This window comes from Chromobacterium sp. INPA-IVC (assembly GCF_059047085.1).
Window position 1 is genome coordinate 283,193 of sequence record NZ_JBTNLS010000003.1, and the last position, 56,653, is coordinate 339,845.

Here is a 56,653-nt window from a genome sequence, read left to right on the forward strand (position 1 = left end):
GAGAAGGAGCTGCTGGCGGCGCGCCAGGCCAAGCTGGCGCTGACCATCGCCAACCGCACCCTGCCTTATTTCCAGAACGTGGACCGCGACGCGCTGATCGAGGTGTGCACGGTGATACGCAACCATATCGGCGCCGACGCGGTGGCCATCACCGACACCCGCGACGTGCAGGCCTACGTCGGCCTGGGCAAGGACTACTACGAGCCGGCCGACCACTCCGCCATCGGCGAGATCACCCGCCGCGCGGTGCGCGAGGATGCGATCATCATCGAGAACGACCTGCGCCAATACCGGGTGGCGGACTTCCACTCGGTGATCATCATCCCGCTGCGCGAAAACGGCCGCGTCACCGGCACGCTGAAAATCTTCTTCCGCAAGAGCGGCGGCATCACCGGTTCCTTGCGCGAACTGGCCGTCGGCCTGTCGCAGCTGATCTCCACCCAGATGGAGGCGTCGCGGATCAAACAGCTGCAGGAGATGGCGCGCAAGGCCGAGTTCGCCGCGCTGCAGAGCAAGATCAACCCGCACTTCCTGTTCAACGCGCTGAACGCGATCTCGTCGCTGATCCGCATCCGGCCGGCCGACGCGCGCCAGCTGATCGCCCAGCTGGCCGACTACCTGCGCTACAACCTGTCGCTGGGCGACACGCTGATCGACATCCAGGAGGAGCTGAAACAGGTGCGCGACTACGTGGCCATCGAGCAGGCGCGCTTCGGCAGCAAGCTGTCGGTGGTGTTCGATGTGGACGAGGTGCACGCCCGCGTGCCCAGCCTGCTGCTGCAGCCCTTGGTGGAGAACGCCATCCTGCACGGCATCCAGCCGCGCAAGGAGCCGGGCGAGGTGCGCATCGCGGTGAAGAAGCTGGACGACCGCATCCGGGTATCGGTGCGCGACACCGGCTACGGCATCAGCCAGGAAGTGATGGACGGCATCGCCGAGGGCAAGGTGGAGAGCCGCAGCATAGGCCTGTCCAACGTCAACGAGCGCATCAAGCTCTTGTACGGCGAAGGCCTGCGGCTGGCCCGGCTGGAGCCCGGCACCGAAGTGAGTTTCGAACTGCCGCTGGAGGACGCCGCATGCTGAAGGCGCTGATCGTGGAAGACGAATACCTGGCGCGCGAAGAGCTGGCCTATCTGATCCAGGAGCACAGCTCCATCGAGATCGCCGCCAGCGTCGAGGATGGGCTGGAGGCGTTCAAATTCCTGCAGGAGCGCGATGTCGACGTGGTGTTCCTCGACATCAACATCCCGTCGATAGACGGCCTGCTGCTGGCCAAGAACCTGCACAAGACCGCGCGGCCGCCGCGCATCGTCTTCGTAACCGCCTACAAGGAGTTCGCGGTGGATGCTTTCGAGGTGGAAGCCTTCGACTACATCCTCAAGCCCTACAACGAGGCCCGCATCATCGGCCTGCTGCGCAAGCTGGAAGCCTTGGAACCGGCCCCGCCGCCCATCGCGGCAAGCATCCCGGCCGCCGACGCCGCCCCGGCCAGCCGCACCGTCAACCTGGCCAAGGGCGACAGCATCATCGTCACCCCCTGCGACGACATCTACTACGTCGAGGCCGACGAGAAGGTCACCCTGGTCTACACCGCCCACGATCGCTACGTGATGGCGATGAGCATCAGCGAGTTCGTGTCGCGGCTGCCGGCCGACAGCTTCTTCCGCTGCCACCGCTCATTCTGCGTCAACATCCACAAGATCCGCGAAATCGCGCCCTGGCAGAACAGCACCTATATCATCAAGCTGTACGACCTCAAGGCAGAAATCCCGGTCAGCCGCAGCAACATCAAGGCGTTCAGGCAGTTGATGCACCTTTGATTGCAGTTCATTCCGCGCCGTCTGCATTTCATTCCCGCGCTGCGCTATCTCTATAAGCGCGGGCTTATAGTCATGCCAACAGTAATGACTTTAAGCGAGCAGCGCCATGAACGCCTCAAGCAACGCCATCCGCTACCGTACCCTGGCCGGTACCGTCCTCACCCAGTTCGCGCTGGGTTCCGTCTATACCTGGAGCCTGTTCAACGCCCAGCTGTCGCACAAGCTCTCCGAGCCGGTCAGCCAGGTGGCCTTCGCCTTCGGCCTGTTGAGCCTGGCGTTGGCGGTGGCATCGTCGATGGCCGGCAAGCTGCAGGAACGCTTCGGCGTGCGCAAGGTGGCCATCGCTTCAGGCCTGATGCTGGGCCTGGGCTTCTACCTGACCTCGCACGCCGGCAACCTGATCATGCTCTACCTGTGTGCCGGCCTGCTGGTGGGCTTCGCCGACGGCGCCGGCTATCTGATGTCGCTGTCCAACTGCGTGAAATGGTTCCCGGAACGCAAGGGGTTGATCTCAGCCTGCGCCATCGGCGCTTACGGCCTGGGCAGCCTGGGCTTCAAGTTCATCAACCTGGCGCTGCTGTCGCACTTCAGCCTGGAAGCCACTTTCCAGCTGTGGGGCCTGATCGCGATGGCCATGGTGGTGGCCGGCGCGCTGCTGATGACTGACGCACCGCAGCAGCCCGCCGCCGCGCAAACCGGCGGCAGCCGCGACTTCACGCTGGCCGAGGCGATGCGCCAGCCGCAATACTGGATGCTGGCGCTGATGTTCCTGACCGTGTGCATGAGCGGCCTGTACGTGATCGGCGTGGCCAAGGACATCGGCGAGAGCTTCGTCCACCTGTCGGCCGCCACCGCCGCCAACGCGGTGGCCGTGATCGCGGTGGCCAACCTGTCCGGCCGCCTGGTTCTGGGCGTGCTGTCCGACAAGATGCCGCGCATCCGCGTCATCACCATCGCCCAGATCGCCGCGCTGGCCGGCATGCTGACCCTGCTGTTCGCCCCGCTCAACGCCAGCCTGTTCTTCGCCGCCATCGCCTGCATCGCCTTCAGCTTCGGCGGCACCATCACCGTCTACCCGTCGCTGGTCAGCGATTTCTTCGGCCTGAACAACCTGACCAAGAACTACGGCGTGATCTACCTGGGCTTCGGCATCGGCAGCATCGTCGGCTCCATCGTCGCCTCGCTGTTCGGCGGCTTCCTCGCCACCTTCCACCTGATCCTGGCGTTGCTGATCGTCGCCCTGCTGTTCTCGCTGACGATACGCCAGCCGGGCGCGGCCCAAGCCGACAAGGAAGAATTCGACGCCGAACCGCATCTGGGCAAGGCCTGAGCATCATTCGCGGGCATGGCTGACCCAACCCGCGCTACGACGCCGACGCGCCTCCACAACGACAAAGCCCCCGAAACGGGGGCTTTTCGCATTCTTGGACTTTGCGCTTAGAGGCGCTGACAAAAGCCTGAGCCAAGGCGCGCCGACGCAGTCAGTACAAATCGTACGACCAGGAGGCGCAACGCAGGATCAGGGTTCTTGTCAGCGCCTCTTGGCCAGCCAGATATCCAGCTGGCGGGCAAACGCCTGCCGGTCGGCCTGGCTCAAGGGCGGCGGCCCCTCGGTCTGCACGCCGCTGGCGCGCAGCGTGTCCATGAAGTCGCGCATCGTCAGTTGCGCGGCGATGGTCTCCTTGGAAAACGCCTCTCCGCGCCAGTTCAGCGCCTGAGCACCCTTGGCCAAAACCTCGGACGCCAGCGGGATGTCGCCGGTGATCAACAGGTCATTAGACTCGATGCGGCGGGCGATCTCGTTGTCGGCCACGTCGAAACCCTTGGGCACTTGCAACGCGCGGATATTCGGCGCCTTGGGCACCGTCAGCAGCTGGTTGGCGACCAACACCAGCTCCACGCCGGTGCGCTGCGCCGCGCGGAACAGCACTTCCCGTATCACCTTGGGACAGGCGTCGGCATCTACCCAGATCGTCATCTCGTCTTCTTTCGCTATCTACAGGCCGCCATGATACCCGTCAATCCCGACCACCGTATCCAGAGCGTCGCGGCAGCCGCCGTTTGCGAATACAAGCGCCCATCCCCTCAGCTCGCTGTCATCGCGCCATATTGACGCTTACGTAAACGTAAGCGATGATGTGTTCATCAGGCGCCGCCAGACCGCGCCGCACGCCCAACGAGGAGAACCCCATGTACAGCAGCCTGCGCTTCGCCTTCGGCGAGACTTACGACCTCCTGCGCGAATCGGTGCGCGACTTCGCCGAACGCGAGATCGCCCCGCGCGCCGCCGCCATCGACCAGGACAATCTGTTCCCGGCCGATCTGTGGCGCAAGTTCGGCGAGCTGGGCTTGCTCGGCATCACCGTCGGCGAACAGTACGGCGGCGTGGACATGGGCTACCTCGCCCACATGATCGCGATGGAGGAAATCAGCCGCGCCAGCGCCTCGGTGGGCCTGTCTTACGGCGCGCACTCCAATCTGTGCGTCAACCAGATCTACAAGAACGGCAACGACGCCCAGCGCGCGAAATACCTGCCCAAGCTGATCTCCGGCGAGCACGTCGGCGCGCTGGCGATGTCCGAGCCCAATGCCGGCTCCGACGTGGTCAGCATGAAGCTGAAGGCCGACAAGACCGACGGCGGCTACCTGCTCAACGGCAGCAAGATGTGGATCACCAACGGCGGCGACGCCGACACACTGGTGGTCTACGCCAAGACCGACGTCAACGCCGGCCCCAAGGGCATCACCGCCTTCATCATCGAGAAGAGCTTTGGCGGCTTCAGCCACGGCAGCAAGCTGGACAAGCTGGGCATGCGCGGCTCCAACACCTACCCGATCTTCTTCGACAACTGTTTCGTGCCGGATGAGAACGTGCTGGGCGGCGAAGGCAATGGCGTGAAAGTGCTGATGAGCGGCCTGGATTACGAGCGCTCGGTGCTGGCCGCCGGCCCCTTGGGCATCATGCAGGCCAGCCTGGACATCGTGGTGCCCTACCTCAACGACCGCACCCAGTTCGGCCAAGCCATCGGCGACTTCCAGCTGATGCAGGGCAAGCTGGCCGACATGTACGTCAAGCTGTCCGCCAGCCGCGCCTATGTCTACGCCGTCGGCCAGGCTCTGGACCGCGGCGAGACCGGCCGCCAGACCCGCAAGGACGCCGCCGGCGCCATCCTGTACGCTGCCGAGAACGCCACCCAGCTGGCGCTGGACGCCATCCAGTGCCTGGGCGGCAACGGCTACATCAATGAATACGCCACCGGTCGCCTGCTGCGCGACGCCAAATTGTACGAAATCGGCGCCGGCACCAGCGAGATTCGCCGATGGCTGATCGGCCGCGAACTGATGACCGAAACCCGCTGAGCGCGGCGGATAAAATGCCTGATGCCGCGTTGCGCAGCCTTGCCTCAGGCCTTTTCTCCTGCCGCCTCCCACTACTTTCCGGCAACGCTCAGGAGACTCGAACATGACCGCCGCCGAACGCATCGTCCAGGCTCAGCTGGACGCCTACAACGCCCGCAACCTTGAGGCGTTCGCCGCCTGCTACGCCGAGGACGTCAAGGTTTACCGCCTGCCGGCCATGACGCTGAGCCTGAATGGCCGCGCCGCGCTGGCCGACCACTACGCCAGCAAGCGCTTCAACCTACCCAAGCTGCACGCCGCGCTGCTGCATCGCATCGTGCAAGGCAACCGCGTCATCGACCATGAAGACGTCACGCTGGACGGCGAGAACCGCCTGCGCGCGGTCGCCATCTACGACGTCAACGCCGATGGATTGATCGCCGCGGTGTGGTTCGTCGACGCCGAATGACAAGGTAAACCACATGCCCATACTCGAATCCAAGCTGTCGCCGCGCGCCGCGGACTTCGTCGCCAACGCCGACAAGATGCGCGCGCTGGTGGACGATCTGAAACAGAAAGTCGCCAAGGCGGCGCTGGGCGGCGGCGACAAGGCGCGCGACAAGCACACCGCGCGCGGCAAGCTGCTGCCGCGCGATCGCATCGACCTGCTGCTGGACGCCGGCGCGCCGTTCCTGGAGCTGTCCCAGCTGGCCGCCTACGGCATGTATGGCGACGACGCCCCCGGCGCGGGCATGATAGCCGGCATCGGCCGCATTTCCGGCGTCGACTGCCTGATCATCGCCAACGACGCCACCGTCAAGGGCGGCACCTATTACCCGATGACGGTGAAGAAGCACCTGCGCGCGCAGGAAATCGCCCGCGACAACCACCTGCCCTGCGTCTACCTGGTGGACTCCGGCGGCGCCTTCCTGCCGCTGCAGGACGAGGTGTTCCCGGACAAGGAGCACTTCGGCCGCATCTTCTACAACCAGGCCAATCTGTCCGCCTCCGGCATCCCGCAGATCGCCGTGGTGATGGGCAGCTGCACCGCCGGCGGCGCCTATGTGCCGGCGATGAGCGACGAGACCGTCATCGTCAAGGAACAGGGCACCATCTTCCTCGGCGGCCCGCCCTTGGTGAAAGCGGCCACCGGCGAGGTGGTCAGCGCCGAGGAACTGGGCGGCGGCGATGTACACACAAAAATCTCCGGCGTCGCCGACCACCTGGCCCAGAACGATGCCCACGCGCTGTCCATCGCCCGCCGCATCGTGTCGGACCTGAACTGGAAAAAACAGGGCGAACTCGACCGCGCCGAGCCCAAGCCGCCGCGCTACGCCGCGGAGGAAATCTACGGCGTGATCCCGGCCGATCCGAAAAAACCGTTCGACGTGCGCGAGATCATCGCCCGGCTGGTGGATGACTCGGACTTCGACGAGTTCAAGCAGAACTACGGGACGACTTTGGTGACCGGCTTCGCCCGCCTCAACGGCTACCGCGTCGGCATCCTGGCCAACAACGGCATCCTGTTCAGCGAATCGGCGCTGAAAGGCGCGCACTTCGTCGAGCTGTGCTGCCAACGCGGCATTCCGCTGATCTTCCTGCAGAACATCACCGGCTTCATGGTGGGCAAGAAATACGAAAACGGCGGCATCGCCAAGGACGGCGCCAAGCTGGTGACGGCGGTGGCCTGCGCCAAGGTGCCCAAGTTCACCGTGCTGATCGGCGGCAGCTTCGGCGCCGGCAACTACGGCATGTGCGGCCGCGCCTATTCGCCGCGCTTTTTGTGGATGTGGCCCAACAGCCGCATCTCGGTGATGGGCGGCGAGCAGGCCGCCGGCGTGCTCGCCCAGGTGAAGAAGGAGCAACTCGGCGACGCCTTCACCCCTGAGCAGGAAGAGGCGCTGAAAGCCCCGGTGCGCCAGCAATACGAGGAACAGGGCCACCCCTACTACGCCAGCGCCCGCCTGTGGGACGACGGCGTGATCGACCCGGCCCAGACCCGCGACGCGCTGGCGCTGGCGCTGGACGCCGCACTGTCGGCCCCGGTCGAAGCCACGCGCTTCGGCGTGTTCCGGATGTAAGGAGCGGATGATGAGCTACACCACGCTGCAAATCGAGCAACAGGACAAGGTGGCCACCATCTGGCTGAACCGGCCGGAGCTGCACAATGCACTGAATGAGGTGCTGATCGCCGAGCTGACCGAGGCGATGCGCCAGCTGAACCGCAAGCAGGACGTGCGCGTCATCGTGCTGGCCGGCCGCGGCAAGAGCTTCTGCGCCGGCGCAGACCTGGACTGGATGCGCCGCGCCGCCGGCTACAGCGAAGCCGAAAACCTGGCCGACGCGCAAAAGCTGGCGGCCATGCTGAAGGGCGTCTACCGCAGCGCCAAGCCGGTGATCGCCCGCATCCACGGCGCGGCGATGGCCGGCGGCACCGGTTTGGCCGCCGTTTGCGACATCGCCATCGCCACCGACGCCGCCAAATTCGCGCTGACCGAGGTGCGGCTGGGCCTGATCCCGGCCACCATCGGCCCCTACGTCGCCGACGCCATCGGCCCGCGCCAGGCGCGGCGCTATTTCCTATCGGCCGAGCGGATCACCGCCGGCACCGCGTTGAAGCTGGGCCTGATCCACGAGCTGGTCAGCGAGGAGCTGCTGGACGAACGGGTGGCCGAAATCGCCGAAGAACTGGCCAAGGGCGCGCCCGGCGCATTGCGCGAGGCCAAGCTGCTGCTGGCCGAGCTGCGCGAAGGCTCGCCGTGGGACGACCAATTGCTGGAGCGCACCGCCGGCCGCATCGCCTCCATCCGCGCCGGCGACGAAGCCCGCGAGGGCCTAGCTTCGTTCTTCGAAAAACGCGCGCCGAAGTGGCAGGAATGAGATGGACAGGCGTCAGTTTCACCGCTCGGTCATCCGTAACAAGACAACGCCCAACTGGCAGACCATGAAAGATTGCCATGTTCAATAAGATACTGATCGCCAACCGCGGCGACCAGCAGCCGCAAGGCTGCGCAGCTGCGAAGCAAAATCGCCTGCCGGCGCGCAAGCGCCGGGGCGGTTTCGCCGCGGGAGACCGCCATGTTCAATAAAATCCTGATCGCCAACCGCGGCGAAATCGCCTGCCGCGTCATCAAGACCGCCCGCGCCCTGGGCATCGCCACTGTCGCGGTCTACTCCGATGCCGACGCCGACGCCCGCTTCGTCAAGCTGGCCGACGAGGCCTACCGCCTCGGCCCGGCGCCGGCCGCCGAATCCTATCTGCGCGCCGATTTGATCCTGGCCATCGCCAGGCAGAGCGGCGCCCAGGCGGTGCACCCTGGTTACGGCTTCCTGTCCGAAAACGAGGACTTCGCCGCCGCCTGCGAGGCCGCCGGCATCGCCTTCATCGGCCCGCCGACTTCGGCCATCGCCGCGATGGGCAGCAAATCCGCCGCCAAGGCGCTGATGGAGAAAGCCGGCGTGCCGCTGGTTCCCGGCTACCACGGCGATGATCAAGACCCGGCGCTGCTGCAAAAGCAGGCCGACGCCATCGGCTACCCGGTGCTGATCAAGGCCAGCAGCGGCGGCGGCGGCAAGGGCATGCGCATTGTCGAGCAGGCCGGCGACTTCGCCGCCGCTCTCGCCTCCTGCCAGCGCGAGGCGCGCGCCAGCTTCGGCGACGACAAGGTATTGGTCGAAAAATACCTGACCAAGCCCCGCCACGTGGAAATTCAGGTCTTCGCCGACAAGCTGGGCGGCTGCGTCTACCTGTTCGAGCGCGACTGCTCGGTGCAGCGCCGCCACCAAAAAGTATTGGAAGAAGCGCCGGCTCCCCACCTGCCCCAAGCCACCCGCGAAGCGATGGGCCAGGCGGCGGTGGCCGCCGCGCTCGCGGTGGGCTATGTCGGCGCCGGCACCGTGGAGTTCATCATGGATGTCGACTCGGGCCGGTTCTACTTCATGGAGATGAACACCCGGCTGCAAGTGGAACACCCGGTGACCGAGATGATCACCGGCCAGGACCTGGTGGCCTGGCAGCTGGCGGTGGCCGCCGGCGGCGCACTGCCGCTCAAGCAAGAACAGCTCGCCATCCGCGGCCACGCGATCGAGGCGCGCATCTACGCCGAAGACCCGGACAAGGGCTTCCTGCCCTCCACCGGCACGCTGGTCCACCTGGCGACGCCGGAGGAGTCGGCCGACGTACGCATCGACACCGGCGTCGAGCAGGGCGACGCCATCTCGCCGTTCTACGACCCGATGATCGCCAAGCTGATCGTCTGGGGCGAGACCCGCGAGGCGGCGCTCAGACAGATGGACGCCGCGCTGGCGCAGTACCGGATAGTCGGCCTGTCCAGCAATGTGTCTTTCCTGCGCCGCATCGTGAACCATCCCAGCTTCTCCAGCGGCCAGGTCGACACCGGCCTGATCGCCCGCCATCACGATGAATTGCTGCCAGAACCCGCCGCGCCCACCGCCAGACAACTGGCCTTGCTCGCACTGGCCGAGGCCTTGGCGCATCAAGCGCCCTACCCGGCTCCCGCCGGCTGGCGGCTGAACGGGCAACTGAGCCGCCGCTTCTCCTTCCTGCATGGCGAAGAAAGCCACAGCGTGGAGTTGCGCCATCAGGATGGCGGCTTCGCGGTGCGCGTCGGCGCGGAAAGCTTCGCCGCCCGCGCCAGCCTCTCCGGCAATCAGCTGGAGGCCGTGCTCGACGGCGTCAAGATCAAGGCCGTCGTCGTCCGCCACGGCGCGCAGCGCGCGCTGTTCGACAATGGCGAGCGGCTGGGCGTTGACTTCATCGACCCCTATGCTTACGCCGAGCTGGGCGTGCACGGCGAGACCCATCTGAAAGCGCCGATGCCGGGCCGCGTGGTGGCGTTGTTGGCCGAGATCGGCAAGAAGGTGGCCAAGGGCTCCCCGCTGCTGATTCTGGAAGCAATGAAGATGGAGCACACCATCACCGCGCCCGGCGACGGCGTAGTGCAGGATTTCTACTTCGCCGCCGGCGAGCAGGTCAACGATGGTGACGAGCTGGTAGACTTTGCCGCAGAATGACATGGTCATTTCAACAACCGCAAAAGGCAAGGACATGCACATCGCCTTGGAAAACATCCAGCAACTGCGCCAGCGCGGCGAACACGAAGCCGCGCGCCGCCAGGCGCTGGAACTGCTGCGGCACCAGCCCCAGCATGCCGACTTGCATTACCTCGCCGCCTGTATCCATGACAGCCTGGGCCTGGAAGCGGAAGCCATTCCCCATTACCAGCAGGCGCTGGAGCTGGGGCTGAGCGGCGAAACCGCGGCCGAGGCCTGGCTGGGCCTGGGCAGCAGCCATCGCGCGCTGGGCCGTTTCGACCAAGCGGAAACCGCCTTGCGCGAGGGACTGCGGCTGTTTCCCGAACACCACGCGCTGCGCGCCTTCCTGGCGATGGCGCTGTACAACCGCGGCCAGCACAAGGAGGCCACGCAAAGCCTGCTGGCGCTGCTGGCCGACGGCAGCGCCGACCACGGCATCCGCGCCTACCGCCGCGCCATCCGCTTCTACGCGGCAGACCTTGACCGCACCTGGTAACGAGACCGACATGGACCCCGTCATCATCAACCATCCCGGCCTGTCGCTGGCCGGCTACGGCATCCCCACCCAGTTGGAGAACGGCGACAACCTGTGCCAGATTCCCGCCTTCTGGAACGATTACGCCGAACGGCTGCGCCAGCCGCTGCTGGACGCGCTGGGCAAACCCGACGCGCCGGAATACGGCGTCACCTGCGACTTCAATCCGCAAACCGGCCGCTTCCGCTATCTGATCGCGATGGAATGTCCGGCGGACGGCTCGGCGCCCGCGGACAGCGAGCGCCGAAGCGTCCCGCCGGCCAAGTACGCGGTATTCACCACGCCGCCGGCGGCCGACCCGGCCAGTTTCGGCGACGCCATCGTCGCAACCTGGCAGCACATCTACCAACATTGGCTGCCTGCGTCCTCCAAGTGGGAACATGCGCCAGGCGAATCTTTCGAGCGCTACGACGGCCGCAGCGCGCCCGGCCAGGACAGCCTGCAGATGGACATTTACATCCCCGTCCAGCCCAAGCGCTGAAGGAAAGCCATGCAAAGCGTCAAGATAGTGGAAGTGGGCCCGCGCGACGGGCTGCAAAACGAAAAACAGCCGCTGAGCGCCGAGATCAAGCTGGAGCTGATCCGCCGCCTGGCCGAAACCGGCCTGTCCGCGATCGAAGCCGGTGCCTTCGTCTCGCCCAAGTGGGTGCCGCAGATGGCCGGCAGCGCCGAGGTGCTGGCCGCGCTGGACGCGTCCGGCCCCATCGCCTATCCGGTGCTGGTGCCCAACGACAAGGGACTGGACGCGGCGCTGGCTGCCGGCGCGCGCGAAATCGCCGTCTTCGGCGCCGCCAGCGAAAGCTTCAGCCAGAAGAACATCAACGCCAGCATCGCCGAAAGCCTGCAGCGTTTCGAAAGCGTGGCCCGCCGCGCGCTGGACGCCGGCGTCAGGGTGCGCGGCTATGTGTCCTGCGTGGTCGGCTGCCCGTACGAGGGACGGATCGCGCCGCAAAAAGTGGCCGAGGTGTCCCGCGCGCTGGCCGACCTGGGCTGCTACGAGATCTCGCTGGGCGACACCATAGGCGTAGGCACCCCGGCATCGGTGCGCGAGATGCTGGACGCGGTGCTTGATGTTGTGCCCGCCAAACAGCTGGCCGGCCATTTCCACGACACTTACGGCATGGCCGTCGCCAACATCCGCGCCGCGCTGGACATCGGCCTGCGCGTGTTCGACGCCTCGGTGGCGGGATTGGGCGGCTGCCCGTACGCCCGCGGCGCGTCCGGCAACGTCGCCACAGAAGACGTGGCCTATCTGCTTGCGGGCGAGGGCTACCACACTGGCATCGATCTCACTAAACTGGTGGATGTCGCCTGGTTCATCGCCGACGCGCTGGGCAAGCCCCCCGCCTCCAAGCTGGCGCACGCGCTCGGCCGCCAGGGCTGAAACCATACCGGCAGGTCCGCTCCCCCAAAGCAAAACAAACAGGCGGGCCGCCACAGGAGAAACCATGCAAGCACGCGTTACCCCGATCTGGACGCCCTCCGCCGAGCGGCTGTCCGGCTGCCATCTCACCGCTTTCGCCCGCCTGGCCGAAACCGTCTGGGGCAAGGAGCTGCCCGACTACCACCGCCTGTGGCGCGCCAGCGTGGAAGACCCGGGCCGCTTCTGGTCGCTGATCTGGGATTACTGCGGCGTGATCGGCGACAAGGGCGCGGTCGCGCTGGAAAACGGCGACGACATGCTGGCCGCCCGCTTCTTTCCCGAATCCCGGCTCAACTTCGCGGAAAACCTGTTGCGCCGCGACGACGACACGCTGGCCGTGGTGTTCCGCGGCGAGGACAAGATCGAGCAGAAGCTGTCCTGGCGCGAGCTGAACCAACAGGTCTCCCGCCTGCAGCAGGCGATGCGCGCGGCCGGCATCCAGCCGGGCGACCGCGTCGCCGGCTTCATGCCCAATATGCCGGCCGCGCTGGCGGCGATGCTGGCCGCCAGCAGCCTGGGCGCGGTGTGGACCAGCGGCTCGCCAGACTTCGGCACCGACGGCGCGCTGGACCGCTTCGGCCAGACCGAGCCCAAAATCCTGTTCTGCCCGGACGGCTACTGGTACAACGGCAAGGCGGTGGACATCCGCGCCAAGATGATCCATCTGGCGGAGAAGCTGCCCAGCGTGGAGCGCTTCGTGGTGGTGCCCTACCTGGGCGACGGCGCGGACTTCGCCGCCGCCGTGCCGCGCGCGCAGACGCTGGACGCCTTCCTGGCCGGCTTCGACGCCCGCCCGGTGGAATACCTCCGCCTGCCGTTCAACCATCCGCTGTACATCCTGTATTCCAGCGGCACCACCGGCAAGCCCAAGTGCATCGTCCACGGCGCTGGCGGCACGCTGCTGCAGCACCTGAAGGAACACCAGTTGCACGCCGACGTCCATCAGGGCGATCACCTGTTCTACTTCACCACCTGCGGCTGGATGATGTGGAACTGGCTGGTGAGCGGGCTCGCCTCCGGCGCGGCGCTGATGCTGTACGACGGCTCGCCGTTCGCCGATGACGGCCGCGCGCTGTGGGACTACGCCGCCGAACACGGCTTCACCCACTTCGGCACCTCCGCCAAGTACATCGACAGCCTGAAGAAGACGCCTCTCGTCCCCGCCCGCGACTGGCAGCTGCCCAAGCTGCGCAGCCTGTTCTCCACCGGCTCGCCGCTGGTGGCGGAAAGCTACGACTGGGTGTACGAGAACATCAAGTCCGACCTCAACCTGGCCTCCATCTCCGGCGGCACCGACATCGTCTCCTGCTTCGCGCTGGGCGCGCCGACGCTGCCGGTCTACCGCGGCGAGCTGCAATGCCGCGGCCTGGGCATGGCGGTGGACATCTACGACGAGCTGGGCCGCCCGCTGTACCGCGAAAAAGGCGAGCTGGTCTGCCTGAAGCCGTTCCCTTCGATGCCGATAGGCTTCTGGAACGATCCGGACGGCGAGAAATACCGCCAGGCCTACTTCGGCCGCTTCCCCAATATCTGGTGCCACGGCGACTATGCCGAAGTCACCCAGCACGACGGCGTGATCATCTACGGCCGCTCCGACGCGGTGCTCAACCCCGGCGGCGTGCGCATCGGCACCGCCGAAATCTACCGGCAGGTGGAAGCGTTCCCGGAAGTGCTGGAAAGCCTGGCCGTCGGCCAGGCCTGGCAGGACGACGAGCGCGTGGTGCTGTTCGTCAAGCTGCGCGAAGGCGTGGCGCTGGACGAAGACCTGACCGCCCGCATCAAGGCGCAGATCAAGAACGGCGCCAGCCCGCGCCACGTGCCTGCCCGCATTGTCGCTGTCGCCGACATCCCCCGCACCGTCAGCGGCAAGATTGTCGAGCTGGCGGTGAAGAACGTGATCCACGGCCGTCCGGTCAGCAATGTCAGCGCGCTGGCCAATCCGGAAGCGCTGAAGCTGTTCGAAAACCTGAGCGAACTGGGCGAATAAACTGCCGCCGCGCGCGATTCAGCAAACGAGGGCCACTGCCCTCGTTTTTGTTTTGGCCGAGCCATCGGCAACGGCCCGGCCAAAACCGCTTCAACGCGACCGTTTCATTCCAAAATCCGCCAAATTCGCCAGGCGGGAGCAATATCAGGATGTTTTCAAGCGCTGGATGCCTGGAACTGAATTATCATGAATAGAAGGCTAAAGCGCTTGCTGAGCCGCGATGGATACCACAAATACGGACGGCATCCACCGATCACGCTATAACGCGAAGCGCAGCGATTTTCGGAGCGGAAAAATGTTGAGCCGGCACCAGCAAGGCTGGGGTATTGAACAATGGGCGGCCTACCTGAAAGACAAGGATATTCCTGTTCTATCGGCGACGCGGGATATTTTCCAGTCGCTGAAATCCCAGGGGAAAGAGGCGCCTGAGTTTTCGCCGCGGGAACTGGTGGAAATGGTTCACGACGATCCCTATCTGGCCGTCAAATTGCTGATAGAGGCCGAGCGGCACCGCTCCAGGCGGCTTGGCAAGGAAACCACCACCCAATTGGCCACCATCCTCCAGCTGGGCAGCGATGAATTGTATTCGCTGATTTCCAGAAGCCCGGTGGTGAATGTGGATCATCCCGGCTGGAAAGCGGCGGTTGCCACCGCCGTCATGGCATCCAGCATCGCGCGGGCGTGGTCGAATTTCCGTGCCGACACCTCGCCCGAGGAAATCTCGCTGGCCACGCTGCTTTCCGAAACCGGAGATTTGCTGCTTTGGCATTTCGCGCCGGAATTGCCGACCGCGGCCATCGCGGAATTCGAATCCGGACGCGCCAACCGAACCGGCTTGGCCCAGTTGAACACCGCCGGATTCACCTTCCGGCAATTGACGCTGGCGCTGGCCGACATCTGGCAGTTGCCGCAAATGATCAGCCAGCTGATCCGGGGCGTCGACCGGCCGCGCACCCATATCGCGCAAATCGCCATCGACTGCGCCCGTCACCTGACCCAGGATCCCGACAACCCGGCCCTGCCTTTCGACATCGACAATATCTCCCAGTACATACCAGGCGTCGCCAAGGAAAAATTGATCTCGGCCCTGCCGATTTCCGATGAGCAGAAGACTCATATTCTCGCTGGCCTGCAAGGGGAATGAAAAGCCAGCGGCAATGCGCGCCCAATACATGGCGCCGCAAGCCCCTCAGCGCGCGCCGGCCCGTCAATTAATCCTCACCCCCTATTTTCCGGTTTAAGCCGGCAGACAACCCAAGCCCTTCAGCGTCGCCTCCACCGCCTCGTCCAGCGGCGTCACCCGCTCCCTCCCCAATACCCCCAGCAGCTTGCCGTTGTCCATCCGCACCGGCTTGCGCCACAGGTAGCGCATTTCCATCACTTCCCGCAGCGTGGCGTTGAATGGCGCGATCAGCCGAATCAGCCACCAAGGGAAGGCTTCCACCTTGGCGTTGACGCCGTGCTTTTGCAGCGCGCGGCGGATGGCCTGCGCTATCTGGGTGCCGTCCGCATCCCAATAGCCGCCCAGATGGAAAGTGGCAAACGGCTCCAGCGATTCGCGCCGCGCCAAGAGCGCTACGATATTGCTCGCCACATCCGGCAGGTATGACCACTGGTGGCCGATGCCGGGCATGGCCGGATTCTGGATGCGGCGGGCGATCTTGCCGGGCTGGATCAGCCCTTGCGAGAACCAGTTGTTGCCGGCCTTGGGGCCGAAGAAATCTCCGGCGCGCACAATCAGCGCCCTGCCGCCGCCGGCCGCGTGGGCGCGCAGACGGGCCTCCATCTCCACCCGGATCGCGCCCTTGCGCGTCAGCGGGCGCTGCGGCGAGTTTTCCTTGAGGATGGGAAAAGCGTCCGGACCATAGTTGTACACCGTTCCAGGCAGCACGATGGTGGCGCCCTCCCGCTTCGCCGCGGCGATGGTGCTGTCCAGCATCGGCAGCACCAGCTCGGCCCAGCGCTTGTAGCCGGGGGGATTCACCGCATGGACGATCACCCCGCAGCCCTCGGCCGCCTTCGCCACATCGTCCGGCCGCATCGCGTCGCCCCGAATCCAAACGATGCCGTCGCGTGTCTGGACCGGCTGCTCCAGGCTGCGCACCAGGCCGCGCACTTCCCACCCCGCGTCGCGCAGCTGGCGGGCCAGCTCCCCGCCGATGCCGCCAGCCGCTCCCACCACCAGCGCCGTTTGTCGAGTCGTCATGATCTTGCTCCTTGGTTTGTCTTGGTGGAGTCATCTTATGGCGGCGCGAATCAATACGGAATTGACTAAAACAGCATACCATCCATACATTTACGAATGGATACCACGATAGACTGGCAGCTGTACCGCTCCTTCCTCGCCGTGCTGCGAGAGGGATCGCTCTCCGCGGCGGCGCGCGCGCTGGGCCAGGCCCAGCCGACGCTCGGCCGCCATATCGACGCGCTGGAGGCCGCGCTGGGCATTCCGCTGTTCACCCGCTCCCAGGGCGGGCTGCTGCCGACAGACGCGGCCCGGGTGCTGCGCCCGCACGCGGAGGCGATGGCCAGCCACGCGGCGGCGCTGGAGCGCATGGCCTCCAACCAGGGGGATGCGCCGCGCGGCGTGGTGAGGATCACCTCCAGCGAGGTGGTGGGCGTGGAGGTGCTGCCGCCGATGCTGGCCGAGCTGCGCCGCCACCATCCCGCGATCACGATAGAGCTGGCGCTGAGCAACCGCGCGCAGGACCTGCTGCAGCGGGAGGCAGACATCGCCGTGCGCATGCTGGTGCCGCGGCAGGCTCAGTTGATCGCCCGCCCGGTAGGCGTCATCGAGATCGGCCTGTTTGCCGCGCCTGCGTATCTGGCCGAGCATGGCGAACCCGCCTCCATGGAAGACCTGGGCCGACACAGCCTGATCGGCTTCGACCAGCCCAGCGCCTTCCAGAGGGAGGCCGCCAAACGGATGCCCGGCATGGCGCGGGAAGGATTCGCCCTGCGCAGCGACAGCGACCTGGCGCAGCTGGCGCTGTTGCGGGCCGGCGCCGGCCTCGGCTTCTGCCAATTGCCGCTGGCGCGGCGTGACGGGTTGCGGCGCATCCTGCCCGAGCATTACGCGCTGCGCCTGGACACCTGGATCACCATGCATGAGGACCTGCGCCACAATCGCGCCTGCAAGGCCGTGTTCGACGCGCTGGTAACGGGCATGCAACGCTATGCGGGGCCGATGCCGCCGGGCCTGCCGAACTCCGAATAGCCCTCCATGAAAAAAGCCGCCCCGGCATGATCCCGGCGCGGCTTTGATTTAGGCGGCAGCCCTTACTTGGGCGCTTTCGGCGGCGGCAAGCGTTGCAGCAACGCGAAGGTCATGTTCTGCTCCCGCGGGCGGTTGCCGGCCCACAGCACCTGCCAGCCTGGCTCGGCCACGCCTTCCTCGCTGTTGCGCACCACCAGCCAGTAGTCGCACGGCGGCGTCTCGCCGCCCGGGAAGGACAGCAAGTCGATGCCGGCGTAGTAGCGCCAGCTGATCATGGCCAGGCTGTTGCGGTTTTCCGTCGCGATGCAGGTGGCGGTGGCCGGCAGCTTGCGCAGCATGCTGTTCACCACCGGGCGGTAGCTCTTGGCGGCGTCGAACCAGGGCAGCCACAAGGTCATCCCCAGCCCCCACAACAGCGTCAGGCCGGCCGCCCAGTTGGTGATCGCCTGGCGGCCCCGCAAATGGGGCCGGGTCAGCGCCCACAGCCACACCAGGGTGGCGATCAGGCCGCCCGCTGCCTGCAGCCAGGACACATGCGGCTGGTAAAAGGGGCTGAAGTACTGCGCGCGTCCCGCCAGCCCTTCCGGCCAGCCATAGTTCATCGCCGCCCAGCCCAGCCACACCAACAAGCCGAACAGGCCGAAAGTCATCAACGCGAACCAGTTGAGGAAGGCGGCTGCGCCGCGGCGCAGATTGTCCAGCTCCACCGCAGCCAGCACGGCCAGCGGCAGCAACAGCGGCATCGCGTCGGTGATGCTGGCGCGGTCGGACAAGGTCAGCAGCACCGCGATCATCAGCGTGAACAGCAGCGGCAGCTGCAGCTTGGGAGACTGCAGCTGGCGGTTGCGGTACAGCGTCCACATCGCCAGCGGCCAGGCGGGAAAAGCGAACCACAAGACGTTCAGGCTGTAATAGCCGAAGTCATGGAACAGCCGGACATGGCGGAAGCCGCTGGAACCGCCCAGCGCGTAATTACCCCACCACTCGGCGTACACCGCCGGGTACAGACGCTGCAGCAGCATCGGCCACACCAGGATGGCGGGCAGGGCCAGCAGCAATCCCAGCAGCAGCGTGATCGCGTAATTCTTGCGCCGCCAGCCGCTGAAGGCCGGCAGCATCACCGCCACCAGCCAGATCAGCAGCAGATCCGTCAGGCTGCCGCCCAGGAAGGTCATCACGCTGGCCGCGCCCAGCAGCGCGCCGGCGAGGCCCGGCGAACGCAAGGTCAGCGACAGCGCGTAGAAGGCGGCGGTAAGGCCGGCAAAACTGGCGACGATGGGGGTCAGTTGATGGCCGGACTCAACCAGGCCGATGCAGCCTATCAGGATCATCACCACGCTGCGGCCGTGGCGGCGGCCTATCAGGTCGCGGCCCGCCATGCCGGCCAGCAGCAGCGACAGCGACATCAGCAGCGGCGTCGCCAGCCTGGCGGCGTCGTGCGCCGTCAGCAGCCAGGGCGAGAACAGCTTGATGCAGCCGGCGGCAAGCCAGTAATACAGGGGAGGATTGTCCAGATAAGGCGCGCCGTTGAGCATCGGCAGCAGCCAGTTGCCGCTGTCCAGCATGCCTTGGGCGATGGCCAGCACGAAGGGCTCGTCCGGCTTCCAGGGATCGTGGCCGAGGATGCCGGGCCACAGCCAGATAAAACACAGCAGCAGCAGCATCCAGGGTTTTTCAGTCGGCTTGGCCAAAGAGTTGGCCTGAGCGGAATAAGTCAGCATCCTGTTGCCACCTTGTTGTTCCGAAGGATCTGATGATTATCCCACGCATGCGGCGCAGGCATGAAAAAAGGCAGCCGCAGGCTGCCTTTTTCGGGGTCCAGATACGGCAACGCGCTTAGCGCTTGAAGAAGCCGCCGAATTTCTGGTTGAACTTGTCCACGCGACCAGCGGTGTCAACAATCTTCTGCTTGCCGGTGTAGAACGGGTGGCAGTTGGAGCACACTTCGATCGAGAAAGCGTCTTTGCCCATGGTGGACTTGGTCACGAACTGGCTGCCGCAGGAGCAGGTAACGGACAGTTCTTTGTAGTTCGGGTGAATATCGGTTTTCATCTCTCTACCTTTCAAATCGGGTACAGGGGTTTTGCCTGTACTGCTTGCGAAACATGGCATTATCCGCCGTTTGGCCGCCGTTGACAAGCGCCTGCGGCCAAACCCGGATCAGGCGCGGCGCCAGGTGGTGCCGCCGGCGCCGTCTTCCAGCGCGATGCCCTTGGCGATCAGCTCGTCGCGGATGCGGTCGGACTCGGCCCAATTCTTGGCGCCGCGCGCGTCCTTGCGCGCCTGGATCAGCGCTTCCACCTGTTCAGCCGACAGCTCGCCCTCGCCCACGCCGCCTTGCAGGAAGGCTTCCGGATCGCGCTCCAGCAGGCCCAGCACGCCGCCCAGGTCTTTCAGCAGGCGAGCCAGCTGCGGATCGCGGCTCTTGTTCACTTCGCCGGCCAGCTCGAACAGCACCGCCACCGCCTCGGACGAGTTGAAGTCGTCGTCCATCGCCGCCTTGAAGCGGGCGGCATAGGCGTTGCTCCAGTCCAGGCCCGCGAACGCCGGCAACTCGATGCCGCGCAGCGCGGTGTACAGGCGGGTCAGGCCGTGCTTGGCGTCGTTGAGGATGCCGTCGGTGTAGTTGACCGGGCTGCGGTAGTGGCTGCGCACGATGAAGAAGCGGATCACCTCGCCGTCGAAGTGCTGCAGCACATCGCGGATGGTGAAGAAGTTGCCCAGGCTCTTGGACATCTTCTCGCCGTCGACATTGATGAAGCCGTTGTGCAGCCAGTAATTGACGTACTGATGGCCGTGCGCGCCTTCGGATTGGGCGATCTCGTTCTCGTGGTGCGGGAACTGCAGGTCCTCGCCGCCGCCGTGGATGTCGAACTGCTCGCCCAGATGGTGGCAGCTCATCACCGAGCACTCGATGTGCCAGCCCGGACGGCCCTTGCCCCACGGGCTGTCCCAGGACGGCTCGCCCGGCTTGGCGGCTTTCCACAGCACGAAGTCCAGCGGATCGCGCTTGTTGGGGTCCACTTCCACGCGCTCACCGGCGCGCAGCTTGTCCAGCGTGCGGCCGGACAGCTTGCCGTAGCCTTCGAATTCGCGCACCGCGTAGTAAACGTCGCCGTTGGCGGCCGGATAGGCCTTGCCATTGGCGATCAGCGTTTCGATCATCGCGACCATGCCGCCCACGTGATGGGTGGCGCGCGGCTCGTGCGTCGGCGGCAGCAGGCCCAGCGCAGCGGCGTCCTGGCGCATGTCGGCGATGGTTTCCTCCACCAGCTGCTCCGGCGTGATGCCGCGCTCAAGCGCGCGTTTGATGATCTTGTCTTCGATGTCGGTGATATTGCGCACGTAGTCGACTTCGTAGCCGGAGGCCTTCAGCCAGCGGTAGATCACGTCGAAGGCGGCCAGCATGCGCGCGTGGCCGATGTGACAGAGGTCGTAAACGGTCATGCCACAGACGTACATGCTCACTTTGCCGGGTTCGATGGGTTTGAACGCTTCCTTCTGGCGGGTCAGTGTGTTGTACAGGCTCAGCATGATCAAAAAAACCTATGGTTGATGATTCAAAGGAAAGAGATTGTAACAGAGCGGCGCCGGCTTCTGTCATTCGAGCCGCGACATTACGCGCTGAAATGCGCAAACGGCCGCCGCGCCTTGCGACGCGGCGGCCGTTTCTCGCCATCAATCGCGAATCAGACGCGCGGCCAGGCGATCGGGCGGTAATCCGGCAGGCCATCCTTGAACGGCGGGATGCGCTCGCCCTCCATCAGCGGCTTCACGTAATTCAGGAACGCCTGGGTGACGCTGAAGCCGTCGGCGCCGATGAACTCCGGCGGCAGCCGTTTTTCCTTGTCGCCCACCGCCGACAGCGGCACTTCGGCCACGTCCCAGCAGTAAGGATGGTCGTTCAGGCGCTGGATGCCGGCCATCAGCCCGGTCTTGCCCGCCAGCAGCCATTCCACCGCCTTCTCGCCCATCACATAGGCCTGGCGGACGTCGGTGGCGGAAGCCAGATGGCCACCGGCGCGCTGCAGGTAGTCCACTTGGGCCACGTGGGCGGAAATGCCGCGCTCGCGCAGGATCAGCTGGGCCAGCCAGTGGCCGGCGCCGCCCAGCTGCTCATGGCCGTAGGTTTCGGACTTCTTGGCCTCGGCGACGAAGCGGCCGTCCGCGCCGGTGATGCCCTCGGCCACCGCGATCGCGCACTGGCCGTGCTTGGCCAGGCTGGCGTCCAGCGCGGCCAGGAAGCGTTCCTGGTCAAACGCCACCTCAGGCAACAGCAACAGGTGCGGCGCCTCCTGCGGGCTGCGCGACGACGCGGCGCAGGCGGCGGCCAGCCAGCCGGTATGGCGGCCCATGGTTTCCATGATGAACACCCTGCCCCAGCCCATGCTGGTCATGTCCAGACCCACCTCGCGCATCGCGCTGGCCAGGAATTTGGCGGACGAGCCATAGCCCGGGCTGTTGTCGGTGCCCATCAGGTCGTTGTCTATGGTCTTGGGAATGCCGATCACGCCCAGCTTGTAGCCGGTGTGCTTTTCGAAATCGACCAGCCGCTCGGCGCAGCCCAGCGAGCCGTTGCCGCCGTTGATCAACAGATAGCGGATATCGTGCTTGGCCAGCACGTCGCGCAGGCGCAGCCAGTCCTCCGGCGCTTCCTCGAACGTGCCTATCATGCGGCGGCTGACGCCGAAGCTGCCGCCAGGCATGAAGGCAAGCTGGGCGATGGCGGTGTCCGACACGCCGTCGGTGTCGCACAGGCGGCCGTCCAGCAGGCCGGCCAGGCCATCGTAAGCGGCATACAGGGAAAGCCCCAGGCGGCGCGCGGTTTCAATCGCGCCCTGGGCGGAAGCGTTCAGAACGGCGGTGGGTCCGCCGGATTGCAGATATACGGCTCTTGGCTTGGTCATGATCGCAACCTGAGAAAGGGACAGTCTGGACAGCGCAAGGGCCGACAGCCTGGTTACGCTGCTAACGCCACCACCATACCACTTGCCGGAGAACGGCCTCAAGCCGCCGGGCCGCGGCAAAAACGCTTCCTTGATCGTCGGCAAACCGACGAAAAAGTAGCGCCTGCGCTACACGCCGGCGCCAATAAGAAAAGCCCCGCCATCATGGCGGGGCTGCGTCATGGCCGCGTCAGCCTTGCGGCTACTGGCGCACCACCGCCTCGGCCGGCGCGTAGCGCTCGGCCCGGATCGGCGAATGCTTGGCCACGTAGTCCTTGAGCACTTCAGCGTCGACGAAGCCGGTGTTCACATAGCCCGGATGCTCCATCATCTTCGGATAGCCATCGCCGCCGGAGGCCATGAAGCTGTTGATCGCCACGCGGTAGCGCTGGGCCGGATCGATGGCCTTGCCGGCCACCTCGGCCTGCTGCAGCTCGCCGCCGACGATGCGCAGCCTGACGCCGGCGAACTGAGCGAAGGCGCCGGCGCCCGGCGTCATCCGCGCCGCGGCCTTCAGGTAATCCAGCGCCTCCGCCCCGCTCATGTCGACATAGGCCAGCGTGCTGCCGAACGGGAATACCTTGAGCACGTCCTTGTAGCTGACTACGCCGGCCGGCAGCGAGTCGCGGATGCCGCCGGAGTTGATCACCGCGAAATCCGCCTGGGTCCTGGCCATCATCGCCTCGCCGACGAACACGCCCAGATTGGTGGGCTTGCCGCGCACCACGGAACGGTCGCCCTCCAGCTTGGCCGACAGTTCGCCCACCTTGACGCCCAATTCGGCCTGGCCCTTGTCCTGGTAGGCCTTGAGGAAGCTGCGCAGCTTGTTGTCTTCCGGGATCAGCTCGGTGTATGGCACCTTCTCGGCCTTGCCGTCGGCGGTCTTCACCGTCTTTTTCAGATTGACCGGAATCAGCTGGTATTTGACCAGTTTGAGCTTGCCGTTGCGGAATTCGAAATCGGCGCGGCCGACGTATTTGCCCCATTCGTGCGCCTGCACGATCCAGGCGCCGTTCTGGCGGTCCGGCGCGCACGGCGCGCCCGGCACGTAGGCGTCGTCGCGGACGTTCTCGGCCTTCATGCACACCGGGTTCTGGCTGTGGCCGCCGACGATCAGGTCCAGCCCCTTCACCGCGCGCGCCATTTCCACGTCGCCGGGCGCGTTGACGCCATGATTGCCGTCGGCGTAATGGCCCATGTGGGTGGCGGCGATGACGATGTCGGCCTTCTGGCGCAACTCCGGCACCAGAGTGGCGGCTTCGGCGATCGGGCTCTTGAACTCGATGCCCTTGATCTGCGCCGGATTCACCATCTTGGCGGTGTCGTCGGTGGTCAGACCCATCACCGCCACCTTGACGCCGCCCAGGTTGAACATGGCGTAGGGATCGAACATCCGCTTGCCGTCCTGGTAGATATTGGCGGACAGCATGGGGAAATTGATCCACTTGCGCTGCTGCATCAGCACCGGCACCGGCTTGTCGAACTCGTGGTTGCCCACCGCCATCGCGTCGTAGCCGATGCGGTCCATGCCGCGGAAATCGGGCTCGGCGTTCTGCAGATCGGACTCCGGCACCCCGGTGTTGATGTCGCCGCCGGACAGCAGCAGCATGTAGCCGCCCTCGGCCTTCACTTCGGCGCGCACCTTGTCCACCACCGTTTTCTGCGCGGCGAGGCCGTATTCGCCGTCACTGTTGGGCCAGAAGCGGCCGTGGTGATCGTTGGTGTGCAGGATGGTGATCTTGTAGACCTTGCCGCTGTCGTAATTGCCCTTGCCCGGCGGCGTCGCGCAGGCGGACAACAGGCCGGCGGCCAGCAGGGATACGGCGATGAATTTGAGCTCGGTGCGCATTTTTTCTCCTTATGAGCCGGCATTGCCGCTTGCGCATGCAAAAATGGCGAACCCTGGGGCTCGCCATCCGGCAGTGCTGCGATGATTTATTTCCAGCTGTCCTTCAGACCGACGGTGCGGTTGAACACCGCCTTGTCGCCCTTCCGGTGTTCGTAGCGGTCGGTGACGAAGTAACCCAGGCGTTCGAACTGGAAGCGCGACTCCGGTTCCGCCTGCAGCACCGAAGCCTCGACGAAGGCCGGCACCAGCTTCAGCGAGTCCGGGCTCAGGAACTGGCGGAAGTCGACGTATTCGCCATCCTCGCCGCGCACCGCGTCAGGACGCTGCTCGGTGAACAGGCGGTCATACCAGCGCACGTCGGCCTGGATCGCATGCTCGGCCGACACCCAGTGGATCACGCCCTTGACCTTGCGGCCTTCCGGATTCTTGCCCAGCGTGTCGTGGTCGATCGAGCACTTCAGCTCGACGATCTCGCCATTGGCGTCCTTCACCACCTCGTCGCATTTGATCACGTAGGAGTAGCGCAGGCGCACTTCGCCGCCGGCGGTCAGGCGTTGCCACTTCGGCGGCGGCGTTTCGGCGAAGTCGTCGCGCTCGATCCAGATCTCGCGGGCGATCGGCACGTCGCGCTCGCCGAATTCCGGATGGTGCGGATGGAACGGCGCGCTGCGGCTGGCGGTGACGGCGGCGTCGTAGTTGGTCAGCGTCACTTTCAGCGGATTGACCACGGCCATCACGCGCGGCGAGTCGTTTTCCAGCGTCTCGCGCACCGCGCCTTCCAGGATGGCCATGTCGATGATGTTTTCGCTCTTCGACACGCCGATGCGTTGGGCGAACAGCTTGATGCCGGCCGGGCTGTAGCCGCGGCGGCGCATGCCGGCGATGGTGGGCATGCGCGGATCGTCCCAGCCGGTGACGGCGCCGTCGTTGACCAGCGCCTGCAGCTTGCGCTTGGAGGTCAGCGCGTACAGCAGTTCCAGGCGGGAGAATTCGATCTGCTGCGGATGGTGGCCGATGCTGATGTTGTCCAGCACCCAGTCGTACAGCGGGCGATGGTCTTCAAACTCCAGCGAGCACAGCGAATGGGTGATGCCCTCGATGGCGTCGGAGATGCAATGGGTGTAGTCGTACATCGGGTAGATGCACCACTTGTCGCCGGTGCGGTGGTGGTGCACGCGGCGGATGCGGTAGATGGCCGGATCGCGCAGATTGATATTGCCGGAGGCCATATCGATCTTCAGGCGCAGCGTCTTGCTGCCGTCCGGGAACTCGCCGTTCTTCATGCGGGTGAACAGGTCGAGGTTTTCTTCCGGCGTGCGGTCGCGGTAGGGGCTGTTCTTGCCCGGCTCGGTCAGGTTGCCGCGGTACTGGCGCATTTCCTCGGCGGACAGATCGTCCACATAGGCCTTGCCGGCCTGGATCAGCTCGACGGCGTAGCCGTACAGGCGGTCGAAATAGTCGGATGCGTAGCGCACCTCGCCGTTCCACTTGAAGCCCAGCCAGGAGATGTCCTGCTTGAACGCCTCGACGAACTCGTCCGATTCCTTTTCCGGATTGGTGTCGTCCATGCGCAGATTGCACTGGCCGTTGTAGTCTTCGGCCAGGCCGAAGTTGATGCAGATCGCCTTGGCGTGGCCGATGTGGGCGAAGCCGTTCGGCTCGGGCGGGAAGCGGGTCACCACCGAGCTGCGGCGGCCGGTGGCCAGATCCTCGTCGATGATGCTGCGAATGAAGTTGTTGACAACCGGCGCGTTGTTTTCCGTGCTCATGTTCTGGCTGTGGGTATGGATAGCGAATCGGCCATTGTAACCGATTTTCCCGCCATTTTCGCCACGCATCCGATTCCCCGCCCCGCCCACCGGCCGAACGGGGACGGCAGGCTCAGGCAGACCTCTCCAGCGCCGCTTCCCACAAGGCTTTCGGCAACGCGTATTTGCCGCTGACATGGTGCTCCAGCGACAGGATGCGCCAGCCGTCGGCGAACAGCTCGCGCACCGCCCGCTCATTGAAAAACCGCTTGGGCGCGCCGTCCACCAGATAATAATCCGGCGCTATTTCCGGATGCCCGCTGGCGCCGTAATGGTGGTCGTCGGTCGCGTTCAGCCGGCACAGCAGCTTGCCGCCGGGCGGCAGGCACTGGCGGATGCGCTCCGCGATCTCCACCGTCTCGTCCCAGGGAAAATAATGCAGGGACAAACTCGCCACCACCGCGCCCGGCTTCACGCCATCCAGCGGAAACGGCTGCCTGGCATCCCGGCAATGGAACTTGCCGCCGGGCGCGCGGCGGGCTGCGGCGGCAACCGAGTCGGCCGATAGATCAAAGGCTATCAACTCCAGCCCCGCGTCGAGCAGCTCGACCGAATCCTCGCCCTCGCCGCAGCCTATCTCCAACACCGGCCCCAGCCTGCCCGCCTCCCGCAGCAGCGGCAGCCAGCGCGCCAGCCACGGGTCCCGGTTCTCGAACAGGTCAGGCCGGCTCACGGACCTCGCCCAGAAAATCGGCCAACGGGCGGCGCTGTTTGCCCGCCTCGTCGAAATTGCCGCCCGCCAGATAAGCGGCATAAGCCGGCCTCAATGCCTCCCACTCGCCATCCAGCATGGAAAACACGTGGGTGTCGCGATTGCGGCGCTTGACCACCATGGTCTGGCGCAGGGTGCCCTCGAACTGGAAACCCAGGCGGCGGGCCGCGGCGGCGGAAGCGGCGTTGCGCGAATCGCAGCGCCATTCGCAGCGGCGGTAGCCCAGCTCGAACGCGGCCTTCAACAGCAGGAACGCCGCCTCGGTGGCCAAGCGGGTGCGGCGCAGCGACGCCGAAAAATTGACGTGGCCGATCTCGACCGCCCCGTGGGCCTGGACCATCTGCCGGTAGCCGAGGAAACCCAGCGGCTGCTCCGAGTCTTTGGCGCACACGATGTAGAGCGCGGTGTCGGACTGCGCCACGGTCAGCGCCAGCCAGGTCATGAATCCATCCTCATCGGCGAACGGGCCATAGGGCAGATGCTCCCAATGCTCGTCGTCGCCGGCGAACAGGCGGAACAGCGCCGCGCCGTGGCGGGGCGCGTCCAGCGGACGCAAGGACACGGTCTCGCCATGGATGGCGATCTCGGGCGCCTTGCCGGCGGAACGCCAGCCAGGCAGAAGCTGGATCGAGGAGATGAAGGACGGGGATATCTGCGGAGAATGCATGCTCGGGCGACCGTTTCTGTTTTTCCATGAAAATGGCGGGCCCGGCCGCCGCAGGCGCGGCGCCGGATCGCTAAAACCAGGTCATTTTGCTACAAAACGGCAAGCCGCGTTACCCGTTTTGAGTTTGATGCAGGAAAATTCATGTCAGCATTCTGCCGGTCAGCCGCTCCAGTTGCCGCAGCGGCGACTTGGCCGTGTCGTCCATCTTGTCCAGCGGCAGCCACAGCGTCTGCTCCAACATGAACTGGCCGGACATCACCGCGTGGGACGCGTGGTCGGAGAAGCAGATCCAGGCGCCGCCCGGCGCGAACGGCACCGTCTGCTGCGGACAGTTCTTCTGGTACTCCAGATCGGCCTTCATCGCGTCGTGCAGATGCAGCATGATGTGGTCGTAGCCGCTGCGCTTGCGCTTGGTGATCTTCAGCGCCGCCAGCAGCGCGGCCGATCCCGGCCATTGGGCCGGCACCCGCGGCAGCATCTTCTTCGCCATATCCTCGAACGGCTCGCCGACGCGCCACACCCGCGGCTCGCCCGCCGGGTTGATGTTGCAAAACACGCGCAGGATGCGCTCGCCGTAGGTTGGGCGCGATGGAAAAGCGTCCACATGCAGCCGGCTGTCGTCCTTGCGCCACGAAGTTTTGCGGTCTTCCACCCGCACCAGGCGCAGGCTGGTGGGCGCGGCGCGGGTCTTGCCCTGGTATTCCGGCAGCACGCGCGCCAGAAGGTCGGCCGCCGCCCGCTGATAGCGCGAGACCAGCGCGCGCACCGCCGCCTGCGCCTCGTCGCCGCCCAGCACGCCGTGCAGCGCGCCGTTGTTCGGCTCCAGACTGATGTTCTTGCGCTTGGGGTCGGCGATGGCCGGATTCAGCAACGCCTGTTCGGCGGCATCGAGCGTAAAGCCGAAATCCGGCACATGCAGCACCGCGCCCGCCTCCAGCCTGCTCACCAGCCCCGTGTCCCCGTCTTTCACTCCAACAATGCGTTCCGCCATGATTTCGTCTCCCATCCCGGCAATATCCAATATTTCGAGAGGCGCGGGCTTGCCGCCCCGCGCAAACCGGCAAGGGTACACCCAAAGCCGCCGCGCCGGCAGCCCCGCCCCGGCGCAAGCCGGCCAGCGCATTGATTCGCCTGAAAAATCCCCGCGCGCAAAGCCCCTACCGCCATGCGGGCGATTGGCGAGAATAAACAGTTGTTTATGCTGATTTTTTTGCCAGAATGCGGCATAATGGCCGGCTGCCTGAATTCGACGTGAACGCATGACTACTCCGCAAGCCAAACCAATCGATTCCTACCGCAAGTACTGGGCCAGCCGTTTCGGCACCGCCCCGTTCCTGCCGATGACCCGCGCCGAAATGGACGAGCTGGGTTGGGACTCCTGCGACATCATCCTGATCACAGGGGACTGCTACATCGACCATCCGAGTTTCGGCATGGCGCTGGTGGGCCGCTTGCTGGAGGCTCAAGGCTTTCGCGTCGGCATCATCGCCCAGCCGGACTGGCACAGCGCGGATGCGTTCCGCGAACTGGGCAAGCCGAACCTGTTCTTCGGCGTCACCGCCGGCAATATGGATTCGATGATCAACCGCTACACCGCCGACCGCCGCGCGCGCTCCGACGACGCCTACACGCCGCACGCGGAGCCCAACAAGCGCCCGGACCGCGCGGTCACCGTCTACGCCCAGCGCTGCCGCGAGGCCTATCCCGGCGTCGGCGTGATGATAGGCAGCATCGAAGCCAGCCTGCGCCGTATCGCCCACTTCGATTACTGGAGCGACAAGGTGCGCCCGTCGGTGCTGGTCAACTCCAAGGCCGACATCCTGCTGTACGGCAACGCCGAGCGCGCGCTGGTGGAAATCGCCCACCGCGCGGCCAAGGGCGAAAAGCTGTCCGAGATGCGCGACATCCGCGGCACCGCCTTCATCGTGCCGCACGGCTGGCGTCCGGACGACGAATGGCAGGAGATGGACTCCAGCGTGGTGGACATCCCCGGCCGCGTCGACCCGCACCTGAACCCGTATCAGGAAATTCCGGAGCAGGCGGCCGAAGCCACCAAGGGCATCGATCCGTCCAAGCCGCAGGTGATCCGCATCGAATCGCGCGAAGAGCGCTTGGCCAAGCGCCGCGCCGAGCGCGCCAAGACCGTGATCCGCATCCCGGCCTACGAAGCCGTCGCCCACGACCCGGTGCTGTACGCCCACGCCAGCCGCACGCTGCACCTGGAATCCAACCCCGGCAACGCCCGCGCGCTGGTGCAGATGCACGGCGAGCGCGACGTGTGGCTGACCCCGCCGCCGATCCCGCTCGTCACCGAGGAAATGGACTTCGTCTACGGTCTGCCCTACGCCCGCAACCCGCACCCGGCCTATGGCGACGCCCACATCCCGGCCTGGGAAATGATCAAGTACTCGGTCAACATCATGCGCGGCTGCTTCGGCGGCTGCACCTTCTGCTCGATCACCGAGCACGAAGGCCGCATCATCCAGAGCCGCTCGGAAGAATCCATCCTGCACGAGATCGAGGAAATCCGCGACAAGACCCCGGGCTTCACCGGCCACATCTCCGATCTGGGCGGCCCGACCGCGAACATGTACCGCTTGAGCTGCAAGGACCCGAAGATCGAGTCGTCCTGTAGAAAGCTGTCCTGCGTGTTCCCGGACATCTGCGAAAACCTGAACACCGACCACAGCCACCTGATCCAGCTGTACCGCAAGGCGCGCGCGCTGCCCGGCGTGAAGAAGATCAACATCCAGTCCGGCCTGCGCTACGACCTGGCCGTGCGCTCGCCCGAGTACATCAAGGAGCTGGTGCAGCACCACGTCGGCGGCTATCTGAAGATCGCCCCGGAACACACCGAGGACGGCCCGCTGTCCAAGATGATGAAGCCGGGCATGGGCGCCTACGACAAGTTCAAGGAGCTGTTCGAGCGCTTCAGCCGCCAGGCCGGCAAGGAACAGTACCTGATCCCCTACTTCATCGCCGCCCACCCGGGCACCAGCGACGAGGACATGATGAATCTGGCGCTGTGGCTGAAGAAGAACAACTTCCGCCTGGACCAGGTGCAAACCTTCACCCCGACGCCGATGGCGATGGCCACCACCATGTGGCACACCCGCCGCAATCCGCTGAAGCGCCTGAGCCGCAGCTCGGAAAAGGTGGACGTGGTGCGCGACGGCTACCGCCGCAAGCTGCACAAGGCCTTCCTGCGCTACCACCATCCGGACAACTGGCAGATCATCCACGACGCGCTGATCCAGATGGGCCGCAGCGACCTGATCGGCCACAGCAAACACTGCCTGATCCCGCCGACGCCGCCGGGCGACAAGGCCGCCGCGGTGCGCCACAAGATGGGCGCGCCGATGAGCCGCGGCAAATCTTCCAACGCCCGCCAGCCGCAGCAAGGGCAGCGCGCCAAGCCGGCCGCGGCCGTCGGCGCGCGCGGCCAAGGCGGGCAAGGCGGCAGGCCGGGTGCTGGCAAGCCGCAGGCTGGCCGCTCGCCGGCCAAACCCGGCGGCAAGACCGGCCGCAGCCGCTGACGCCGTCCCGCCAGAAAACGCCGCTGACCGCGGCGTTTTTCTCGCCGCCGCGCCCGACATGCCAATGCGCTGGCGCCGCGCTCCGACTAGGGGCACAATGTTGTGGACGGCATGCCATAAACGGTAACACTCGACCGTGAAACTGAATGCCGCAGCAATGGTGCCCCTCCCCATCGCCAAACCGCTCTCCTACGGGAGGGCGGTTGGGGAACGGGGCCGACAGACAAGCCTACGACACCTCCTCCCACGAGACCCCGCCATGATCCGCATCCCCTTCGACCACAGTTACGCCCGCGACCTGCCCGACGCCTGGGCGCCGGTGCGGCCGGAAACGCCGCCGGCGCCGGAGCTGCTGTACTGGAACGCAGAGCTGGCAGACGAGCTGGGCCTGGATACCGAACACGCCAACGAAGCCGAACTGGCGCGGCTGTTCTCCGGCGCGGACATCCCCGAGGGCGCGCAACCGATCGCCCAGGCCTACGCCGGCCACCAGTTCGGCGGCCTGTCGCCGTCGCTGGGCGACGGACGCGCGCTGCTGCTGGGCGAGGTGATCGACCGCAACGGCCAACGGCGCGACATCGCCCTCAAGGGCAGCGGCCAGACGCCGTTCTCGCGCCGCGGCGACGGCAAGGCCGCCGTCGGGCCGATGCTGAGGGAGCTGATCGTCGGCGAGGCGATGCAGGCGCTGGGCATCCCCACCACCCGCGCGCTGGCGGTAACCGCCACCGGCGAGCCGGTCTACCGCGAGCGCCCGCTGCCCGGCGCGGTGCTGGCCCGCGTAGCCGCCAGCCATCTGCGCGTCGGCACCTTCCAGTACTTCGCCATCCGCGGCGAAACCGGCATGCTGGAAAAGCTGGCCGACTACACCATCGCCCGCCACTATCCGGAGCTGGCCGGCCAGGACGGCCGCCACCTGGCGCTGCTGGCCGCCATGGCAGAGCGCCAGGCGGCGCTGATCGCCCGCTGGATGCACGCCGGCTTCATCCACGGCGTGATGAACACCGACAATATGGCGCTGTCCGGCGAAACCATAGACTACGGCCCCTGCGCCTTCATGGACGCCCACTACCCCGGCACCGTGTTCAGCTCGATAGACCACCAGGGCCGCTATTCCTACGGCAACCAGCCGGCCATCGCCCAATGGAACCTGGCTCGCTTCGCCGAAACCCTGCTGCCATTGATCTCGCCGGAAGACCCGGCCGCCGCCGTGCCTGCCGCGACCGAAATCGTCGAAGGCTTCGAGGAGCAATACCAGCGCCGCTGGCTGGAGCAGGCGCGCCGCAAGCTGGGCCTGGAGGGCGAGCGCGACGGCGATCAGGCGCTGGCCGACGACTGGCTGGTGCTGCTGGCCGCCCACGGCGTCGACCACACCCTGGCCTGGCGCTACCTGGCCGACGAAGCGGAGGGCAAGCCCGAACGGCTGGCTGGACTTTTCCCCGCGCCGGACGCGCTGGCGCCATGGCTCAAGCAATGGCACGCCCGCCACGTGCCGCGCACCCGCCGGCCGCCCGACATCGCCGCCGCGATGCGCCGCGAAAGCCCGCTCTACATTCCGCGCAACCATCTGGTGGAAGAAGCATTGGACGCCGCCAGCGAACGCGGCGACATGAAACCGGCGCTGAAGCTATTGGAAGCGCTGCGCCAGCCGTTCGCCGAGCGCGAGGGATGGGAACGCTACGCGCTGCCGGCGGAACCGGAGCTGGCCGAGGGGTATAGGACGTTTTGCGGGACGTGAACCGTCGCCTCTACGCAAGAAAGACGCATATGAATTCAGACTACCAGTTCCACCACATGGGCATCCCGACCGTCGAGCCCAAGCCCAACGAGCGCTACAGCGCCAAGTACCGGATGTACACCGCCGACGCCGATAGCGGGGATTTCCGCATCCAGTGGCACCGCTTCGAACCCGGCTGTCCGCTGCATCCGCTGATCCAGACGCTGCCGCATCCGGCTTTCAAGGTGCCCGATCTGGCCCGCGCCATCGAAGGCAAAACGGTATTGCTGGGACCGTACGAACCGCTGCCGGACTACCGCGTCGCCATCATAGAGGAAGGCGGCGTGCCGATAGAGTTCATCGAAACCGCACTCAGCGATGAAGAAATCTGGGGCCGCGCCAAGCAGGGGCCATCCGAGCTCTACTCCGGCGACTGAGCACAAGCGCTCAGCCCAGCGCTTTCGCCATCACATAATCATCCATCACAAAGCCGTTGCCGATATCGGCCGCCACCTCCCCCCGCACGCGGAAGCCGCGTTTTTCGTACACGGCGATGGCCTCGGCGTTGCGGCGGTTGACGGTCAGCATCAGCGTGGCGCAGCCCGTCGCGCGGGCGGCGGCCTCCGCCTCGTCCATCATCCTGCCGCCCAACCCTCTTCCCCGCATCTCCTCCAATAGATACAACTGCTCCAGCTTCATCTCCGCGGGAGGCTCGGCCATCGCGTAGCTGCAATAGCCTACCGGCCGGCCCTCCACCCGCAGCAGACGGAACCAGCGGTCCGGCGCGTCCAGATAGCGGCTGAGCTTTTCCGGCGTGTAGCGGCCGGACACCATGTAGTCGATCTGCTCTCGGCTGATCATGCCGATGAAGTGCTTGCGCCAGATGGCGGCGCCCAGCAAGGCGACGGTTTCAAAATCGTCGGCAGTCAGCGGATGGAGGGTGAAGGCGGCATTCATCGACGCAAGCTCCTGGAAGCGGGTGGCATGACAGGGGAACGCACTGCGGGATAGGGCGAAAACATTCTCGAATGGCTCGCCCAGGCTGTCCAGCGCCGCGCGCCGGGGACAATCCCGATGCAGACCATCATTGCGAAAATCCGACCCGCCGCGCATAAACAAGACAATGCCCTCCGACAAGGGGACCGTCCATGGCCGCCACCCTCAAGCTGTCGCAACTGATCAGCTCGCTCAGCTACGCGCTGGACATCACCGAAGGCCAGCCCGAAGGACATTGCGTCCGCAGCTGCTGGATAGGCATGCATATCGGCCGCACGCTGGGCCTGGCGCCGCAGGAGTTGTGGGACCTCTACTACGCCATCCTGCTGAAAGACCTGGGCTGCAGCAGCAACGCCGCCCGCATCTGCGAGCTCTATCTGACTGACGACCGCAGCTTCAAGCAGGACTTCAAGCAGGTGGGCGTCAGCCTGCCGCAGATGCTGGGCTTCGTGTTCAGCAACACCGGCACCCACGCCGCCGGCTGGCGCGAGCGCGCCGCCTCCATCGTCAACGTGCTGCGCCGCGGCAAGGAAATGGCGGACGAGCTGATCAACACCCGCTGCCACCGCGGCGCGGACATCGCCCGCCAGCTGCGCTTCAACGAAAACGTGGCCAACGGCATCCAGTACCTGGACGAGCACTGGGACGGCTCCGGCCGCCCGCTGGGCCTGCAGCGCGACGCCATCCCGCTGAACGCCCGCATCGCGCTGCTGGCCCAGGTGATAGACGTGTTCCACGTCACCCACGGCCGCCACGCGGCGCTGGACGAGGCGGTGCGCCGCGGCGGCGGCTGGTTCGATCCGGAGCTGGTGGCCGCCTTCCGCGGCGCCGGCCGCGACACCGCGTTCTGGCAGCGGCTGGAATCCGACGACATCGAACGCGCGGTGCTGGAGCTGGAGCCGGCCCAATGCTCGGTGCCGCTGGACGACGACTACATGGACGAAATCGCCGAGGGCTTCGGCCAGGTGGTGGACTCCAAGAGCCCGTTCACCGCCGGCCACAGCCAGCGCGTCGGCCACTACGCCGACCGCATCGGCGAGGAACTGGGCCTGAATCCGCAGCGGCGGCGCTGGCTCAAGCGCGGCGCCTTGCTGCACGATGTGGGCAAGCTGGGCGTCAGCAACACCATTCTGGACAAGCCGGGCAAGCTGACGCCGGAAGAGTGGGAGGCGGTGAAACTGCACGCAGGCCACACCGAGACCATACTCGGCCGCATCGAATCGTTCGCCGAGCTGGCCAAGGTCGCCGGCGCCCACCATGAGCGGCTGGACGGCAAAGGCTATCCGCGCGGCATCGCGGCCGGCGAGATCGCGCTGGAAACCCGCGTCATCACCACCGCCGACATCTTCGACGCCATCCATGCCGCCCGCCCCTACCATCCGGAGAATCCAGTGCCGGAAACGCTGGCCATCATGCGCGAAAACCTGGGCAGCGCGCTGGACCCGGCCTGCTTCGAGGCGCTGGAAGCCGTGCTGCGGGAAGAGGACGCGCTGGAAAGCGATGTCATCTGCCTGACCTGAGCACGCCGGCCACCCTTCCGGCTTTCCGATGCGCGACAAACTAGACCGCCTCGCCGTCGACCTCAAGCTGGATTCGCCGGAGCGGGAAACCCTGCGCCTGCGCTTCGGCCTCGCCTGCGCGCGGCGCGTCGCCCATCTGCTGGAAAACGAAGACGTGCGCGCCTGCCTGGGCGGCCTGGAAAGCTACCTGAGGGGAGAGATGAGCCGCGACGCCCTGAACGCGCTTGCCGCCCGCGCGGCGGCGCTGGCCGGCGCCCATCCCGGCTCCCGCTCGCTGGACGGCTGCGGCCATGCGGCGGTCTCGGCCAGCTACGCGGTCGCCCGGGCTCTGGCCGGCCAGGCGCGGCAAGCGGCCGAATACGCGGCCTACGCCGCCGTCTACGGCCAGGGCGGCTACGGCGCGGCGATGGAGCCGGAGTCGTTCGAGCCTGAGTTCGCATGGCAGGCGGCTTGCCTGGCCGAACTGGCGCGCGCGATGAAAATCGGCTGACAATAAGCTTTTCTCCGCCGGACCATCACGCCATGCCTACCCACCGGATACGCAAAGCCGCTCCCGCCGACCTGGCGCGGATGAACCAGGTGGCGTTCAAGTCCAAGGCCTACTGGGCCTACACCGCGCGCCAGCTGGAAGCCTGGCGCGACGACTTGACGACGCCAGCCGGCGCCCTGGCGAGCCATCCCACCTTCGTCGCGGAAATGAGCGGCAGCGTCGTGGGCTTCTTCCAGCTGAACCCGCGCGCCGAGCCATGGCGCCTGGAGTCGCTGTGGGTGCTGCCGGAATGCATGGGCCGCGGCCTGGGCAAGGCGCTGCTGGCGCGCGCTCTGGAGATCGCCCGCGCCGCCGGCCAGACGGACGTCGCCATAGACGCCGATCCCAACGCGCTGGGTTTTTACCTGTCCCGCGGCGCTCGCCGGCTGGCCGATGTCGCCGCGCCGATAGACGGCCAGCCCCAGCGCGTCAGGCCGCAATTGCTGCTGGCCACCTTGCCGCCGGCCTAGCCTAGCCAAGAAATCAGGCGTACGCGTCTATGCCGCGCGCGGGAGCCCGCCCAACGGCAGGTCCCTCGCCGGGGTGGCTGCTCCGCCAGTTCTGATAATCCTTCCACGCCTGCCCCAGCCGCTGGCTGGCGCTGCTGTCGCCCTGCATCGGCGTCAGCTCCACGCCCAGGCGATTCAAGATGCGGAAGATGCCGTCCACGTCCTTCTGGCTGCGAAACTCCGGTTCCGCCGCCTCCGCGTTGCGCGCGCCTTGCTGCTCGACATGGGCCCATCTTTCGAAAGCGGCCTGGTCGCCGGCCTGACCCAGGCTGTCGGTCGCGGCCGCCTTTACCCTGTCGTCGCCCTGCAGCGCCTGGTGCAGCGCCTGCAAGCGCTCCAGCACGCCCTGCCCTTGCTGGTCGTTCCGCACCCGCCCCTCCACATTGGCCAGGTCGGCCATGCCTCCCGCGGTCGCGTATTGCGGGGTCAGACCCTTCGCCTTCATGTCCGCCAGCCAGTTCAGATCGCGCTTGTAGTAGCTCATCGGGTCCACCATCCCGCGCTGGGTCAGCGGCAGCAGCGATTCCGCGTCATCCTCGGACAACACGCCGCCGGTCCGCAGCAATTGGCTGTATTGCTTGACCTGCTCCACCGACAAGCTCGCGATATCGGCGCCCTTGATCAATTGCAGCATCGACAGACTGATGCCGTACTGCGCCTGCGCCTGCTGCCCCGCCAGCGCTTCGGCCGCTTTTTTCGCCGCGCCGGCAGGCGCTTGCTGCGGCAATTGCTCGCCCACCGCCTCCGCCGACGGCTTGGCCAGCTCTTTGAAAACCTTCTTGTCCGCCTCGTCCGCCGGCTTCAGATCGATGTCGAGCTTGTCGCCCGGGTGCCGGAACTGCCATGTCCGATACGCCTGCAGCGCCTGCCGGGCCCAAGCGCCATCCTCCAAGTCGGGAGATGCCGGCGGCAACTCCATGCCCGCGCGCCCCATGGCCCGGCTTATCGACTCCGCGGTTTCCCGGTCCAAAACCGGCGCTTCCCCCTTGGCCTCGGCCTGCTCGGCCGATCGCGCCCAGCGGTTAAGGCTCAGCAGATCCTTCGCCTGCGACATTCCGTCGGCGGTGGCGGATTGCACGTCGTCCTCGCTCTGCAGGGCGTCGTGCAGCGCCGCCAGCTTCTCCAGCGTTTGCTGCGTCCGCTCGTATCCCTTGATCGCATAGTTGGCGAAGCGCAGCGACACCTCTCCCGCCTTGACGCCGGCCACCTCGTCATCGCGCCGCTTGGAGAAAACATCCAGCGCGTTGACGGCACCGGAGCCTTTCCAGCCTTTGTTCTCGATGTCGGCGCGAATCACCGCCGCCGTCTCGCCGTCCATCTCGTCATTCGCGGCCAGAATCTCCGTCAGCGCGTACAAGTCGCGGCCGGACATGTTGCGCACGTCGTATTGCTTCAGCAGTTGCAGCGTCCGGGTGCTCAAGCCATAGCGCGATTCCGGCGAACCGACGACGCGGCCGTTAAGATCCTGCAATGGTTCAGGCTTGCCGCCGCCCTCGTCCGCGACGCCCTGGACCCGGCTGGTGAAAACGGCGGCCGCTTGCGGCCGGAAGGAGACGGTCAAGCCATTATTCACAATCACGATTCTGCCCCTGAATATCTAATCACTTTTCATATCGGCCATTTCCATGCAATATTTAGTTAAAATTTAAACAAAATCAGCAATCCGAAAACCAAACAGCGCCGCCGTGCGCACTATTCACAAAATCGCCTGCAACCATGCACTTCATCTTCGACATAGACGGCACCCTCTGCTTCAACGGTTTCAGCATCAGCCCGGCCATTCAGGACGCGCTGGCCGAGCTGGAACACCGGGGCCACCAGATAGGCTTCGCCTCCGCCCGCCCCTACCGCGACATGCTGCCCTTGCTGGACGAGCGCTTCCACGATGGCCTCTTCGTCGGCTCCAACGGCGCGATGACCTGGCGCCGGCGCGCGCTGGCGGATCTCTTGCCGCTTCCGGACGACACGCTGGAGCAGCTGTTCGAACTGACCGAACGCCATGCCGCATCCTGGCTGGCGGATCTGGACTGGCATTACCACTACAGCGGCGACCCCGCCCATCCCTTCATGAGCCTGGTCGATCCGGGACGGCTGGCCCGCCACGTGGAACGCGGCGCAGTCCGCCGGGCCGCGAAGCTGCTGGTCACCGACTGCGAGGACAGCGACGGATTGCAACAGGCGCTGGCGCGGCGATCCGACATCCGCATTCATCACCACTCTGACCAGCAGATCGTCGACATCACCGCCGCCGGCGTGGACAAGGCGGCCGCGCTGGCCCGCCACGGCATCCCGGCGAACGAAATGGTGTGTTTCGGCAACGACAGCAACGATATCCCGATGTTCGCCGTCGCCCGCCACGCGGTGCAGGTCGGCGAGCACGCGCAGCTCGGGACGCTGGCGACGGAACGGATCGCGCGGGGCGATGACACCGAGGAGCAGTTGATCGCGACAATGCGCCGCCTGGGCGAGCGCTTCGCCGCCGCTTAGGATTCGGCCAGCGCGCCCAGGCTGGCCGCCGTCACCATGGCCAGCCCGGCCAGTTGCAGCGGCCCGGGCGCCTGGCCCAGCAGCGCGGCCCCGGCCAAGACCGCGACGGCAGGCTCCAGGCTCATCAGCACGCCGAACGAGGCCGAGCTCATCCGGCGCAACGCGGCCAGCTCCAATAGATACGGCAGCACCGGCATCAGCAGGGACAATCCCGCCAATCGCAGCAATGCGCCGGCATCAGGCAAGCCGCCGGCTAGGCAAACCGGCAAGGCGAGCGAGGCGGCCACCGGCAAAGCCAGGGCCACGCCGTCGTTGCCGCGGCAAAGATCGCCGGCCCGCCTGAGCAGCGCGATGTAAGCCGCCCAGCACGCCGCGCCCAGCAGCGCCCAAGCCAAGCCGGCCGGATCCGCCGTCCAGCGCTCGCCATGCCGAGCCAGCGCCAGAATGCCGGCCAGCGCCAGCAACGGCCACCAACCGCGTCTGGGCCCCCTGTCCATCCGCCATGCCAGCAGCAGCGGCCCCAGCAGGTTGACCGCCACCGCCAGCCCTTGGGGCAGCGTGAGAATGGCGGCGAAAAAGCTTCCCAGCATGCCGGCCATCGCCAGGCCCAGTCCGAGCAGAACCCGCCATGCACCGCCAGGCAGCCGCGGCCGGGCTGGACGCCGCCACAGCGACAGCAGCGCGGCGGCGAACACCAGGCGCCAGGCTGTCGCGTGCAACGCGCCCAGCGTCTGCGTCGCGGATTGCGACAATGCCGCGCCGAACTGCACGCAGCACATGGACAAGACTGCCAATCCGGCGCCGGACAATACGCGCGCCCTGTCGGGCCATCCTGTCGCCTCAATAGGTGACGAACTCACCGCGCAGCCTCCGCTTCATCTGCCGATGCCGCTCCGCCAGTTCCGGCGTCAGGCCCTCGCCGCCCAGATGCACCAGCGCAGCGCCGCCCAGCTCCTCCCTGGCCAGGCCGACGACGGCATCGACGCCGCCCGCTTGCTCCCCGATCAGCCTGAGCAACACCAGCGCATGGCGCATGTCGTCGGTGATCAGGCCAATGCGGGCCGCCCGCGCCGCGTCCGGCCCGTTGACGCCTATCGACCAGCGCGCGCGGCGCAACATCGCCGCATCGTTGGCGCCGTCGCCCATCGTCACCAGGCGGTCCGGACCGCCCGCTCGGCGCGCCAGGGTCAGCGCCAGCGCGGCCTTGGCGCGGTCGCCCACCATGGCGCAGGCCTCGACGATCCGGCCCAGCGCGGTGGAGCCGGAGCGGGCTGCCCTCTCGCCATGCGTGTAGGAAATGCCCAGTTCTTCGCGGTACAGGCGGCGAAACCGCTGCCGCAGCCGTTTCCTGCCGGCATCCGAAAAATGCCGCCTCCGCGTCGAGCCGTCCATCCACACCTCGGACTCTCGGTCTATCAGCTCGTAGGCCTCGCGCAGATACGCCCTCACCCAAGCGATCTCGACATCCCAGCGGCCAAGCCGGCGCAGCAGCGCTTCGGCCTCCCGCAAAGGAAACGGCGAGCCCAGCAACCGGCCAGGCGACAGCCAGCCGCACCGCTCGGCCACCGCCCGGTAAGGCTGCTGCGGCGCCGTGGTGATGCCCGCCCGCTGCCAGCCCATCTCGTCCAGCCGCCGCGCCATCTCGGCCGCGCCCGGCGTCTCCCGCGACCCCAGCGCCAATCGCTCCAGGCAAGCGTAATCGGCCCCGGCGGCCAGCAGCAGGGGCAAGGCGAAGATGGTGTCGGTGCCCTCCTGCGCCAGCGTGTAGCCGCCCTCAGGCCGCGTCTCGCGGCGCCGGGTGCCTTCCGGCCGCCGCGAGGCTTCGGTATCGGCGCTGAAAGCCGCGTAGCCCTCGGCGTACAGGATCTGGCCATACGACGGCGCGGCATCGATCCCGCCCGCCGCCGGCGCCAGGCAGGCGGACAACGCCTCGGCGATGAAATCCCCCAAAAACAGCGGCCCCTCCACATCGCTGGCCAATAGCCAACCCCCGGGCCGGATGCGGGCCGCATCGGCCATCGTCCCCAGACTCGCCGCCGCCAAGCCGCCGATATCGCCAGTTTCCATCGCGTTTTCCCGATAGCCGGATGATGCTTCCGGTATAGGGAGGCCGCCCGGGGCCGGCAACGGATTGCGGTTTGTCCTTACCCCGCGACAACACCGGCAGGCGCCCCCCGCCGCCGGTCTTGCGCGTCGGACGCCGATGTATACTGCAGGCATAATCCCGACAACAAGCCGCAGCCGCCATGATCCTCGTACACACGCCCAATCCCAAGGAAGTCGCCGCCTACCTCGACCTGTTCCAGGCGGCCATGCCGGAGGAAAGCTTCTCCAGCCTGGACCAAGCCGATCTCGGCCAAGTCCGCCACCTGATCGCCTGGGGCCTGCCCGATGGGCTGATCGCCCGCCTGCCCAAGCTGCGGGCGGTGTTCGCGCTGGGCGCCGGCGTGGACAAGCTGCTGTCCCGTCCCGATCTGCCGGCCGATCTGCCGCTCTATCGCCTGCTGGACAGCGGCATGGCGGCCCAGATGACCGAATACATCCGCTACGGCGTGCTGGGTTATCAACGCAATATGGACATCTACCGCCGACAGCAGGCGGCGGGACAATGGCGGATGCTGGCGCCGCGCCTGCCCGGCGACATCCGCGTCGGCATCCTGGGCCTGGGCGAGATCGGCTCGGCGGCGGCCAAGGCGCTGAGCAAGGATGGTTATCAGGTCAGCGGCTGGAGCCGCAGCCCCAAGCACATCCCGCACGTGCGCAGCCTGCATGGCGACGCCGGCCTGGAAAAGCTGCTGGAAAACAGCGACGTGCTGGCCTGCGTGCTGCCGTCCACGCCCCAGACCCAGGGCCTGCTCAACGGAGAGCGGCTGTCGCTGATGCCGCCGGGCTCCATGCTGATCAACGCCGGCCGGGGCGACCTGCTGGACCAGGATGCCCTGCTGGCCCTGCTCAACAACGGCCACATCCGCTGCGCGCAGCTGGACGTGTTCGCCCAGGAGCCACTGCCGCACGGGCATCCCTTGTGGCAGCACCCCTCGGTCGCCATCACGCCGCACATCGCGGCGATCACGCTGCGCCAGCAGGCGGTGGAACAGATCGCGGCTAACTTGCGCAAGCTGGCCGCCGGCCAGGAGGCCGATGGTCTGGTCATGAGAAGCCAGGGCTATTAGAGCCTGTCGCCGCTCATTCAACGCCGCCAACCAAACCGTTGCGTTGCGTCGGCTTGCCGCGCCTGCGCTGTCGGCAGCATCGCGCCTTGCCTCAAGCGTTCCACGAGGTTTCGCCAGCGGCTCTTGGACTCGACGGCCAGATGACGCAGGATGCCGCGCGCGCAATCGCCCCGCGGATGGCCGCCTGTCCAAACAGGCAATTGACCCTGCCTCGATTCATACGGTCGTTTCATAAGAAACTGAAACTGATAGGCATTTTTATCATTAAAATAAAATGTCAAATGCATAGTAATAAAGTACAGTAGCGCCGCTTCCCGCCGATTTCTACCATGCCGCCATTTCTCTGTTGCAACGCACAAAGGGGTATGAAATGGCCCGCATCGCTCAGTCAATCCGCGTGGAACCCGCCAGGCTGCCCGACCATGAAAGGGAAACGCTGGCGCGCGAACTGTTCCAGGTCCATGACGCCATCTTCGCCGGCACCGACCTTCCCACCTTCGCCAACCTGGTGATGGCGCCGCCCTCCGAGCACAGCAGCCTGCTCCTGCACCGGGACGAAACCGGCCGGCTGGTGGGCTACTGCACCATGCACCGCTTCCGCCGCCAGATAGGCGGACGCACCTGCAGCGTGCTGCGCGCCCAGTCCGGGCTGTACAAGGAGTTCCGCGGCAAGAACAGCAACATCACCTTCCTGATGCGGCAAGTGATGTACCACTGGCTGCAACACCCGCTGCGCCCGCTGTATTTCTTCGGCGTGATGCTGCACCCGTCCAGCTACGCGGTGCTCCATCGCTTCTCCCATCGCTTCTGGCCCGCGCCCGGCCAGGACAACCGCCACCCGCTGGCCGCCAAGGCCTGCGAATTGTTCGCCAGCTTCAACATCACGCCGGTATCGCCGGACCGTCCCTTCATCGCCAATCTGGGCATCCTGACGCGCGAAGGCAAGGACGACCACCAGCGCTGGCAAAACTCCACCAAACCGTCCGACCGCTTCTTCCTCAGCGTCAACCCCGGCTATCGCCAGGGCGACGGCCTGCTGGCGCTGGTGCCGCTGTCGCCGCTGGCCGTCGGCCACGCGCTGGTGCGCTGGGTGAAAATACGCAAGCAGAAGCGCGCCCGCTGACCTCCCTCCCCCGGCGCGGACGCAAGGCTGCGCCGGGGGCGGTCCAGCTCACTTGATCAAATCGAAGATTCTGGAGATGTCGGGTTCGCCGTCCATATACGGCGCCTCCCGCAGATAGCCCACCGCGCGCAGGCTGCGCACCAGCGCCTTGCCGCTGTCCGGCTCACGCCATCGACATGTCAAGCCGGCCGGCGTACGATAAAACCATGCAAACACCATGGGAAAAACAGCCGTGACGCAAGACACCGACCCCATCGTCGACCTGACCGAACCCGATGCCACGGCCAAACCACGCCGCCAATCGGCGCGCCAGCGCAATGTCCAGCGCGTGCACGATGAATCGGTCCAGATCATCGAACAGACCAGCCGGCAGCCGATGGCGCTGCAGGTGGCGCAGGCGCCCCATGGCAGCGACGAGGACAGCATCAGCGCCGGACTGCCCGCCGACTACCCCTACCAAACCCGGATGCGCCGCGCCGAATACGAGCGGCTGAAGCAGGAGTTGCAGATCGAGCTCTTGAAAGTGCAAAGCTGGGTCAAGGAGACCGGGCAGAAGATCGTGATCCTGTTTGAAGGCCGCGACGCCGCCGGCAAGGGCGGCACCATCAAGCGCTACATGGAACACCTGAACCCGCGCGGCGCGCGGGTGGTGGCGCTGGAAAAGCCGTCCGACCTGGAGCGCGGCCAATGGTATTTCCAACGCTACATCGCCCACCTGCCCAGCGCGGGGGAGATCGTGTTCTTCGACCGCTCCTGGTACAACCGCGCCGGCGTCGAGCGGGTGATGGGCTTCTGCTCGCCCCACGACTATCTGGAATTCATGCGCCAGACGCCGCAACTGGAGCGGATGCTGGTCAACAGCGGCATACGCCTGTTCAAGTTCTGGTTCTCGGTCAGCCGCGAAGAGCAGCTGCGCCGCTTCATTTCCCGCCGCGACGATCCGCTCAAGCACTGGAAGCTGTCGCCGATCGACATACAGTCGCTGGACAAATGGGATGACTACACCTCGGCCAAACAGGCGATGTTCTTTCATACCCACACCGGCGACGCGCCCTGGACCGTGGTGAAGTCGGACGACAAAAAACGCGCCCGCCTCAATTGCATCCGCCACTTCCTGTCGCGGCTGGACTACCCCGGCAAGGATCCGCGCGTGGCCCACGCGTCCGACCCGCTGATCGTCGGCGAGCCGTCCTCCATGCTGGGGCGGGAAGAACAGGACGCGCTGAGTTTCTGAGCGGCCCATCGCGCTGACAGACGGATGTGACGCGCCGGTCTGTCAGCGTCCGCACCTGTCCTTTCTAACTAGCTAGGCCATTTTCCTCTTGTGATCGTTTAGATCAAATGCATAATTAGCGCTCCGCCTTGCTCGCGGCAGCATCGCGCATACTTCGCCCAAGTTCAGACGTCAAGGCAGCAGATAAACATGACTTCCAGCATCTCCTCCAGCCATCGCGCGCGCGCCAAACTGGCGATCAACCGTTTCCTCGTCCCAGCCGTGCTTCTCGCCGCAAGCCTGCTGCCGCACATTCCGGAAGCGCAGGCCGCCGGCGTCACGCTGACGATCAGCGGCAATATCGGCAAATTCACCAACCAGCCGGCCCGCAGCTACGTCTTCAGCGAAACCGAATTCAACGCGTTGCCGATGCACGAAATCAACACCGCGACCGACTGGACGCCCAAGGGCACGTTCCGCGGACCGCTGGTGCGGGAACTGCTGGCCAAGGTCGGCGCCCAGGGCCGCCAGATCAAGTTTTACGGCGAAGACAACTACAACGTCACCATCCCCGCCAGCGACTTCAGCAAATACGACGTGATCCTGGCCAGAACCTGGAATAACAAACCCCTGCAGCTGAACGACTTCGGCCCCTTCTGGGTGATGTACCCCATTCAAAACATGTCCACCTCCGAAACGAGCGGCATCTTCATCGCCAAGCTCGCCTGGCAAGTCACCCGCATCGAGGTCAAATGACTCGCTATTTCCGTCTCGTGCTCAGCAGCATAGGAGGAATCGAACGCGCCTTCCTGGCCCTGTCCCTGCTCGCGACCGTGATCATTTCCTTCACGCTGTACGCGGCGGTCATCAAGCGCCCCATCACCAACAAGGCCTCCGACCTGTACTGGATGGTGGCGCAGATGCAGCTGACGTTCAATCGCCTGGAAATGGATGCCTGGCGTTACCACGCCGGCCAGATCAGCCGCGAGGAAACCGACAAAAGCTACGCCATCGCCGAAAGCAAATACCAGCTGTTCACCCGCTCGTCGGTGGTCAACGCGGATCTGGAAAAGATAGAGGGCTTCGACCAGATCAAAGCTCTGCTGACCAAGATCTTCCTGCATCCCCCGCGCCAATGGACGAAGCAGGACGCGCTTGAGCTGTCGAGCGACATGGAGCAGATGCGCCCGCTGCTGGCCGACTACGGCGTCAAGGCCCGCTACGCGGAAAACAGCCTGATCGTGCAGCAGATGCGCATGGTGGGGCGGCACCAGACCATGTATCTGCTGGGCCTGATGTGCTGGCTGGCCTTTCTCGGCATCTTCTGGTTCGTGCTGCACCGGCTGGCGGAAATCAAGCGCCATTCCATACAGCAGCAACAGGTTCTGGAACGGGAGCAAGCGGCCCGGGCCGCGCTGGTCCAGACCGAACTGGCCCGCGACACCTTCCTCGCCACCATCAGCCACGAAATCCGCTCGCCGCTGCAAAGCATCCAGACCTGCACCGAATTGCTGGAGTACAGCATCCCGGCCAATCATCCCGGCTACGCCTACCTATCCCGCCTCAAGCAGAGCAATGCCTATCTGCTGGCGCAGGTGCGGGACATCATGGACATTTCCGCGCTGAAAAACCATCAGCTCGCGCTTGAGCCCGCCACCACGGACATAGCGGAGCTGGTGGACTGCGTGATCGCCGTACATCAAGGCAATGCCGAAGCCAAGGATCTGGCGCTCATCGTGACCGTGCCGCCGATGCCCTTGCTGTGGCTGGACGGCAACCGGCTGCGCCAGATCATATGGAACCTGCTGTCCAACGCCATCCGCTACACCGATCGCGGGCAGATCCGCCTGGAGCTGGAATATCACCCCCGCAATCTGACGCTCACAGTCGCGGATACCGGGGTGGGCATTCCCGAGGACATCAGGGTTCAGCTGTTCCGCCCGTTCACCCGCGGCAAGACGCGCCGCCCTGGCAGCAGCGGGCTGGGGCTGGCCATCGTGCACGAGCTGGTCACGCTGTTCGGCGGCCAGATCGAGATAGACAGCCAGGAAGGCCGCGGCACCACGTTCACGCTGAACCTGCCGGTCCAGGAAGCCGCCGTGCCGGAAAACAGCGATGCCGCCGCCAGCGGACAGAGCCGTGTCCTGCTGCTGGACGACGACGACCCGATCCGTGAATCCTACGGCGCGCTGCTGCAGGAGAATGGCTACAGCGTGGCCAGTTTCGCCACGGTCAACGACGCCGCGGCCCAGGTCATGCGCCACCGGTTCGACGTTTTGCTGATAGACCTGCAAGTCGGCGCGGCCAGCGGCTACGAGGTCGCCGAAGCCGCCCGCCGCTTCGGCCCGAATCAGAATACGCCCATCATCGGCATGACGGCGTTCCGCCAGGAGTTCAACGACGTGCGCAGCGTCTTGCTGGCAGGCAAGCTGGAAAAACCCTTCAGTTTCGCCCAACTGGAACAGCTGTTGTCGCTGCATCTGCCGCGCAACAATGCCGGCGCGCCGGCATGAGCGCCGACAATCGCAGTGTGACCGGAAGGCCACACACGATATGGCCATCGCAAAGCAAGGCGGCACAACAGCTTGCCAACAAAACCAAAAATCTCTTTTATTTTCAATAAAATACACAAAACCCACCCGCCAGGGCGCAAACTGATGCTTGCCCGCAGTCCCCAAACGCCGCCATCCGGGCCCGGCCAGCCATTCGGGGAGAAGCACATGCACGATCTACAGTTCATCCGGGAACACAAGAGCCAGATCAATCACGCGCTCAAGCCCTTCCACCTTCACCACCTGCGCTACGTTCCAGACGTCTGCGCCGGCAATGCGGATCTGGTCTTGCTGATCGCGCCATCGCCGGACACCTCCTATTTCGACATGTTCCAGATGGAGGAAAGGCTGACGGAACAATTGGGTGTCAGCGTGCAACTGATCAGCGAGAACGGGCTCAGCAAGCAGGAGCGCCAGCAACTGCTGGAAATCGCCCAGGAAATTTGAGCGCCTTCCGCGCCGCCGCGCGCGATGCGGCACGCTCCGCCCAACGCGGACGGCTGCGAACGGCTGTCCTCCCCTCCCCCTGCGCGAAACCAGCCGCCCCGACAAACCATGTCAACCGGCGCCCCAGCCTCGCCGCGCAACGCGCGCCCACGCTTGAAGACCGGCGCCCGCATCGCCCCCTCCGAATGCCCCGCCCCTGAAAACCGACCATGGCATCCGGCCGCCTCCCCGACTCCATCCGCGTCGCGCGAAATGCACAAGCGGATTGCCTGTACCGCTACGCTGCCGTTATATTCAATTCAGCTAAGAAATTTTACTTAGCGGGCTAGCGCAGCACCCGCCATCCACGCAGGAAATCGCCATGAGCCGCACGCACGTAAAATGGGGCCATCTGAGCACCCGCATCACTCTGGTGGCCGCCGCTGCCATTTCCCTGGCTTTCGCGGTGATGATCGCGCTGATCGCCCGCCTCAACTACACCTCGGCCCTCGACACCGGCTACCAACTGTCGTCGGAACAAGCGGACAGCTACGCCAAGGACGCCGAAAACATGATGTCGCAGGGCTTCCTGCTTCCGCGCCACCTGGCGGACACCGTGGCCGGCGTCAAGCGCGCCGGCAGGCCGGACCGCAAGCAGACCGACAATGTCATCCAGGAAATGCTGGACCATGCGCCGCAGTCCATCGGCCTGTGGATGCTGTGGGAGCCCAACGCCTTCGACGGCGACGACAACGCCTTCCGCTTCGACTGGCCGCGCCACGACCCCACCGGCCGCTACCAGCCCTACATCACCCGCAACGCCCAAGGCAAGGCGCAGATGGACGTGATGATGTCGGCCGACCGCATCAAGGACTTCCCCAAGTACAAGGAACATCCGGAAACCTACAAGCCGGACTACGAAAAATCAGGCTGGGGTGATTTCTACTACGTGCCCAAACAACGCGGCCGCGACACCATCACCGAACCCTTCCCCTACGAGGTGCAGGGCAAGATGGTGCTGGAAAGCTCGCTTGCGGTGGTGATCAAGGACGCCGCCGGCAAAATGCTGGGCGTCTCCGCCACCGACGTCGCGCTGGACCAGCTGCAGAAGCGCTTCGGCCAGATTCAGCCCGGCGGCAGCGGATTCATACGCATCGTTTCCGAAGGCGGGCTTTATGTAGTCAGCCCCAAGGCTGAGCTGCTGGGCAAGCCGGTGCCCAAGGAAGATGCGCTGTTCACCCACCTGGCCGACGTCAAGAAAGGCGAGGATTTCGTCTACGAGGATGGCGGCTTCACCCACTTCTTCCACCCGATACCGATAGGCGAAACCGGCCAGTTCTGGTCGCTCGGCATCAGCATGCCCACCGCCGCGCTCACCGCCGACGCCCGCAAGGCCATGATCACCGCCATCGCCATCGGCGTGGTGGCCCTGGCCTTGATCCTGCTGCTGCTGGCCGCCGTGATCCGCACCCAGACCCGCCCGCTGAACCGGCTGGCCGACACCATGGAGCAACTGGCCGGCGGCGGCGGCGACCTGACCGTCCGCATAGACATCGCCAACCGCGACGAAATCGGCCGCACCGCCGACGCCTTCAACCGCCTGCTGGACAGCCTGCGCGACATGTTCGTCAAAGTGCGGGACCAGAGCCGCCAGGTATCCGAATCCGCCCTGACGCTGACCCAGTCGGCCAACCAAGTGCACGACGCCTCGGCGCAGCAGTCCGACGCCGCCACAGCCAGCGCCGCCAGCGTCGAACAAGTCACGGTCGGCGCCCAGCACATCGCCAACACCGCGCAGCAGGCCGGCGACATCGCACGGGAAACCGGCGCGCTCACCGAGCAGAGCGTGGCCAAGGTCAACCGCGTCACCAGCGAAATCCAGCGCATGACCGACAGCATGCACGCGCTGGCCGAGCGGATGAACGGCCTGGGCGAGCGCTCCGGCGAAGTGACCACCATCGTCGGCGTGATCAAGGACATCGCCGACCAGACCAATCTCTTGGCGCTGAACGCGGCGATCGAAGCGGCGCGCGCCGGCGAAATGGGCCGCGGCTTCGCGGTGGTGGCGGACGAAGTGCGCAATCTTGCCGGCCGCACCGCCGAGGCCACCATCCAGATCACCCGCATCGTCGAGGCGATCAGCAGCGAAACCCGGCAAGCGGTCAGCGACGTGAAGCACAGCAGCCAGCAGGTGGATCTCAGCGTCGGCATCGCCGAGGAAGCCAACCAGGCGATGCTCGAAGTGCAGAGCTATAACGGCCAGTTGGTGACCAGCATCGTCGACATCGCCTCCGCCACCCGCGAGCAGTCGAGCGCCAGCGTGGAGATCGCGCAGAACGTCGAACGCATCAGCAGCATGGCGCAAAGCAACAACCAGACCGTGCGCGAGGTCAGCGACGCGGTGGGGCGGCTGCGCGAGCTGTCCGGCGAGCTGGAGCAATTGGTCGGCCGCTTCAAACTGTAGCCTTCGTTTCCCGCCATCCCCGGCCCGGCTTAGCCGGGCCTTTTCATTGCCGCCCGCCGCTCAAAAACCTGTCGCGCGCCAGGCCAGCAGAACGGCGAAGCCCAACAACAGCAGGCCGCAGCCGGCATCCAGCCTGCGCTGGCCGCGCGCGCCCAGCCGGGACAACAGCGCGCCGCCGCCATAAGCCAGCGCCAGCCACCACGACGCGGAGCCGCAGAACACTCCGGCGACGATGGCCAATTGCTGCGCGCCGCTGGCCGGCAGGCCGCCGGACAAGCCGGCCGCCACCGCGGCGAAGGACAGAATGGTCATCGGATTGCTCAGCGTCAGCAACAGCGTGCCGGCATAGGCGCGCCGCAAGCCGACGCCGCCCTCCTCTCTATCCGCCGCCTCAAGCGCCGGACGCCGCAGCGTGGCCATCCCCATCCAGGCCAGCAGCACGCAGCCGGCCCAAGCCAGCGGCCGCGCCAGCTGGCCAGCGAGATGCAGCGCCATGCTGCTGCCCGCCACTCCCAGCAAGGCGAACAGCGCGTCGGCGCTGGCCGCGCCCAGCCCGGTGGCCAAGCCCAACCGCGGTCCGCCGCGCAGAGTGCGGCTGATGCACAACAAACCTATCGGCCCCACCTGCGCCGCGATCGCCAAGCCTATCAAGCCCGCCTGCCAGAACATGTTTTCTCCTCCCTCGGCCATAGCCATAGTCTGCCGCCACGCCAAGCCGATGCCCATGCGTTTTCTTCGCCTGGACGCTATGCTGGCCTTGAAAACCAAGGCAAAGAGACGAAGGGAGTTTACGAATGGAAGTCGACGCCAAAGCTTGGGCGATATTGGCCGCCCTGCAGGCCAATGCGCGGCAGTCGCTGACCGAGCTGGCGCAGATCGTCGGGCTGTCGGTGCCCGCGGTGTCGGAACGAGTGCGGCGGCTGGAGGAAGCCGGCGTGATCCAGGGCTATCACGCCCGGGTGGCGCCGCTGCGCGCCGGCTACGCGCTGTCGGCGCTGGTGGGCATCACCGTGCCGCAGCCGGACAAGAAGACCCTGCTCGCGCGGCTGGAGGCGATGCCGGAGGTGATGGAATGCCATCACGTCACCGGCGTCGACTCCTATATGTTTCGGCTGCTGGCGCGCGACGTCTCGCACCTGGAACAGCTGGTGGCGAGCCTGAACGACCTGGGCGAGACTCGCACCGCCATCATCCTGTCCACGCCCATCCAGGGGCGGCCGGTGCGGCCGCCCCGCTGAACTGGCTTACAGATCCAGCGCCACCTGATGGCGCAGCAGCCACTCGTTCAGGCCCAGCGCCATCTCCAGCCCGGCGCGCTCAGGCGAGGTGCTGGTCTTGCCGAACGGCCGGTCCAGCAGCTTCCACGCGGCGGCCTTGTCCAGCAGCGGCAGCGCCGGCGACGAGGCGTCGTCCAACACCCGGGTCAGGCCCTGGCGCAGCGCCTGCTCGTAGGCCGGGTCCTGGGTGGCCGGGTACGGGCTCTTGACGCGCTGGACGATGGAATCCGGCAGCACGTCCTTGCCGGCCGCGCGCAGCAAGCTCTTCTCGCGGCCGTCAAAGTTTTTCATGCTCCATGGCGCGTTGAACACGTATTCGACCAGCCGGTGGTCGCAGAACGGCACCCTCACCTCCAGGCCCACCGCCATGCTCATCCGGTCCTTGCGGTCCAGCAATGCCTGGACAAAGCGGGTCAGGTGCATATGGCTGATCTCGCGCATGCGCTTCTCTTTCGGCGTGTCCGAGGCCAGCCTGGGCACCTCTGACAATGCCTGCGCGTAGCTGTCGCGGCGGAAGCCGGGCATATCCAGCTCGCGCAGCAATCCCGGCGCGATCAGCGACTGGCCGTCGAAGAAGGAGCCGCTGGACCCGGCCAGCCACGGGAAGGTGTCGCCATCCACCGCGGCAGCGTCGTGGAACCAGCGGTAGCCGCCGAACACCTCGTCCGCCGACTCGCCGGACAGGGCTACCGTCGATTGCGCCCGGATCGCCTCGAACAGCTTGTACAGCGACGGCAGCATGTCGCCCCAGTAGGCCGGCGGCAAGTCCTGCGCGCCCAGCACCGCGGCGCGCAAGCGCGGATCGGCCAGCTCGCGGCTTTCCAGCAGGATTTCCTGGTGTTCGGTGCCGGCGTGGGCGGCCAAGTCGCGCACGAAGGGCGCGTCCGGCGAGCCGCGCAGGTAGTCGGCCTCGAACTCGATGCCGTGCTTGACGAAGTCCACCGAGAACGAGCGCACCGTGCCCTTGCCCTGGCGCTGCATGCTTTTCGCGGCCAGCGCGGTGACCACCGACGAATCCAGCCCGCCGGACAGCAAGGTGCACAAGGGCACGTCGGCGATGATCTGGCGTTCGACGATGTCATCCAGCAACGCGCGCACGGTGTGGATGGTGGTCGACAAGTCGTCGGCGTGCTCGCGCGCCTCCAACTGCCAGTAGCGGCGCTTGCGCAGGCCGTTCCGGTCTATCGTCACAATCTGGCCGGGCCGCACCTCATGCATGCCGGCGAACACCGCGGCCTCGGGCGTTTTCACCAGATCCAGCATTTCGCGCAAGCCCTCGGCCGTCACCCGCCGCTCGGCTTCCGGGTGGGCCAGGATGGCCTTGGGCTCGGAACCGAACAGCACGCCGTCCGGCATCGGATAATAGTAAAGCGGCTTGACCCCCATCCGGTCGCGAACCAGCAGCAGCCGCTGCTCGCGCGCGTCCCACAGCGCGAACGCGTACATGCCGTTCAGCCGCTCCAGCATCGCCTCGCCCCATTGCAGATAGGCGCGCAGCACCACTTCAGTATCGCTGCGGGTGCGGAAGACGTGGCCCAGGCCTTGCAGCTCGCGGCGCAGCTCCTGGAAGTTGTACACCTCGCCGGTGTAGACCAGACACGCCAGCGTCTTGCCGTCCTCGTCGGCGGTCATCGGCTGGCGGCCGCCTTCCAGATCGATGATGGACAGGCGGCGATGCCCCAGCGCCGCATGGCGGTCCAGCCACAGCCCCTCATCGTCCGGCCCACGCAGGGCCATCGTCCGCGTCATCGTCTCCGCGACTGCGCGCTGCGCCCGCAGATCGCGCTCGAAACTCACCCATCCGGCAATTCCACACATGGTTCGGCTCTCCTCTTGTCAGCGTCCGGACGGATGATCCGCCCGGTCCGCATTATGCGTAACGCATACTCGATCAGAAGAAGGCCGCCGCGCGCGTGGAACTGGTAATAAGAATGGGGTATTGACGTATTTCGCTCAGGCCCGGCATGCCCCCCGGGCCTGGGCGTCAGCCCGCCTGGCGGCAGGCTTTGTCCGGCGCCTGGTATGAGCGGGAAACGTCCAACGGCGCGGCGTACGGCGAGGACCAGGTCTGTTCGTGCAGCGCGGCGATGCGCCTGGCCATGGACTCGCTGCGCAGCGCCACTTCCAGATTGCGCGACTTGTCCATATAGCCGCCGCTCCAGTTGCTGGTGCCGACCCAGGCGATCCTGCCGTCTATTTCCATGGTCTTGCTGTGAATGACGCGGGCGAAGGAGATGCACGCGCCGTCGCGCGGAATGGTCACTATCCGAACCTCCATGCCAGGCAGCACGGCCAGGCTTTTCAGATAGTCCACGCCCGGTTTTTCCAGATTCCAGTCCGACACCATCAGCTTGACCCTGACGCCGCGCGCCAGCGCGCCGCGGATGGCGTTGTCGAACACCGGGTAATAGCTGCGCGGCTTGCCGAAGCTGAGCGGCGCGTAATCCAGCAGCTGGATGCGCACCTCGTCCTTCGCCTCGGCCATCAAGCGCGGCAGCGCCTGTTCGGAATCGCCGACGCCGTCCGGGTTGTAGGCGTTGGGACTGGCCAGCAGCGCCGCCGGCTGGGACAAGTCCGCCGCCTGCTCGGCTTCGCGCAAGGGCTTGACCTTGCCTCCGGCGGCCAGCGTCGCCTGCGCCGCCCAGTCCTGTTCGAAGATGGCCTGCATCCGGCCGGCCATCTCCGCGTCGTCCACCTTGAGCCCGGTTTCATGAATGTGCTGCAGCGAGCGCCAGTCGAAATTCTGGCTGCCCACGTAGGCGGACTGCCCGTCCGCCACGATGAATTTGGCGTGGATGATGCCGTTGCCGGTCAATTGGTTGTAGTCGAGCTGGCGGTATTCCAGGTTGGGAATGCGCTTGAGCCGCTCTATCGTCGCCGGATCGCTGGCGAACATGCCTTTCTTTTCCATCAGGAAGCGGATCTTCACGCCGCGTCGCCCGGCGGCGTCCAGCCGCTCGATGACGCCGTCCATCAGGCTGCCTGACTGTCCCGCCACATAGAACTGCTCCAGCGCGATTTCGCGCTTGGCCGAATCGAACATCTGCCGCCACACCGTGGCCGGATCGCGCAAATCCGGCGTGTCCAGGCCGGCATGCTGCGGCGCGGTGTGCACCAGCTCGAAACCGGGAATCGAGAAATCGGCGCGGGCCAGCGAGGCCGCCATGATCAGGGCCAGCGGCCACCAGCGTTTGGGCATGACTGCATCCTTCGAAAAGGGCGCATCATGCCATGGACATGTTAAGCGGGTATGTAGCCGGCATGAAAAAAGGCTGCCCCGCGGGGACAGCCGTCAAGACGGGCCCGCTGTTGGTCCGTCAACGAAGCGAAAGCAGCGAAATCACGCGATAGCGGCTGATGCCCAGCAGCGCCGGCACCAGTTGCTGCAGATGGTTGAAGTCGGCGGTCTGGTTGAGCCGGGCGTTGAAATCGCTGACGAAGCCGCTAGCCCAGCTTTGCTCGTCGGTGCGGGCCAGCTGCCCTATCGACTGCCTGGCTTCGGCGATCGCGCTGCCGATGGCCGCACGGGTTTGCTGCAGCTGGGCGATGGAGCGCACCACGCCTTGCAGGGTCTGCCGCACCTGGGCATGGTCGTCCAGCTGCCACTGCCCCGCGTCCAGCGCCGCCGGCTCAGCCTGGGTCGGCAACGGTTGCGGCATGCCGCCGGGAAAGCGCATGCCGCCGCCGCGCACGGTCAGGCTGTCGCGCAGGCGCGCCCAATCCTGCTCGTCGCAGCTGAAGCCCAGACGGCCATGATCGTCCAGTTCGCAGCGCGCGCCCAACGGGCCCAATGCCTGGTTCAACCGGCGCAGCGCGGCGTCGCGGCTGATGCCGTCTCCCACCCGCACCGCGGCCGGCGCCGTCTGCCCGTCCAGCGCGAACACCAGGGTTTCCGGCTGGCCTCCGGTCAGGCTGTCCAGATCCAGGCCGCGCACGGTGAAGCCTTGCCGGGCGGGCGCGCCCAGCGACAGCCGCAACTGGCCGTCCAGGCTGCCGGCGCTGTCGGACTGGCGCCGTTGCCAGCCGGCCTCCAACTCGCCTCGCTGCTGTTTCAGCCCATCGCTGTCCAGCCTGCGCTGCGACAGCTGCCGGCTGAGATTGCCCTTGAAGCTTTCCAGCTGCCGCAGCATGCCGTCGACGTAGCCCAGCGCGCATTGCGCGGCGCTCAGTTGCTCGTTCAGCTGAGTGCTGTAGCGCCAGCCGCTGGCGGCGCCGGCAGAAGGGCGCGGGCTATCCAGAGCCGGCCGCGCGGAAGAAAGAGCGCGCGCGCTGGCCGGCGCGACGGCCGCGCCGTCCTTGCTCCAGCGCTTGTCGCCGCTGGTCTGGTTGATGCCGCTGAACGTGGTGGACATGGTTTAGATCACGTCGAACAGCGTCAGCTGGCTGACCTTGCCGTAGGCTTTCTGGCTGGTCTGCAGCGCCATCGACAATTCGTTCATTTTCATATAGGCGGTGGCGTAGTCCAGATCGCCCAGTTCGATGATGCTCTCTTGGTTCGCCAGGCTCAGGCTGTCATGGTTGCCATCCAGCGTCTTCAACACGTTCTGCGCGCCGCCCAGCTCGGAAATGGTGCCTCCGACCCGATCCAGCGCGGCGTCCACGCCATTCATCACCTCGCGGACAGTCGTGCCTACCGCCGGGTCCTTGCTGTCCAGGGTCGGGCTTTGCAGCGTGGCTATCACTTTGTCCAGCTGGTTGAGCAAGGGGGCCATGGATTCCAGCGTGACGTTGGACGCCTGGGTCACGCCCTCGCCCACGGTCACCAGCTGGCGGTCGCCGTTGCCGTTGTAGCGATAGCGGCTGCCGGCCGGCTGGGCATCGTCGGCGACGATGGGCGCGTTGTTGACCGCGCTGCCGGAGAACAGGTAGCGGCCTTCGCTGTCCTTGGTGTTGGCCGCGTACAGGATGCTGTCGCGCAGGCTGACCAGCGGCGAGGCCATCGCCTTCAGATCGTCGGTCGCCGGCTGGTTGGCCGCGGCCACCAGCAGGTCGCGCGCGTCGCGCAGGCTGGTGCTGATGCCGCTGAGCAGCGTTTCGTTCTTGGTCAACTGCGATTTGAGCGCGCCGATATTGTCGCGGTACTGCTTCAGCGACGCCTCCTCGCGCTGCAGGCGCAGCAGGCGCACGCTGGCGATGGGATTCTCCGACGGCGCGAGCATGCTCTGGCCGCTGGACATCTTCTGCAAAAGCTCGGACATGCCGGCGCTGCTGTTCTGCATGGCCAACAGCACGACGGATTGGTACTGGTTGCTGGAAATACGCATGCTAGGTCCTTACAGGATGGCCAGGGTGCTTTCGAACAGCTGGTTGGCCACCGCGATCACTTTCATATTGGCCTGGTACATCTTCTGGAATTCGATCAGGCTGACCGCCTCCTCGTCGCGCTGGACGCCGGAGGTGGAATGCCAGTTCTTTTCCGCCTCGGCGCGGATGACGTTGGCGGTGGCCAGCCCGGCCTTGTTCGCCTGGCTGGAGATCGCGAGGTGGCCGATCATCTGCGAATAGGCGTCGCCCAGCGTCACATTGCCGACGCCGGCCAGCGGGAAGGCCTGCTGCTTGACCTTCAGCACCTCGAGCAGGTTGTCGTTGTTGCCCGGCTTGGCCGGATCGGCGGAGAAACCGAGCTCGGCGGCAAGAATGCCGGTGCTCTGCAACAGGCCGTGTGCGGCGCCGGCGTCGTAGCGGAACAGCGGCTTGCCTGGCTGGCCGTTCATGTCGTAGCCCTTGGCCAGCTGGTTGTTGACGCGGGTGGCCAGTTCGCCGGCCAGCGTGCGCA

Annotated in this window: 52 protein-coding genes (2 of these 52 cut by a window edge); 30 read left to right on the forward strand and 22 right to left on the reverse strand. The window is 66.0% G+C overall.

Translation table 11 applies throughout. The annotated features are described in order from the left end of the window. The 3 genes from ACX17K_RS06745 to ACX17K_RS06755 form a co-directional block, all read left to right on the forward strand. Positions 1 to 1,083, forward strand: partial view of a LytS/YhcK type 5TM receptor domain-containing protein gene (locus ACX17K_RS06745; protein WP_493774213.1) — the 3' portion only. It extends 591 nt beyond the left edge of the window; 1,083 of the gene's 1,674 nt are visible here — the last part of the coding sequence; the start codon falls outside the window, past its left edge; the stop codon is at positions 1,081 to 1,083. Next, the gene (locus ACX17K_RS06750; protein WP_493774214.1) at positions 1,077 to 1,820 is read left to right on the forward strand and encodes a LytR/AlgR family response regulator transcription factor; all 744 of its coding nucleotides are present in this window, start codon (positions 1,077 to 1,079) and stop codon (positions 1,818 to 1,820) included. The genes ACX17K_RS06745 and ACX17K_RS06750 overlap by 7 nt, the downstream gene beginning before the upstream one ends. Before the next feature lie 106 nt (positions 1,821 to 1,926). Continuing rightward, positions 1,927 to 3,150, forward strand: coding sequence for an L-lactate MFS transporter (locus tag ACX17K_RS06755; RefSeq protein ID WP_493774215.1), 1,224 nt, complete (start codon positions 1,927 to 1,929; stop codon positions 3,148 to 3,150). Positions 3,151 to 3,351: 201 nt separating this feature from the next. Here the strand turns inward: ACX17K_RS06755 and ACX17K_RS06760 are convergent, their stop codons facing one another. Then, entirely contained in the window at positions 3,352 to 3,798 is a 447-nt protein-coding gene (locus ACX17K_RS06760; RefSeq protein ID WP_493774216.1) for a YaiI/YqxD family protein, read from the reverse strand. A gap of 212 nt (positions 3,799 to 4,010) precedes the next feature. On the opposite strand from ACX17K_RS06760, the gene ACX17K_RS06765 reads away from it, so the two are divergent. The 11 genes from ACX17K_RS06765 to ACX17K_RS06815 all read left to right on the forward strand — a co-directional run bounded on the left by ACX17K_RS06765 (position 4,011) and on the right by ACX17K_RS06815 (position 15,303). Continuing rightward, on the forward strand, positions 4,011 to 5,180 hold the full coding sequence (locus ACX17K_RS06765) for an isovaleryl-CoA dehydrogenase (protein WP_493774217.1): 1,170 nt from the start codon (positions 4,011 to 4,013) through the stop codon (positions 5,178 to 5,180). Between the two features lie 103 nt (positions 5,181 to 5,283). Beyond that, positions 5,284 to 5,628, forward strand: coding sequence for a nuclear transport factor 2 family protein (locus tag ACX17K_RS06770; protein ID WP_493774218.1), 345 nt, complete (start codon positions 5,284 to 5,286; stop codon positions 5,626 to 5,628). A 13-nt stretch (positions 5,629 to 5,641) separates the two neighbouring features. Beyond that, on the forward strand, positions 5,642 to 7,240 hold the full coding sequence (locus ACX17K_RS06775) for a carboxyl transferase domain-containing protein (RefSeq protein ID WP_493774219.1): 1,599 nt from the start codon (positions 5,642 to 5,644) through the stop codon (positions 7,238 to 7,240). 10 nt (positions 7,241 to 7,250) lie between these two features. Next, complete coding sequence (locus ACX17K_RS06780; protein ID WP_493774220.1) at positions 7,251 to 8,039, forward strand: enoyl-CoA hydratase/isomerase family protein; 789 nt, start codon at positions 7,251 to 7,253, stop codon at positions 8,037 to 8,039. 77 nt (positions 8,040 to 8,116) lie between these two features. After that, a complete protein-coding gene (locus ACX17K_RS06785; protein ID WP_493774221.1) occupies positions 8,117 to 8,248 on the forward strand; it encodes a hypothetical protein in 132 nt (43 codons plus the stop codon). Next, the gene (locus tag ACX17K_RS06790) at positions 8,238 to 10,193 is read left to right on the forward strand and encodes an acetyl/propionyl/methylcrotonyl-CoA carboxylase subunit alpha (RefSeq protein WP_493774222.1); all 1,956 of its coding nucleotides are present in this window, start codon (positions 8,238 to 8,240) and stop codon (positions 10,191 to 10,193) included. Before ACX17K_RS06785 ends, ACX17K_RS06790 begins: the two co-directional genes overlap by 11 nt. A gap of 34 nt (positions 10,194 to 10,227) precedes the next feature. Beyond that, entirely contained in the window at positions 10,228 to 10,710 is a 483-nt protein-coding gene (locus tag ACX17K_RS06795; protein WP_493774223.1) for a tetratricopeptide repeat protein, read from the forward strand. Between the two features lie 10 nt (positions 10,711 to 10,720). Continuing rightward, entirely contained in the window at positions 10,721 to 11,230 is a 510-nt protein-coding gene (locus ACX17K_RS06800) for a GyrI-like domain-containing protein (RefSeq protein ID WP_493774224.1), read from the forward strand. Between the two features lie 9 nt (positions 11,231 to 11,239). Beyond that, a complete protein-coding gene (locus ACX17K_RS06805) occupies positions 11,240 to 12,133 on the forward strand; it encodes a hydroxymethylglutaryl-CoA lyase (RefSeq protein WP_493774225.1) in 894 nt (297 codons plus the stop codon). A 64-nt stretch (positions 12,134 to 12,197) separates the two neighbouring features. Beyond that, complete coding sequence (locus ACX17K_RS06810; RefSeq protein WP_493774226.1) at positions 12,198 to 14,159, forward strand: acetoacetate--CoA ligase; 1,962 nt, start codon at positions 12,198 to 12,200, stop codon at positions 14,157 to 14,159. 295 nt (positions 14,160 to 14,454) lie between these two features. Further along, positions 14,455 to 15,303 (forward strand): HDOD domain-containing protein, encoded by an 849-nt coding sequence (locus ACX17K_RS06815; protein ID WP_493774227.1) that lies wholly within the window; start codon positions 14,455 to 14,457, stop codon positions 15,301 to 15,303. Positions 15,304 to 15,396: 93 nt separating this feature from the next. On the opposite strand, the gene ACX17K_RS06820 is transcribed toward ACX17K_RS06815, so the two are convergent. After that, positions 15,397 to 16,365 carry an NAD-dependent epimerase/dehydratase family protein gene (locus tag ACX17K_RS06820; RefSeq protein WP_493774228.1) on the reverse strand — a complete coding sequence of 323 codons (969 nt, stop codon included), beginning with the start codon at positions 16,363 to 16,365 and terminating at the stop codon, positions 15,397 to 15,399. Positions 16,366 to 16,461: 96 nt separating this feature from the next. Here ACX17K_RS06820 and ACX17K_RS06825 point away from each other — a divergent pair, with 96 nt between their 5' ends. Next, positions 16,462 to 17,376: a LysR family transcriptional regulator gene (locus ACX17K_RS06825; protein WP_493774229.1), complete on the forward strand. Its 915-nt coding sequence runs from the start codon at positions 16,462 to 16,464 to the stop codon at positions 17,374 to 17,376. A gap of 62 nt (positions 17,377 to 17,438) precedes the next feature. Here ACX17K_RS06825 and ACX17K_RS06830 read toward each other — a convergent pair whose 3' ends face one another. The 9 genes from ACX17K_RS06830 to kdoO all read right to left on the reverse strand — a co-directional run bounded on the left by ACX17K_RS06830 (position 17,439) and on the right by kdoO (position 28,349). Next, positions 17,439 to 19,097: an ArnT family glycosyltransferase gene (locus ACX17K_RS06830; RefSeq protein ID WP_493774230.1), complete on the reverse strand. Its 1,659-nt coding sequence runs from the start codon at positions 19,095 to 19,097 to the stop codon at positions 17,439 to 17,441. A gap of 115 nt (positions 19,098 to 19,212) precedes the next feature. Then, positions 19,213 to 19,428 carry a 50S ribosomal protein L31 gene (gene rpmE / locus ACX17K_RS06835; protein ID WP_021478681.1) on the reverse strand — a complete coding sequence of 72 codons (216 nt, stop codon included), beginning with the start codon at positions 19,426 to 19,428 and terminating at the stop codon, positions 19,213 to 19,215. A gap of 108 nt (positions 19,429 to 19,536) precedes the next feature. Then, positions 19,537 to 20,910: a cysteine--tRNA ligase gene (cysS, locus tag ACX17K_RS06840; RefSeq protein WP_493774231.1), complete on the reverse strand. Its 1,374-nt coding sequence runs from the start codon at positions 20,908 to 20,910 to the stop codon at positions 19,537 to 19,539. Between the two features lie 155 nt (positions 20,911 to 21,065). Further along, positions 21,066 to 22,283 carry a 6-phosphofructokinase gene (locus ACX17K_RS06845; RefSeq protein WP_493774232.1) on the reverse strand — a complete coding sequence of 406 codons (1,218 nt, stop codon included), beginning with the start codon at positions 22,281 to 22,283 and terminating at the stop codon, positions 21,066 to 21,068. 241 nt (positions 22,284 to 22,524) lie between these two features. Further along, positions 22,525 to 24,171, reverse strand: coding sequence for a bifunctional UDP-sugar hydrolase/5'-nucleotidase UshA (gene ushA, locus ACX17K_RS06850; protein ID WP_493774233.1), 1,647 nt, complete (start codon positions 24,169 to 24,171; stop codon positions 22,525 to 22,527). Positions 24,172 to 24,257: 86 nt separating this feature from the next. Continuing rightward, positions 24,258 to 25,940: a glutamine--tRNA ligase/YqeY domain fusion protein gene (locus ACX17K_RS06855; RefSeq protein WP_463090698.1), complete on the reverse strand. Its 1,683-nt coding sequence runs from the start codon at positions 25,938 to 25,940 to the stop codon at positions 24,258 to 24,260. Positions 25,941 to 26,052: 112 nt separating this feature from the next. After that, positions 26,053 to 26,652, reverse strand: a complete 600-nt coding sequence (locus tag ACX17K_RS06860) for a class I SAM-dependent methyltransferase (protein WP_493774234.1) — start codon at positions 26,650 to 26,652, stop codon at positions 26,053 to 26,055. Next, on the reverse strand, positions 26,639 to 27,358 hold the full coding sequence (locus ACX17K_RS06865; RefSeq protein ID WP_493774235.1) for a GNAT family N-acetyltransferase: 720 nt from the start codon (positions 27,356 to 27,358) through the stop codon (positions 26,639 to 26,641). Before ACX17K_RS06865 ends, ACX17K_RS06860 begins: the two co-directional genes overlap by 14 nt. 139 nt (positions 27,359 to 27,497) lie before the next feature. After that, the gene (gene kdoO, locus ACX17K_RS06870) at positions 27,498 to 28,349 is read right to left on the reverse strand and encodes a Kdo hydroxylase KdoO (protein ID WP_493774236.1); all 852 of its coding nucleotides are present in this window, start codon (positions 28,347 to 28,349) and stop codon (positions 27,498 to 27,500) included. 268 nt (positions 28,350 to 28,617) lie between these two features. Here kdoO and ACX17K_RS06875 point away from each other — a divergent pair, with 268 nt between their 5' ends. From ACX17K_RS06875 to ACX17K_RS06885, 3 genes are all read left to right on the forward strand, one after another. Continuing rightward, positions 28,618 to 30,894, forward strand: coding sequence for a YgiQ family radical SAM protein (locus ACX17K_RS06875; protein WP_493774237.1), 2,277 nt, complete (start codon positions 28,618 to 28,620; stop codon positions 30,892 to 30,894). A gap of 259 nt (positions 30,895 to 31,153) precedes the next feature. Next, positions 31,154 to 32,629 carry a protein adenylyltransferase SelO gene (locus ACX17K_RS06880; protein WP_493774238.1) on the forward strand — a complete coding sequence of 492 codons (1,476 nt, stop codon included), beginning with the start codon at positions 31,154 to 31,156 and terminating at the stop codon, positions 32,627 to 32,629. Positions 32,630 to 32,658: 29 nt separating this feature from the next. Further along, the gene (locus ACX17K_RS06885; RefSeq protein ID WP_347369452.1) at positions 32,659 to 33,045 is read left to right on the forward strand and encodes a hypothetical protein; all 387 of its coding nucleotides are present in this window, start codon (positions 32,659 to 32,661) and stop codon (positions 33,043 to 33,045) included. A 10-nt stretch (positions 33,046 to 33,055) separates the two neighbouring features. On the opposite strand, the gene ACX17K_RS06890 is transcribed toward ACX17K_RS06885, so the two are convergent. Next, entirely contained in the window at positions 33,056 to 33,565 is a 510-nt protein-coding gene (locus ACX17K_RS06890) for a GNAT family N-acetyltransferase (RefSeq protein WP_493774239.1), read from the reverse strand. A gap of 191 nt (positions 33,566 to 33,756) precedes the next feature. On the opposite strand from ACX17K_RS06890, the gene ACX17K_RS06895 reads away from it, so the two are divergent. Genes ACX17K_RS06895 through ACX17K_RS06905 form a run of 3 tightly spaced genes read left to right on the forward strand, consistent with a single transcriptional unit; the run spans position 33,757 to position 36,123 of the window. Continuing rightward, positions 33,757 to 35,124 carry an HD-GYP domain-containing protein gene (locus ACX17K_RS06895; RefSeq protein ID WP_231151360.1) on the forward strand — a complete coding sequence of 456 codons (1,368 nt, stop codon included), beginning with the start codon at positions 33,757 to 33,759 and terminating at the stop codon, positions 35,122 to 35,124. A gap of 28 nt (positions 35,125 to 35,152) precedes the next feature. Beyond that, positions 35,153 to 35,614: a hypothetical protein gene (locus tag ACX17K_RS06900; protein WP_493774240.1), complete on the forward strand. Its 462-nt coding sequence runs from the start codon at positions 35,153 to 35,155 to the stop codon at positions 35,612 to 35,614. A gap of 32 nt (positions 35,615 to 35,646) precedes the next feature. Continuing rightward, positions 35,647 to 36,123 carry a GNAT family N-acetyltransferase gene (locus ACX17K_RS06905; protein WP_493774241.1) on the forward strand — a complete coding sequence of 159 codons (477 nt, stop codon included), beginning with the start codon at positions 35,647 to 35,649 and terminating at the stop codon, positions 36,121 to 36,123. Positions 36,124 to 36,136: 13 nt separating this feature from the next. On the opposite strand, the gene ACX17K_RS06910 is transcribed toward ACX17K_RS06905, so the two are convergent. Beyond that, the gene (locus ACX17K_RS06910) at positions 36,137 to 37,741 is read right to left on the reverse strand and encodes a hypothetical protein (RefSeq protein WP_493774242.1); all 1,605 of its coding nucleotides are present in this window, start codon (positions 37,739 to 37,741) and stop codon (positions 36,137 to 36,139) included. Between the two features lie 137 nt (positions 37,742 to 37,878). Between ACX17K_RS06910 and ACX17K_RS06915 the strand changes: the two genes are divergently transcribed. After that, a complete protein-coding gene (locus ACX17K_RS06915) occupies positions 37,879 to 38,649 on the forward strand; it encodes an HAD-IIB family hydrolase (protein WP_493774243.1) in 771 nt (256 codons plus the stop codon). Here the strand turns inward: ACX17K_RS06915 and ACX17K_RS06920 are convergent. Together ACX17K_RS06920 and ACX17K_RS06925 are read right to left on the reverse strand one after the other, a co-directional pair. Beyond that, complete coding sequence (locus tag ACX17K_RS06920) at positions 38,646 to 39,443, reverse strand: EamA family transporter (protein ID WP_493774244.1); 798 nt, start codon at positions 39,441 to 39,443, stop codon at positions 38,646 to 38,648. The genes ACX17K_RS06915 and ACX17K_RS06920 overlap by 4 nt on opposite strands. 46 nt (positions 39,444 to 39,489) lie before the next feature. Then, complete coding sequence (locus tag ACX17K_RS06925; protein WP_493774245.1) at positions 39,490 to 40,716, reverse strand: hypothetical protein; 1,227 nt, start codon at positions 40,714 to 40,716, stop codon at positions 39,490 to 39,492. Positions 40,717 to 40,895: 179 nt separating this feature from the next. Here ACX17K_RS06925 and ACX17K_RS06930 point away from each other — a divergent pair, with 179 nt between their 5' ends. Beyond that, the gene (locus tag ACX17K_RS06930) at positions 40,896 to 41,822 is read left to right on the forward strand and encodes a 2-hydroxyacid dehydrogenase (RefSeq protein ID WP_493774246.1); all 927 of its coding nucleotides are present in this window, start codon (positions 40,896 to 40,898) and stop codon (positions 41,820 to 41,822) included. 370 nt (positions 41,823 to 42,192) lie between these two features. Further along, a complete protein-coding gene (locus ACX17K_RS06935; RefSeq protein WP_493774247.1) occupies positions 42,193 to 42,945 on the forward strand; it encodes a hypothetical protein in 753 nt (250 codons plus the stop codon). Positions 42,946 to 42,993: 48 nt separating this feature from the next. On the opposite strand, the gene ACX17K_RS06940 is transcribed toward ACX17K_RS06935, so the two are convergent. Beyond that, entirely contained in the window at positions 42,994 to 43,128 is a 135-nt protein-coding gene (locus ACX17K_RS06940; protein ID WP_493774248.1) for a hypothetical protein, read from the reverse strand. Between the two features lie 193 nt (positions 43,129 to 43,321). Here ACX17K_RS06940 and ppk2 point away from each other — a divergent pair, with 193 nt between their 5' ends. From ppk2 to ACX17K_RS06965, 5 genes are all read left to right on the forward strand, one after another. Beyond that, the gene (gene ppk2 / locus ACX17K_RS06945) at positions 43,322 to 44,179 is read left to right on the forward strand and encodes a polyphosphate kinase 2 (RefSeq protein ID WP_493774345.1); all 858 of its coding nucleotides are present in this window, start codon (positions 43,322 to 43,324) and stop codon (positions 44,177 to 44,179) included. 189 nt (positions 44,180 to 44,368) lie between these two features. Further along, positions 44,369 to 44,914 (forward strand): putative pterin-binding protein, encoded by a 546-nt coding sequence (locus ACX17K_RS06950; RefSeq protein ID WP_493774249.1) that lies wholly within the window; start codon positions 44,369 to 44,371, stop codon positions 44,912 to 44,914. Continuing rightward, a complete protein-coding gene (locus ACX17K_RS06955; protein WP_493774250.1) occupies positions 44,911 to 46,671 on the forward strand; it encodes a hybrid sensor histidine kinase/response regulator in 1,761 nt (586 codons plus the stop codon). The genes ACX17K_RS06950 and ACX17K_RS06955 overlap by 4 nt, the downstream gene beginning before the upstream one ends. Positions 46,672 to 46,878: 207 nt before the next feature. Then, the gene (locus tag ACX17K_RS06960) at positions 46,879 to 47,157 is read left to right on the forward strand and encodes a hypothetical protein (protein WP_046157705.1); all 279 of its coding nucleotides are present in this window, start codon (positions 46,879 to 46,881) and stop codon (positions 47,155 to 47,157) included. A 361-nt stretch (positions 47,158 to 47,518) separates the two neighbouring features. Then, positions 47,519 to 49,600: a methyl-accepting chemotaxis protein gene (locus ACX17K_RS06965; protein WP_493774251.1), complete on the forward strand. Its 2,082-nt coding sequence runs from the start codon at positions 47,519 to 47,521 to the stop codon at positions 49,598 to 49,600. Positions 49,601 to 49,660: 60 nt separating this feature from the next. Here ACX17K_RS06965 and ACX17K_RS06970 read toward each other — a convergent pair whose 3' ends face one another. Then, entirely contained in the window at positions 49,661 to 50,269 is a 609-nt protein-coding gene (locus tag ACX17K_RS06970; RefSeq protein ID WP_493774252.1) for a LysE family translocator, read from the reverse strand. Between the two features lie 125 nt (positions 50,270 to 50,394). On the opposite strand from ACX17K_RS06970, the gene ACX17K_RS06975 reads away from it, so the two are divergent. Beyond that, complete coding sequence (locus tag ACX17K_RS06975; RefSeq protein WP_493774253.1) at positions 50,395 to 50,838, forward strand: Lrp/AsnC family transcriptional regulator; 444 nt, start codon at positions 50,395 to 50,397, stop codon at positions 50,836 to 50,838. Positions 50,839 to 50,844: 6 nt separating this feature from the next. Here ACX17K_RS06975 and asnB read toward each other — a convergent pair whose 3' ends face one another. The 5 genes from asnB to flgK all read right to left on the reverse strand — a co-directional run. Beyond that, on the reverse strand, positions 50,845 to 52,695 hold the full coding sequence (gene asnB, locus ACX17K_RS06980) for an asparagine synthase (glutamine-hydrolyzing) (protein ID WP_493774254.1): 1,851 nt from the start codon (positions 52,693 to 52,695) through the stop codon (positions 50,845 to 50,847). Positions 52,696 to 52,861: 166 nt separating this feature from the next. Continuing rightward, complete coding sequence (locus ACX17K_RS06985; protein ID WP_493774255.1) at positions 52,862 to 54,076, reverse strand: phospholipase D-like domain-containing protein; 1,215 nt, start codon at positions 54,074 to 54,076, stop codon at positions 52,862 to 52,864. Between the two features lie 118 nt (positions 54,077 to 54,194). Continuing rightward, a complete protein-coding gene (locus ACX17K_RS06990; protein ID WP_493774256.1) occupies positions 54,195 to 55,229 on the reverse strand; it encodes a hypothetical protein in 1,035 nt (344 codons plus the stop codon). A 3-nt stretch (positions 55,230 to 55,232) separates the two neighbouring features. After that, positions 55,233 to 56,141, reverse strand: coding sequence for a flagellar hook-associated protein FlgL (flgL, locus tag ACX17K_RS06995; RefSeq protein WP_493774257.1), 909 nt, complete (start codon positions 56,139 to 56,141; stop codon positions 55,233 to 55,235). Between the two features lie 9 nt (positions 56,142 to 56,150). After that, positions 56,151 to 56,653, reverse strand: partial view of a flagellar hook-associated protein FlgK gene (gene flgK, locus ACX17K_RS07000; RefSeq protein ID WP_493774258.1) — the final stretch only. It continues 865 nt past the right edge of the window; 503 of the gene's 1,368 nt are visible here — the last part of the coding sequence; its start codon lies off the right edge, out of view; it ends in the stop codon at positions 56,151 to 56,153.

Coding starts and splice junctions, on each gene's coding strand:
- ACX17K_RS06750 (WP_493774214.1), top strand. CDS start 1,077: ATGCTGAAGGCGCTGATCGTGGAAGACGAATACCTGGCGCGCGAAGAG.
- ACX17K_RS06755 (WP_493774215.1), top strand. CDS start 1,927: ATGAACGCCTCAAGCAACGCCATCCGCTACCGTACCCTGGCCGGTACC.
- ACX17K_RS06760 (WP_493774216.1), bottom strand. CDS start 3,798: ATGACGATCTGGGTAGATGCCGACGCCTGTCCCAAGGTGATACGGGAA.
- ACX17K_RS06765 (WP_493774217.1), top strand. CDS start 4,011: ATGTACAGCAGCCTGCGCTTCGCCTTCGGCGAGACTTACGACCTCCTG.
- ACX17K_RS06770 (WP_493774218.1), top strand. CDS start 5,284: ATGACCGCCGCCGAACGCATCGTCCAGGCTCAGCTGGACGCCTACAAC.
- ACX17K_RS06775 (WP_493774219.1), top strand. CDS start 5,642: ATGCCCATACTCGAATCCAAGCTGTCGCCGCGCGCCGCGGACTTCGTC.
- ACX17K_RS06780 (WP_493774220.1), top strand. CDS start 7,251: ATGAGCTACACCACGCTGCAAATCGAGCAACAGGACAAGGTGGCCACC.
- ACX17K_RS06785 (WP_493774221.1), top strand. CDS start 8,117: ATGTTCAATAAGATACTGATCGCCAACCGCGGCGACCAGCAGCCGCAA.
- ACX17K_RS06790 (WP_493774222.1), top strand. CDS start 8,238: ATGTTCAATAAAATCCTGATCGCCAACCGCGGCGAAATCGCCTGCCGC.
- ACX17K_RS06795 (WP_493774223.1), top strand. CDS start 10,228: ATGCACATCGCCTTGGAAAACATCCAGCAACTGCGCCAGCGCGGCGAA.
- ACX17K_RS06800 (WP_493774224.1), top strand. CDS start 10,721: ATGGACCCCGTCATCATCAACCATCCCGGCCTGTCGCTGGCCGGCTAC.
- ACX17K_RS06805 (WP_493774225.1), top strand. CDS start 11,240: ATGCAAAGCGTCAAGATAGTGGAAGTGGGCCCGCGCGACGGGCTGCAA.
- ACX17K_RS06810 (WP_493774226.1), top strand. CDS start 12,198: ATGCAAGCACGCGTTACCCCGATCTGGACGCCCTCCGCCGAGCGGCTG.
- ACX17K_RS06815 (WP_493774227.1), top strand. CDS start 14,455: ATGTTGAGCCGGCACCAGCAAGGCTGGGGTATTGAACAATGGGCGGCC.
- ACX17K_RS06820 (WP_493774228.1), bottom strand. CDS start 16,365: ATGACGACTCGACAAACGGCGCTGGTGGTGGGAGCGGCTGGCGGCATC.
- ACX17K_RS06825 (WP_493774229.1), top strand. CDS start 16,462: ATGGATACCACGATAGACTGGCAGCTGTACCGCTCCTTCCTCGCCGTG.
- ACX17K_RS06830 (WP_493774230.1), bottom strand. CDS start 19,097: ATGCTGACTTATTCCGCTCAGGCCAACTCTTTGGCCAAGCCGACTGAA.
- rpmE (WP_021478681.1), bottom strand. CDS start 19,428: ATGAAAACCGATATTCACCCGAACTACAAAGAACTGTCCGTTACCTGC.
- cysS (WP_493774231.1), bottom strand. CDS start 20,910: ATGCTGAGCCTGTACAACACACTGACCCGCCAGAAGGAAGCGTTCAAA.
- ACX17K_RS06845 (WP_493774232.1), bottom strand. CDS start 22,283: ATGACCAAGCCAAGAGCCGTATATCTGCAATCCGGCGGACCCACCGCC.
- ushA (WP_493774233.1), bottom strand. CDS start 24,171: ATGCGCACCGAGCTCAAATTCATCGCCGTATCCCTGCTGGCCGCCGGC.
- ACX17K_RS06855 (WP_463090698.1), bottom strand. CDS start 25,940: ATGAGCACGGAAAACAACGCGCCGGTTGTCAACAACTTCATTCGCAGC.
- ACX17K_RS06865 (WP_493774235.1), bottom strand. CDS start 27,358: ATGCATTCTCCGCAGATATCCCCGTCCTTCATCTCCTCGATCCAGCTT.
- kdoO (WP_493774236.1), bottom strand. CDS start 28,349: ATGGCGGAACGCATTGTTGGAGTGAAAGACGGGGACACGGGGCTGGTG.
- ACX17K_RS06875 (WP_493774237.1), top strand. CDS start 28,618: ATGACTACTCCGCAAGCCAAACCAATCGATTCCTACCGCAAGTACTGG.
- ACX17K_RS06880 (WP_493774238.1), top strand. CDS start 31,154: ATGATCCGCATCCCCTTCGACCACAGTTACGCCCGCGACCTGCCCGAC.
- ACX17K_RS06885 (WP_347369452.1), top strand. CDS start 32,659: ATGAATTCAGACTACCAGTTCCACCACATGGGCATCCCGACCGTCGAG.
- ACX17K_RS06890 (WP_493774239.1), bottom strand. CDS start 33,565: ATGAATGCCGCCTTCACCCTCCATCCGCTGACTGCCGACGATTTTGAA.
- ACX17K_RS06895 (WP_231151360.1), top strand. CDS start 33,757: ATGGCCGCCACCCTCAAGCTGTCGCAACTGATCAGCTCGCTCAGCTAC.
- ACX17K_RS06900 (WP_493774240.1), top strand. CDS start 35,153: ATGCGCGACAAACTAGACCGCCTCGCCGTCGACCTCAAGCTGGATTCG.
- ACX17K_RS06905 (WP_493774241.1), top strand. CDS start 35,647: ATGCCTACCCACCGGATACGCAAAGCCGCTCCCGCCGACCTGGCGCGG.
- ACX17K_RS06915 (WP_493774243.1), top strand. CDS start 37,879: ATGCACTTCATCTTCGACATAGACGGCACCCTCTGCTTCAACGGTTTC.
- ACX17K_RS06925 (WP_493774245.1), bottom strand. CDS start 40,716: ATGGAAACTGGCGATATCGGCGGCTTGGCGGCGGCGAGTCTGGGGACG.
- ACX17K_RS06930 (WP_493774246.1), top strand. CDS start 40,896: ATGATCCTCGTACACACGCCCAATCCCAAGGAAGTCGCCGCCTACCTC.
- ACX17K_RS06935 (WP_493774247.1), top strand. CDS start 42,193: ATGGCCCGCATCGCTCAGTCAATCCGCGTGGAACCCGCCAGGCTGCCC.
- ppk2 (WP_493774345.1), top strand. CDS start 43,322: ATGGCGCTGCAGGTGGCGCAGGCGCCCCATGGCAGCGACGAGGACAGC.
- ACX17K_RS06950 (WP_493774249.1), top strand. CDS start 44,369: ATGACTTCCAGCATCTCCTCCAGCCATCGCGCGCGCGCCAAACTGGCG.
- ACX17K_RS06955 (WP_493774250.1), top strand. CDS start 44,911: ATGACTCGCTATTTCCGTCTCGTGCTCAGCAGCATAGGAGGAATCGAA.
- ACX17K_RS06960 (WP_046157705.1), top strand. CDS start 46,879: ATGCACGATCTACAGTTCATCCGGGAACACAAGAGCCAGATCAATCAC.
- ACX17K_RS06965 (WP_493774251.1), top strand. CDS start 47,519: ATGAGCCGCACGCACGTAAAATGGGGCCATCTGAGCACCCGCATCACT.
- ACX17K_RS06970 (WP_493774252.1), bottom strand. CDS start 50,269: ATGTTCTGGCAGGCGGGCTTGATAGGCTTGGCGATCGCGGCGCAGGTG.
- ACX17K_RS06975 (WP_493774253.1), top strand. CDS start 50,395: ATGGAAGTCGACGCCAAAGCTTGGGCGATATTGGCCGCCCTGCAGGCC.
- asnB (WP_493774254.1), bottom strand. CDS start 52,695: ATGTGTGGAATTGCCGGATGGGTGAGTTTCGAGCGCGATCTGCGGGCG.
- ACX17K_RS06985 (WP_493774255.1), bottom strand. CDS start 54,076: ATGCCCAAACGCTGGTGGCCGCTGGCCCTGATCATGGCGGCCTCGCTG.
- ACX17K_RS06990 (WP_493774256.1), bottom strand. CDS start 55,229: ATGTCCACCACGTTCAGCGGCATCAACCAGACCAGCGGCGACAAGCGC.
- flgL (WP_493774257.1), bottom strand. CDS start 56,141: ATGCGTATTTCCAGCAACCAGTACCAATCCGTCGTGCTGTTGGCCATG.